The organism is Paenibacillus oryzisoli, assembly GCF_001653565.1.
GTDB classification, from domain to species: Bacteria; Bacillota; Bacilli; order Paenibacillales; family NBRC-103111; genus Paenibacillus_E; species Paenibacillus_E oryzisoli.
This window is the reverse complement of sequence record NZ_LYPB01000058.1, coordinates 53062-110732: the sequence shown is the minus strand read 5'-3', so window position 1 is coordinate 110732 and position 57671 is coordinate 53062. Positions and strand designations below refer to the sequence as shown.

Genomic DNA, 57671 nt, shown 5'->3' with positions numbered 1-57671 from the left:
CTGCAGCTGTTGCTGCTACTAACACCTATCCGCAAACAGTGACTGTCGATCTAGGCAAGTCCTATCAGCTCGCGGGGATGGGCATCGATTGGACGAATAGCGCCTCCAGAGGGTACACCTATACGATCGAGAGCAGCCTGGATGGTACTCATTTTACTCTAGCATCGGATATGACTTTCAGCTCAAACCCAACCTACGTGCCACCTCTGGGAAATAGTCTAGCGTGGTTCACGGGAAAAGCGCGTTACGTCAAGTTAACGGTAACAGGCTCTACGTATGATGGCCCGCTATCGATCAATGAAGTGAAAGTATTCGCAGATGGCATGTACAAAAATGGGTTCGAATCCGTCGCCGATCGGGACACATCCGCATGGACGATGACGGGGTATAGCAGCGTCTCTACGCCATGGACATTCGCTACCGACAGTGTGACCAATAACACGTATGCGATTCCAGTAAGTACGTACGGCACAACACCTAGTTTTGCCATTCTAGGGGATGATATGAAGGACTATGGGGTCGAAGCTCGCGTTAAAGTGGCGAATAGCAGTTACGCAGGCAATGTGCAGATGGGGTTGCTGGCTAGGGCGAGCACGTATAACAGTCATTATTATTTTAAATTAATGAGAACGAACACGACGAATCAAGCTATTCTAGAAAAAAGAATAAACGGAACAACGACCGTTCTCGCAACGGTTGATTTACCGGCAGCGATTGATTCGTCGAAATGGTATAAGCTCAATTTGGAAACAATTGGAACGGCAATTAAGGGTTATGTCGATGGCGTCCTTGTCTTTGATACAACGGATACCAGCCGAACGAGCGGTAAATTCGGCTTGCGAAGTCATGATGCCCTAGCTAGCTTTGATGATGTGCGGGTATATCCAATCGTACCGTTGCTTGGCAGTATCAAAGTGGATGGCGTGATAATCAACGGTTTTGACCCTAGAATTAATAGCTACACAGTGCTAGTGCCTTCTTCAACCAGCACAGTGACGGTGACAGGTTCTGCCTATGGAACTGGCAGCATTGCCGTTTTGCCTGCTTCAGGACAAGTAACTTTTGATGCGGTAGGACAAGAGAAAACCTACATGATAGCTGCGCTATCTAGTGAAGGGAATGGCGCGAACTACTATTTGCTCAGGTTGAAGCAGGCGAGTTCGGATGCGACGTTAAGCAGCTTGAGGCTGTCCGTGGTCACGGATCCATTGACATCACCAGGTCAGAAGCTTCCTGCTATGAGTATTGCGCTTATCCCAGGGCAAATGAATTACACCATTCACGTTCCTTCCAGGACGAATTATGTCAAAGTTGTTGAAGCTGTACCGACAGCGAGCAATGTGGCCACAGCTCAAATCTCAGATGGCGTTATGGTGAATGGAACAGGAACCGCGAAGGTGACGGTCACCTCAGAGGCTGGTACAACGTCAGTGTACACGCTGAATCTTGTAGCGAATGCCGAAGCTCCTACAGGCGCGGTGCTTTATCAAGAAAATTTTGACAATGGCAGCTACAATTCGGATCCTTCCTTCGGGTGGAATAATGGGGCTACACCGAATGCTGCTTCCTCACATTTGCGGGTTGTAGATGAGGAGCAAGGGAAAGTGCTTGAGAAATATACAACGACGAGCATGGCTTTTACCGTTGGTCAGAGTGCATGGACGAATTACGATGTGCGGGCAAGGGTCAAAGCGCAAGTCGGAACTGCACTGCCAGGCGTGATCGCGCGGGCTTCCGATGATGCGAAGAACTTCTATATGCTGCGTATTCATAATGGCACCAATGGGTTAGCGGGCGGCAGTACGGGGTATGTAGCTTTGGGCCGCATGGTGAACAGCAGTCTGAAGGAGCTGGACAGCAAAAAAATCCCGTATCCTTACATCGTCGGAAACTGGTATCAATTAAGGCTGGTCGTGGAGGGTAATCACCTTAAGGGCTATGTTGATGATAACCTCATTTTCGATGAAATCGACAATGGCGCGTTGTTCTCCTCGAATCCGCCTACATTAATACAAGGGAAAGCAGGTATCCGTGTAGCCAACCAAGCAGCTAGAATCGACGATTTTCTCGTGACCGAATTGACAGATGACGTCGTAGTCGTGCCGCCAGTTGAAACGCTATTGCCTTTTACCCTAGAAGGTCAGTTGAATAGAAGCAATGGGCTTAACGCGAGTGTACTCGTTAACCGTGCGGCAAACGCAGCGGATCATCCAGGAACGGAAGTTGTCTTCTTCCAACTGCTCCAAGGCACAACACCTGTATCCTATGTCGCGATGGAAAGTGAAATTGGGGCAGGAAATCGTGTAGCTGGACATTTCGATGTACCAGACCCGGAGAATATGAGCTATCACGTTCATGCTTTCGTGGTGAGTTCATGGGATCTCCTGAATGAAAGCTTGCCGCTTTCGCTCTCGAATAAGCTGGACCTCGAATAAATGTAAAAGACAGGCTGTAATCCGACTAAGGTGTCGTGATTGCGGCCTGTTTCTGATGAAAGTCGAGATATGACTATAGACGACAACGTTTGAATCCGCTTACAATTACCCTGTCTTCAGCGGTACGCGCGGCCGAGGGAGTACCCATAGGTGAGGAGTGGTATGCAATTGAACACGAACCGTTCGAGTTTATCGATCAAGGTAGTGATGATGCTGTTGATTGTTGTGATAGGTTTCACGTGCTTACCGATTAACATTCCGATAGCCGCAGCGGCCGATACGATTACCCTTACGAAAGGGACGACCTACCAAGCAATCGATGGTTTTGGAGCAGCGGCGAATAAGCCCGTGTACGACTTGCAGCACAATATGAGCGCGGTGAATCAAGGTGCTATTCTGGATAAACTGTTTCTTAACAGCGGCTCTAATGCTGGACTCACGATGGTTCGGTGGGAAATCAATCCCTTCAAGCTAAGTGAGGACCCATCGGGCATTGAGATTTCCTATTGCGGATGGAACAATTGTACAGAAGACTGGAGTACGGATTCGCACCAACGGTGGTTTGCCGACCAAGCGTTGTCGCGTTATAGTGCTATGCAGTTCTATGCCGTTCCGTGGAGCCCTCCTTCGTGGATGAAAGACACAGCTACAGTGAAGGGCGGTCATTTACTCCCTGCTCGCTATACGGACTATGCCAACTATGTGGCGAGGTGGATCCAGAAATATCGGGGTGATTTCGGCTATAACATCAAATGGTTAAGCATTCAAAATGAGCCTGATTATGAGAATCCGCTGTGGGCAACTGCAAGATATTACAACGCAGAAATGGACAGTGTCATTGGTGCGGTTGATAGCGCTCTGACCAGCAAAGGGATAAGGTCGCAGGTCAAGTTAACGTCTCCCGAGGCAACATCGGAGAATGTGGCGATGAATTTCCTAAACAATATGCCAACGAACAAGGGCCTTGTGGACTATGTAGCCTATCATAATTATGGCAATGACAATAGCTCGCTTTATGCGGAAACAAAGCCAAAATTAATGACGGAATATAATTTTAAGGACGAGACAAACAATCTCTGGAATCCTGACAATACGACCTATGATAACCAACAAGCGATCGATCTCGCAGTCCGAATTCATCGCGCGCTAACCACAGGCGGTTCGAATGCGGCCAAAGGATTCTTGTATTGGTGGAGTATTGGCAGCAATGAGAGCTTGGCGCAACAGTTGATCAATCTGAATACGAGCGGAGGTACATATGCAATGAGTAAGGTTCTCTACGCGATGGGCAATTTCAGCCGTGTGATGAGACCTGGTTATGTTCGCATTCAAACGGCCTCTAGCAATCCGTCCTTATTAGTTGTGGCAACGAAAGTTAACTCAACCAGTAAAGCGCAGCTCGTCGTCATCAATACCTCAGCATCCGATATCACGGCTACCGTGAGCGGATTCAGTACATCCTCAACCGCAGCGTCCAAGCTCAAGACGAGTGCTACGGATAACCTTACTAATATGACAGATGTGACACTGTCAGGGGGATCGTTCACGCAAACCTTTTCAGCCAAATCGGTGTATTCCTTTTCCGAAAAATAAAATCACAACCAAGAGGCAGGCGTCCTAGAGACGGCTGTCTTCAACTTTGAAACGGCCACTTCTTCGTTAATAACCGACTAATAACGAAAATACGTCAATTTCGAACATATTAGCTGTAGTTTATACATTTAATCACGAATCCGCAGTGGACAGACTCTTTATATTTAAGTTTTCAATAGATGTGTTAATCGTTCGGCAGTCTCAACAGTAGCCGTGTAAATCATGACTTTCATATAGGGGCTATGAGGTGTTTCTAGAGTTACAAGTTCAAACTCCATTTCGCCAACGGAAGGATCCGACCATCGTTTGTGACAGTCAGCAGCGATTTGAACGTCATGAAGCGGCCAATACGCACGAAAAACCTCGCTGGTTTGCAAAAACTCCTCTATTCGTTCATGGAACCTTTCGTCTTGCGGGAAATGAGCGTAATCTGCACGAAAATGGGCAATCATGACCTGCGCTTTGGCCTCCCAATCCGGATTATTTGTCTGAAGAGACGATTCTGTAAGAAACCTACGCAACCAATTAGGTCGTTGTTCAGATTTCACATCAGTCGCCGGAAGGCGAAATACCAGGCGTGCAGCCTGATTCCACATCAGCATATCCCAGTTTCGTCCCAAAATGAAAGCTGGATTCGGTTCAAGCGCTAGCAACATTCGCTCCATACCGATGTTTATCCCTGTAGCAGGCTCCTCTTCTTCGGATTTGGCTGTTCTTGCCAGCATATGAAGATGACGCCGCTCATCGACGGATAGTTGGAGTGCGTCTGCAATGCTATCAAGCACTTGGACCGAAGGGTTCACCTCTCTGCCCTGCTCTAAGGAGGTATACCAGGAAGTTCCAATATTAGCAAGATGAGCCACTTCTTCACGCCGCAGTCCAGGTGTACGACGCCGTCCAAATGAAGGTAATCCGACTTCTTCCGGGGTAAGACGTTCTCGGCGTGCCCGCATAAATTCGCCAAGCGATAAACTAGAAGACATCTCTCCCATAGTTGATTCCCCTTATCCTGACACTGCCAAACCTACGATAAACGCAGGAAGGCTTATGAGTATAGTATCTGCAATACTGTAAGTATAGCACCAACATAACGAGGGGGGTAATTGGAATACGATGAATATTTTTGTAACAGGAGCAACAGGGAAAGTAGGGAGTCGCTTCGTACCACGCTTACTGCAGCGCGGTCATAACGTTAGCGTGTTGGTACGGGACGCAGCGAAGGCGGGGATGCTGAAGCAGCAAGGTGCCAATGTCATTGAGGGAGATCTTTTGCAGCCGGAAAGCCTTTCTTCCGTGCTTAGGGGTAAAGATGTTGTTGTGCATCTTGCAGCGCAATTTCGTGGTGTCGATGAATCCACTGCGCGAAAGTCAAACATCGATGCAAGCATCTCTTTAGCAGAAGCAGCATGCAAGGCGAATGTTCCAAGGTTTGTATTTGCCAGTACGAATCTCGTATATGGCACTGGGAATGCCAGTGGACCGAGCCGAGAGAATGATCCTCTGCAACCCTCGCACCCTTACCCTCAGACGAAAAAAATAGCGGAAGAAGCTTTGTGCAAGCTTCATCGAGAGAAAGGACTGGGGCTTCGCATTGTACGACTTGCTTTTGTCTATGGAGAAGGTGATCCTCATATTATCGAATTCGTGCCGATAATGAGGAAATGGCATGGGGCTAAACGGCTTCATATGATTCATCATGCAGATGCAAGCCAAGCCTTGCTTCTCGCTGCTACAACTCACGGAATCGACGGCGGCATTTATAATGCCGCTGACGATTCGCCAATTACCGTGGCAGAGTTGTTTCGAGTTCATCATCAGTCCGAACGGTTAGAGGCAGAGGATGAACAGCAGCATTTCAAGCCATGGGACATGATCGTCGATACAACTCGAATTAGAGACGAGTTGAACTATCGTCCAATTTACCCTTCATTTTATACAGCGCGAGATGCTGGAGTTTTGTGATTCATTACATTTCTTAGCAGTAAAAAGCCTTCCGAATGGAAGGTTTTTTGCTATGAGGCGTCGAGGGTATTGCCGAAAGGGGAGATGCCAACCTTATCTATTCTTTTTCATCAATCTTGTTTTATTGCATTTCTAGTCTTCCGAACCCCTATGCAAAAAAGCAAAACCGCGAAAATATCGATGATTTACATCTTTTTCGGCAACCCGTTATGATAGGGCTATCCGATCGGGGAGTGATCAACGAATGATAAAAAGAAATAAGGAGATAGTGGGGATGAAGCTGGTCTTCCGTACGATCGTCCGGGATCGCGTGCTCTATATCATGATGATTCCCGGGCTGCTGTTTTATTTGATATTCAAGTATGTGCCGATGTATGGCTTGTTGATGGCTTTCCAAAACTACTCCATCTCTAAAGGGGTATGGGGAAGCAAGTGGGTGGGGTTTGAGCACTTTCGGGCGTTCTTCGATTCCCCGGATGCAGCGGTGCTCATTCGGAATACACTCGTTTTGAATACGCTGGAGCTGCTGGTCGTCTTCCCTGCGCCTATCCTGCTGGCTGTTCTTTTCCATGAGCTGCGCTTCGCCCTATTTAAAAGGCTGGCACAGACGATAAGCTACTTACCGCATTTTATTTCGACTGTCGTCATCTGCGGCATTATCGTCAACTTCTTGTCGCCATCGACCGGTATCGTTAATCATCTCATGGAGGCACTCGGGATCAAGCCGATAATGTTTCTCGGGGAATCACATTGGTTCCGTCCGATCTATATTGCATCCGAGTTGTGGCAGAAGGCCGGCTGGGACACGATTATTTATTTGGCGGCTATCGCTGGAGTAAATCCTACCTTGTATGAAGCGGCCAAGATAGACGGAGCGAACCGCTGGCAGCAAATTCGTCATGTCACGCTTGTGGGGATGATTCCGGTTATGATTATATTATTCATTATTAAAATCGGTCACATTCTTGAACTGGGCGTTCAGAAAATTATTCTGCTCTATAACCCTCTCGTCTACGATAAAGCAGATGTCATCAGCACTTTTGTGTATCGAAGAGGGCTACTGGACGCCGATTACAGCTTCGCTTCAGCTGTCAGCCTGTTCCAATCGGTCATTGGGCTGATTCTGGTGGTTGCTTTAAACCGGTTGGCCCGAAAATATTCGGAGACCAGCTTATGGTAGCGGAGGGGTGAAGCAATGAGAATGAAGACGAGTTATGGCTCTAAGCTTTTTGATGTATGTAACGTGCTGTTAATGATCGCACTGATGATGCTGATGGTATACCCGTTTCTCTACGTGTTCTCGGCTTCCATCAGCAATCCAAGTCTAGTTGTCAAAGGGGAAGTGATCATGTTCCCCAAGCAAATCACGCTGGAAGCATATCGGCTCGTCGCTAAGGATCCCTATATCTGGATCAGCTACTACAACACCGTTAAATACACGGTATTGCAGACGTTGCTTACCCTTATCTTCACCGCCATGCTGGCTTATCCGCTAGCTAAAAAGAGGCTGGTTGGCAGGCGCACGATTATGTTGCTTATCGCCTTCACAATGCTGTTCAACGGAGGACTCATCCCGACGTTTCTTGTTGTAAAGCAACTCGGTCTGATCAATACGACGTGGGCGTTGATTATTCCATCCTTAATCAGTACCTGGTACTTATTTCTGATGCGAACGTTCTTCGAGGGAATTCCAGATGAGCTGGAGGATGCAGCTACAATGGATGGCTGCAGTGCGCTGGGCGTATTGTTCCGGGTTGTGCTTCCTTTGTCTGCGCCGATTATGGCGACCGTAGCGTTATTCACGGCTGTTGGCCAGTGGAACTCTTTCTTCGAAGCGCTTATCTATTTGTCCGATAAACAAATGTACCCCTTGCAGATTCATTTGCGCAATATCGTCATTTCAAGTTCCGCAGCTTCGCAGGTGTCAGGCAACCAGGACGCCGATGTGTACATTCTGGAGACAGTGAAGTACTCCACGATCATCTTCGCGACGCTGCCGATCTTACTTGTGTACCCTTTTATCCAGAAGTATTTCGTACAAGGGAGCATGATAGGCGGCATTAAAGGGTAGAAACTACTGAAGCGGGGCTTAAATTGGCATATAATCGATTATGGGAGGTCTATGTAAAAATGGTCAAAACAATTAAATGGCTGGCAGGCGTCACCGCCGTTGCCGCAACCGTTACACTGCTCGCAGGTTGTACAGATACCAAGGAAGCAACTCCGAAGAAGGAAGCTGCAGCGACTCCGAGTGCACAGAGCAATCCCCGGACTGGAGGACTGAGTTTACCGCTTAGCAGCACACCAGTGACGTACAAATTCCTAATCCGCGAGGTGGCGGATATTCCCGTCAAGAATGACTGGCTCGTTCTGAAAGAGCTAGCTAAGAAAACGAATGTAAACATCCAGTTCGAGCCTGTCCCATCAACCGGCTATGAAGAGAAGAAGAAGCTGCTTATCGCAACCAATAACGTGCCTGACTTTTCCCTGGTGAACGAGACGGATGCGCTCAAAGCAGGTCCTGATAAAGTGTTTTTGAATCTGAAGCCTTACATTGACAAAGGGTTGATGCCCAATGTGAAGAAACTGATGTCCGAAATTCCGGACATTGCGGCTGTTACGACGGCAGGGGACGGCGGAATTTATTCGCTGCCAGGCTTGAGTGAGCCGAATTGGTTGAGTTATTCCTGGATGGTACGCGAGGACATTATGAAGGAGCTTGGCCTGCAAGCGCCGAAGAATACGGACGATCTGTATCGCATACTGAAGGCAATGAAGGAGAAGTATCCGAAATCATTCCCACTTATTACACAGAATGCTGCGGCCGCTGGCGCCAATGTTCCAAGTTTGTTTAACGTGTTTACGACCATGTTTACCGAAACGACTTCTGCGCTGGGCTATAACCCTTTTAATAAGAAATATGAATTCGCACCAAACCACCCGCAGTACAAAAGCATGCTGACATACTTGAACAAGCTGTATACGGAAGGGCTACTGGATCAGGAATTTGCCATCATGAAAACGCAGAACTGGGAGCAGCGAGTGCAGTCAGGCACTTCCTTTATGACCTATTACAACAAAGGCCGAATTGATATTTTTACCGACGCAGCTGTGAAAGCTGATCCGAATGCGAAATACAACATGGTTGGCATGACGCCTGTGGCGGCTCCTGGGATGAGACCATTCCAACTAATCAAAGCTAAAGTGAACGCACCTGTATCTGTTGCGCTATCCGCTAATATTAAAAATCCGGAAGTTGCTGTACAATTCTTCGATTATCTCTACAGTGACGAAGGCTCCGATATTTACATGTTGGGTGCAGAGGGCGTTACTTACGAGAAAGTTAATGGTAAGGCGCAGTATTTGCCGGCGTTTGGGACGATTCCGACGGCCATCCAGTCCAAGTTGAAGACGGAATATGGCGTCCGGTATAACAATTTCCCACTGCTGAACTACGTGAACAAAGGCAGAGACGCTGAGCCTCCGATGACGAAGAAGTTGCAGGAGCTCGAAGCGATGAACGCCAAGTCGGCATTGGATCCTTCTCCCTCTGTTGTTGCGACAGAAGCTGAACTGAGCCTAGAGAAGTCGAAGCTTCCGAGCCTCGAGAAATATATCGAACAGAAGCTGACTGAGTTCGTTATGGGGAAAACGGCAATTACGGACGCTGCTTTGACTGATTTTATCGCCCAGTGCAAAAAGCTTGGAAGCGATGACCTAATCAAGATGTATAACGAGCAGTTGCAAAGAGCGTTGAAGAAATAGGCACTTTATTCAAAGGGGTGTCTAGGAACGAGAGGAACCCGGAACATGTGGAAAAAGAGAAAAGGCCGGATATTCTGGAAATATTTCTCGAGCTACATCATTTTGATCCTACTGCCTGCCATTTCCGCATGTTTCCTGATTTATACGTATATGGTAAGCATGATGGACAGCGAAGTCGAGAAGTCGGACCTCCTAATGCTGCAAAGCTTCTCGCAGAGCACGGACAAAATGCTGTTCAACCTGCGAGAAGATATGGTTCAGCTGGCAGGATCCTACTTCGTCAGCAAGTTCAGCGAATACGGAGCAAGTCCGCAATCGGTTGACCAGGTAGAGCGGGTAGATACAATTAAAGAAATCTATCGGGAGCTAACTACAATCGAGAACGCCTATCAGCTCAGCCATGCCTTTCTATATTTTCCGGAACAACAGCTTATCATCGATAAAAACGGCGTGTCGCCTAAAGACACGTTCTTCACTTATCGCCATGTGTATAAGGGGTTGCCCGCAGAGGAACTAATAAAGTTGTTCACCGGTAAACATCGGATGACGTTCACCCCTAAGCTGAATATTCAGCGATATGATATTCTGAACCGAGAGGTGGCAGCCTCTTATCCAGCCGTCAGTCTATTGATGAGCTATCCGATCGCCTCTGACACACCGGAGGTGTATCTGGTTGCAGATCTTCAAGGACAGTCGCTGCAGTCTGACATTACGCTGGAAGCTGATCTTGGCAAAGAAACGGCCATTCTGGACGTGGCCAATCATTCTGTTATCGCGATGACGCCGGGCTATTCGGAGGAGAGCGTCCTGCAGGTAGAGAGTCTGTTGACTGTGAACGGACACGGCTCAGGCATTGTTGAGCTAGACGGAACGAAAGTTCATGTATCTTACGTCAGCTCGCGATTAAACAATTGGTACTACGTGACGCTAACGGAGCTGGATGAGCTGCGTAAATCCGCGAATCTTATGCGGACGGCATCGATTTGGTTTTTGCTTGGCTTCACGGTCATCGGAATGGTGGTCTCAGGTTTCTTAAGCCGCCGGATGGCGTCGCCGATTTATCGCATCAAATCGAAGTTCGAGCTTATGCCCGAATATAAGCAGGACGCGCCGGACGGAACTCAAGATGAGCTGCACATGATCTCGAAATGGTCCAATCATTTACTGAATCGAAGCAGTGAGATGGAGGTCACGCTACGGGCCGTAGAGCCGATTATTCATGAGCATTTTGTCGGGAAGATTGTGACCGGGGAGTGGAGAAATCCCTATCTCGTTCAGCAGTATGCGAAAGAGATTGGCTTTAATTTGTATGAAAACGCACCCAAATGCGTGCTGATTATCGAGCTACTCTATGATGTGAACACGCATCGGACGACGAGCGTCAGCGAGAAGACACTGCATAGCACGGAGCTGCGAAGCAAAATCGCGGCCGCCTTACACGGACGAATCTGGTTCACGCAGCCGACGGAAACTCAGCTTGTCTGCGTTATTCGGCTGATGCCGGAAGGGGGAAGCGGCGAAGAGGAAGCGCAGCTCATCCAGGCGATCTTGCAGCCGTTCGCGGTCTATTTCCGCAGCGCCATCTCCGTTGGGGCAGTCGCTTTGGAGCCTGAGCAGTTGTACGAATCGTACTGCCGAGCGGCAGAGCTGTTAGAGAACAAGCCGGTATCGCAGCTGGAGCATATCTTGACGGGCGAAGGCTTGAAGCACGAGCGAAGCTCGTTTGACGGCTGTTTGACCCAGCAAGAGCTAAGCAGGATTACTAATCTGGTCAAGACCATGGATCGTCCTGGTCTTGTCCGTTATTGCTGTGAGTTGCTGGACGACAGTGTCAGGAAGCAGTATACGCTGAAGGAGACGAAGGAGCTCGCTCGGGATATGCTTAACGCTTTTATCCGGGAAGGAAGCATGGCGACTGGTGTCGAAGTCAATTTGGAGACGTATCCGGCTCTGCTTGAGCAGTTGTCTATGTGTGTTGAACTGGAAGAGTTTAAGCTCGTCTTCTCTGAGGCTTGCGGGACGATGCTGGCTGAAGCGGAGAGCAATGAGAAACGTTCGTTGCTGCTGGAGCAGGTAACATCGTATATTCACGAACACTACGCGGAGAATCTCGGGCTGGAGCAGTTCGCGCGCCAGCTTGGCATGTCGATGGGCCATTTCAGCCGTATCTTCAAGGACTACACGTCGGAGAAGTTCGTCGATTATGTCGCCAGGGTCAGGTTGAATAAAGCCAAGGAATTGCTAAAGGAAACCGAGTTGAACATGGAGGAGGTTGCGGGGCGAGTCGGTTTTATTTCCGCAACCTCTTTCATTACGACCTTCAAGAAATACGAAGGCATTACGCCGGGGAAATTCCGAATGCTTGCTTAGGATGTAAGGTAGAAGCAGATGAGTAAAGCAACAGGGGTAGAAGCAAGATTATTACGTTGACCTGAGGTGAAAGGCATGCCAGTACAGTATAATGTCAGTTATTGCACAGAATTGCCGGAGACGCGTGTGTTGGATTTGTACCTGCCAGAGGAGAACAAGAATGGCGCTGCTATTCTGTTCATTCATGGCGGTGGATGGGCCAAAGGAGACAAGGAGCAGTTCCGTGATGTCGCAGCCTGGTTTGTGGAGCATGGCTTCGTCTGTGCGTCGATGAAGTATCGGCTGAGCACAGAGAAGCCGTATCCCGCCGCCTTGGAGGATGCGAGGTTGGCGATGCAGTATATGCGCGTTCACGCGAACGAATTAGGTTTCAATCCGGCGAAAATAGCGTCAGCCGGATCGTCAGCCGGCGGCTACTTGGCCGCCATGCTGGCGTTGATTCAGCCGGACGATAAGCTTGGACAAACGGCAGAGTTGGTGATGACGGATACACGTCCGAACGCGGTAGCCCTTTACTGTCCAGTGACGACGCTGCATGTCGACAGGGAGTTCATCTTGAAGTTTATGGCTGTGCCCGAATCGGAAGCTCCCGAGCGGTATCGCGAAGGATCACCAATCGACCGCATATCGGAAGATGCGCCGCCATTTATCATCATGCAGGGAGATGAGGATAAGACGACACCTTTGGCGGAGGTGCGCGCTTTTGCCGAGAAGCTGATGGAAGCGGGCTCACGTGCAGAGGTGGTCGCTTTGCCGGGCGTGAAGCATGGATTCAGCTATGGTATTACGTCAGAGGCACAACAACGTTCGATTCAGTCTATTCTAGCTTTCCTTCAAAATGAGTTTGCGCTAAGTGAGTTATCTATTAAACGCAGATAGATTCGTGAAAAAGAGTACAGTAGTATTGATGTAAGAAAACCGTCAGGATGAACTCCCTGACGGTTTTCTTATTTATGTTAGTAATTGTAAGCGTGTCTCCTACTGGTCGGCCGTCCGGCAGTACATACAAATCACTTTTATGCTGTCATTGGCCTGAACCACCGCGTCTCTTTATTTTTGAACGGCTTTGCAAATTTGCGTAGAACCGGCTTTCGTAGGGATTGCAAGAAAACAATGCCCCCAAAAAATCGAAGATTTACATAAGATTCCGGCTATCGCTATGATGGGGCTAACCGGGTCCGTGCTGCAAAAACTGGCGGCAAGGCGAATATCTGTTACCCGAATTTTAGAGGAGGGTGGTGGTTCGTGAATATTTTTGATAGCGCTATCATCTTGCGAGGAGATGGAGCGCAATGGTTTTGATAATCGCTGAGGAGGTTATTTGTTCATGTTCAAACACCGTTTATGGACCCATCTGGTACTTAGCCTATCCTTATCTTTCGTAACATTGGCAGGAGCCCTGTCCATCCCTAAGCCGGCCGAAGCGGCAGGCACGACCTTTTACGTAGATGATGCCAGACCAGATGACAGCGGGAATGGCACAAGCATTGCAACGGCTTGGAAGTCACTAACCAAGGTCAACAGCGTCACTTTCCAGCCGGGTGATAAAATTTTGTTCAAAGCCGGCGGCATATGGACGGGTCAGCTGCATCCGGGCGGATCGGGAAGTGCGGCTGGAGGCGCAATTTCGATCGATATGTACGGTACGGGAAACAAACCGATTATCGACGGTAACGGAATGACGGGGCAGGGTGTTGTGTTTTTCTCCAATCAACAGTACTGGGAAATCAATAATCTTGATATTAGCAATGATGCGTTGGCGGAGGGAGATCGTAGAGGGATCGAAGTCATAGCTGATACCTCCGGGACCACCAATCATTTTTATATCCGAAACAATATTATTCACGACATTGAAGGTTCGGTAGGAGGTACACTCACGAACAAGAAGACGGCTGCCATCTATTTCGAAGGCCAATCGGAGATGACGCAGTTTAATGATATCGTGATTGAGAATAATGTGATTCACGACGTGAAGAATCAAGGTATCGTAACAAATAACTCGGCGATCGACTTCAGCGCAGACGAGTATTACCCTGGGGAGTCCGGCTGGAATAACGTCAAATACGCGAAACTCGCTATCCGCAGCAACACGATCTACAACATTTCCAAGAATGCGATGATTGTCCGGCTTGCAGACGGGGGGGTCGTCGAGTACAACGTCGCTCATGATACGGCGACAGGGACGACGGGAAATACGATGTTTACAAGAAGCTCTAGAAATACGGTACTTCAATACAATGAAGGATACTTGAACAGGAGTCCGGGAGTCGACGGCAACATGTACGATCCCGACCTGAGAAGTCCGGGCACGGTGTGGCAGTACAGTTATAGCCATGATAATAATCATGGACTGATCTGGTTTTGTACCGATCCGGAGGACAGCGGTCTGATTGTCCGCTACAACATCAGCCAGAACGACAAGGGCAATCTGGTCTACATTAACTACGCGTTTACAGGAGCTTCGATCTATAACAACACGTTCTTTATCGGCTCGGGACTGTCGCCAACGATTATTAGGGAAAACCCGGCAAATGCGCATACGTACTCTTTTGACAACAACCTTATCTACAACAATAGCTCCACGGCTTCCTATGTGTTTGCCTCCAGCGGGACGACGCGTTCACTTGACTCGAATACGTTCTACGGACAGCATCCAGCGAGTGAACCTTCATCAACAGTGGATACGCATAAGCTCACTTCGGATCCCCTGCTTGTCGGACCTGGAACGGGAGGTATCGGTCTTAACGCAGTGGATGGCTACAAACTGCTTGCCGGATCGGCGGCGATTGGAAGTGGGAAAGTAATTTCAGGCAATGGAGGCAAAGATTACTGGGGCAATACAGTATCGGCGACTGCTGCACCTAATCGCGGAGCATACGGGGGAGCTGGGGTGACATACAGCAGTTTTACACGCCAGACAGAAGATCTGTTGCTGTCCGGTAGTACAGGTGAGAGACATATTTCCTTTGCGGATACGGCTTGCAGCGGAGGGCGGTGTACCAAATTTTCATCTGACGGGGTTGGCGATAATGTCATCTATGGAATCAATATCCCGCAGCCCGGCACCTATAACGTGAAGGTAGGCGTGAAGAGGCTGAACGATCGCGGTAAATTCCAGCTGTCGGGAGCGGGGAGCCCCATCGGTACGGAGCAAGATTTGTATTCGGCGACCTCTTCCGTAGTTGAGCTGAATATTGGCAACGTAACCTATAACCAAGCTGGAGATAAAGGGCTGAAATTTACGGTAACTGGGAAAAATGCGGGCAGTTCGGACTATATTCTGTCGTTTGACTACGTTGTGCTTACTAAGCAGTGATAATTGACTTTGGAAGATATGCGGTTGAAGAGGGAGAAGAAAGCGATGAAAGGTAAACAACGGGTAAAAAAGCAACTTGCAAGCTGGCTCTTGGCCAGTGTGCTGCTTATTGGAGCCGTGGTGACAGTGGCGGTTCTGTCAGGCTTTCAGGACGATAGTCTGGGACGCATCAACAATTCGCCGGTGGACCGCAGAGAGTTTGCCTTGCTTCTATCCCAGCAGCGATCGCAGACCGTCCAATATTATAAGAAACAGTACAACGCCGCCGTTAACGAAACGTTCTGGACAACCGCCTATGAGGGCGTGACACCGGCTGATTATGCCAAGCAAGCAGCGCTGAACCAGATGACCGAATATCGGGTTCAGCAGCAGCTTGCGCAAAGCAATGGACTGGAGGTATCGGCAGATTACGGGCAATTTCTGCAGCGCCTTCGGGAGGAGAACGAGCGACGCAAGGCGTTGCTGCAAACCGGTAGCCCGATCTACGGGCCTACCCAGTACAGCGAATGGAGCTTTTATGATTATATACATTCTAACTTGGTGATTAAGCTAAAGGAAAAGCTGCTGGAAGGCGGAGGGGGCCCCACAGAAGACGAGTTAAAACAGTTGTACGAGGAGCACAAAGATAATCTGTACCGGATGCCTGATGAAGTAACTGTGAATGTCATGTCTTTTCCGCTGGGTGACGGGAATCGAGCTGTGGATGCAGTGTCTATGCTGACTGGTGGCGTTTCGTTCTCGCTAGTGCGGAGCGAGCTTTCGCCGTATGTGTTGAAACGTCGGGCAGACGGGGAGGGTATTCTACTTGGAGGAGCCGGAACGGAGGATCGGTCTGATGTGGAGGAACGTTTATTGAAGGCGGCACTGCAGCTGCAAAAGGGAGAGGCGCTTCACATTGATTTTGCCAATTATACAACAGTCATTCAGCTTGTCAGTAAAACGGATAAACATTCTCTCCCTTTCGACAAGGTCAAGGACGTAATTCTTCGTGAATGGACTGACCAATGGTTTGAGCAGCAGATTGAGCAGTTAAAGAAGCAAGCGAAGGTTGAGCTGAATCAAAGGAATTATCGGAGCATTAAGGTTGCAGAATGATAGGTTTAATGAAGTGAACAAACACTTCGGAACGGAGGTACGAATGATCAGAAAGCTTTTACGTACTGCATTACTTGTTATCTTAAGTTTGGGGATACTACCACTCGCACCCGGACTTTCGGGGAGTGCGCAAGCTGCGGGCACGAATCTGGCGCTAGGCAAATCCGCTACAATTAACCAAGGCGGCACACTGGGCAGCACCTCGGCCAGCTTGATGACCGATGGGGATTCCGCCACGATGTGGAGGTCGTATGACGTTGGTACACCCGTCACACTTATGGCACAGGTTACGCTTGACCTTGGCAGCGTACAGTCATTTAACAAGATTGTGCTGACTGAGTACAAGCAGAAAGCCGTTCAACTGACGGTAGATGTATCGGTCGACAATACGCAGTGGGCGCAAGTTTATACGAACTCGTTCACCGCGACGGGTTCCACCAACCGGGTTACCGACATGCAACTGGGAAATCAATCGGCGAGATATATCCGGATTTCAGCCCCTAATGCCCTTTATGCATTCGGTATTTACGAGCTTGAAGTTTACGGAGGCAATCTGGCGTTGGGGAAAACGGTCACGATCAATCAGGGCGGCACCTTCAGCACCAATATGGCTGCCAACATAACGGATGGCGATGCCGCCACGATGTGGAGAAGCTACGCAGATGGCAGCCCGGCGTCCTTGTCGGCACAGGTGACATTGGATCTGGGCAGCCAGCAGCTATTCAATACAATTGTGTTGACCGAATATAAGCAAAAAGCAGTCCAGCTGATCGTGGACATCTCGGATAATCAGACGGACTGGAATCAAGTCTATACGCATACGTTCACAAATACGGGAACGAATAACCGTGAGACTACGATTGCCGTAGATAATTTAACCGCTCGTTATATTCGGATTACAACGCCTAATGCTGTCTATGCGTTTGGTTTATATGAACTTGAGGTGTATAACGCTGCAAGCCCACCTTCTAGTCAGAACGGAAGCATGATTGTGCATACGGGCCTATACGGGGGAGCGGCGCAAACCGTCACAGCGGCCAAAGCAGACTTTCACCTGTACCTGTTCATCGGGCAGTCGAATATGTCCGGCAGGGCGCCGGTAGAATCACAAGATTTGCCGGTGATCAGTCGAGCGTACTTGTTTAACGGCTTGAATCAATGGGAGGAGGCGAAACCTGGTCTTGTGACGAACCGCACTTCCCTAACAACAACGCAAGGGTTCAACCGGTATTCGTCCGTTGAAGAGAGCACCAAAGTGAACGGTTTGAACGTCGCTAGTAGCTTTGCCAAGGCGATTACGCTGAGCAACCCGCAGCTAACGGTTGGCATTATTTCCAATGCTAGAGGCGGGACCAGTATCGCCGAATGGCAAAAAGGTGCAGGAACAGGACTGTACGAGGAAGCTGTCAGAAGGACGAAGGAAGCGATGAAGACGGGGACGTTGAAAGGGATTATCTGGCATCAGGGGGAATCAGATCAGTCCAAGGCGAACAGCACCTACATGAGCAGCCTTCAGCAGTTGGTCGGCGATTTGAGAACCGATTTGGGCAGTGCATCTGTACCTTTCGTTGCGGGCCAATTACTGCCTACAAAAAGCGCGGATTTTAACCAGATGATTACGACGATTCCACAGTACATTTCCGATTCTTATTGGGTTTCTAATGCGGGTACGGTATCGATCGGTGACGGATCACACTTTAACGCATCGAGCCAAAGGCTGCTCGGGCAGAGGTATGCCGATGAAATTTTGAATCAATAGCTAAGGTAAAGAGGCTGCACTTTGGGGCAGCCTCTTACCCATGTAATGGCAAATACCAAGGCATATACAATATTTCAGGATCGCTATAATGAGACAATCCACCCTATTCATACCTTATTAAAAAGGATGAAGGTGATGGCGCTTATGAAGATAAAAGATAAACAAATAATCTTTTTTTACACAGTAAAAGGTTCCACAATAAAAAGAGTTATTCTATTGGATATCCTTCTTGGAACAGTGATGTATTATGTTGTAGATATGGTCGCCTCGAGTACGATAATCGCAATGATAGGTTCTTTTATCGGAACGGAGGGAGTTAAAAGACTTCCACGGCCGATTAATAGAAGGATAATAACGGTTACTTAATGTTACCAAAGTAGGTCTAGTGAGAAGAAAGTTGAAGCGTTGGAGCGATCCATCGCTTTTTTGGCGTGTAGTGGTGTATTGGGAGATTCCCACTTAATTGTGCAAAAAGCATCGAGCGAAGGCTCGATGCTTTTTGTGCAACATGGATGACCCTATTCTAGAACTACGGAACCCCAAGGTAAGACAGTATCCTTATCGACTGCAATAATGCCTACGCCTCCTGGGATGTATACGGCAACTGTATCTTCATCAACATTTAAGTAACGACCAGGTACCAAAAATCCATTAACAAGTGTGTGAACAACACCATTCTCATACGTGTAGTATGACGCTTCTTCAGTATCAGTTGCGGCGTTAATCACACTCGGAACCATCAAACACGAAGCTGCAAGAAGCACTGCCAATTTTGTTTTAAGTAATTTCATTTGAACCACTCTCCTATTTTGTATGATTTGTTTAAGCTTTATAAAACATATGTAAACCGTCTTTATATAATTGAATCATGTATTTTGGATTTTTTTGGGATGAGCGCTTCTCGGCTCGTTGTCCGCTAATGGCAGAGTATAAATAAACCCGCAAACCCCCTAATTTTGGAGGGGAGTTGCGGGCTATATCTTTCATTAACGAGATGAATTATGTGATACCCTACCACGGGATCGAAAATCGATTGCGTGTATGTTTACTGTTCAGCGTACCCGTCAATACGAGCGCAGCGAAGTAGAGAAACAAGGAACAAACGATCGAGGTGACGACGCACCATATCGGTGACATCCCACTGCTGATCAAATAGTGATACGTCCAGTTTCCGCAAAGCATCATCAGGATCATGGAGATCGCAACTTTGACATAGGGTCGTATACTCCAATAAAATCCGATTGAGCTTGAGATGGAAAAGAAGTTTAGCAGTGTTTGGATCACAATGCCGATACCGATGCCGTACGCAACGCCAATAATGCCATATTGGCTGCCGAAAACAAAAATGGCGACGCTCTTGAATAAAGTGGCTACGACGTAATTCCACAGCGTTGCTTTCGCGCGGCCGAGCCCAAGTAGAATGGCGTGAAGTGGTGCGTCGAAATAATGCAGGAAAAACATTGGCGCCAGGATTTGTAGAAGCACCCCTGCTTCTGGTGCATGATAGACGAGTGTTGTTAGTGGCGTCGCCCACACGTATAGGATGACGGTTGCTGGCGCACCGATTAGGAGTCCTAGGATCATCGCTTGATTCATCCGCTCATGAATGAGAAGACTATTCTTGTTCGCTGCGGCCTCGCCAATGGCAGGAATGAGCGCTGTGGACAAGGACTGCGTGATAAAGCTTGGCATGAACAGCAACGGAAAGGCATAGCCAGCCAACATTCCGAATTGCTTCGTCGCTAGCGCTGTGCCGATGCCGGCCAGCGCTAAGCTGGTTGTGATAAGCAGCGGTTGGAAAGTGCTGTACAACGAATGAATGATTCCATGACCTGTTGTCGGCAGGCCGATCTGCAGCAGCTCGCCGAGCGTGCCCCTTCCTTGTTTCAGGTGGCTTGCCCACGTCTCGCCAGGTTTTTTCGATTCGCCGTAAATCTTGTAGCTTGCCGCAAGGAACATCAGGCTGAACACCTCGCTGACCACAGAGGCAGCCATGGCCCCGGCAGCTGCATAAGCGATGCCATAAGGGAGCAAGAGGTGAACCAGCGCCAGTACGCAGGCGATTTGGACGGTATGCTCCAGCACATCGGAAGCGGCAATGGTCTTCATTTGCTGCATGCCGCGGAAATATCCTTTTAATACAGCGGAGACAGCAACAATCGGTGCGATCGGGGTTATGGCCAACATCGCGTAATAGGCGCGTTGGTCACTTAGGAGAATGGAGGCGATCCACTCCGAACCGAGTAACGATAGGGTCGTGAGGGCTATGCTCAAGAAGCTCGTGACAGCGAGTGAGACATGCAGGATGCGCCTCACTTTCATCCGTTCGCCGCGAGCGTTGGCTTCTGCGACCAATTTACTAATGGCCACTGGGAGCCCTAACTCCGTAATCGTAATGACGAGCGGAACGAGGGGATGAGCCATCATCAAGATGCCGATTCCCTCTGCGCCGAGTACGCGAGCGATATACATGCCGCTGATGAAACCGAGAATACGGTTGATGAAAGCAGCGACTGACAAGACGAACGTACCTTTCATGAACGATTGCCCGTGTTGTGACATGACGTGTGTCCTCCTGATCATCGAATACTTACATATGTATTCAATAATTGGAAAAGCATGCGAACAAGCCGATGATCTCTTTTTCGAATCCCACGATTTCTACGTGATGACGGCATTCGCAGGTTGCCCTGAGAAAGATAACGTGCTATTATTACCTGACGAACGTTCGGAAGGGTGATGGCATGACCGCAACACGAATCAAAGAAGTAGCGCGAACACATTTTGCTAAGAATGGCTATGAAGGTGCATCACTTGCTGATATCGCTAAGGATGTAGGGATCAAAAAACAGTCCATTTACACACATTTCAAAGGGAAAGATGAACTATTTCTTGCGCTATTTGATGAGGTGCTAGCGAAAGAATTGCTCTTCGTTCAAACGTATCTCGCTAACAATAAGCATCTATCCGTAGATAAACTTCTTTATGATTTTCTAATCCAATATCAAGATCGCTATGAACAAGATGATAACACCAAATTTTTCTTGCGCGTGGCCTTTTTCCCGCCGTCCCATCTCTATGATGAGATCGTTAAGCAAGGTTATGGGTATCTAGATACGATTGAAACCATGATAATGCCCCTATTTGAGCAAGCTTTGGACAATGAAATCATTAGCCCGGAAGTTAGCAGCGATACGGCCACAGTTGCTTTCTCAGCCGTCTTGGATGGCATGTTTGTGGAATTGCTATTCGGAGGATCTGCCCGTTCGATGAAAAGGATTGAATCTTCCTGGTTCGTCTTTTGGCGCGGTATCAAAAAGTAAATCAGCAGGAGGTTTGTACACATGAATCGGTATTGGATTTATATTTTCGTTGGTGTCATTTTTGAAGTGATATGGGTGACAGGTTTAAAACATTCGGATACGACATGGACGTGGATCGCTACGGTCATTGCCATATATATTTCATTTCATCTCGTTATTAGTGCGTCTACCAAATTGCCGGTTGGAACTGTATATGCCGTCTTTACAGGTATGGGGACAGCGGGAACCGTTATTGTGGAAATGCTATTTTTCGGAGAACCTTTCCAGTTTCTTAAAGTATTCCTCATTTTACTTCTATTATCCGGTGTATTTGGATTGAAATTTGTGACAAATGGTGAGAAAGGAGCTGCGGTCTAATGGGTTGGTTTTTTCTCATATTTGCTGGAATGTTTGAAGTTGTCGGTGTTGTCGGAATGAATCAAATTAATAAAGCGAAGAATATTCGTAGCTTTGCTATATTTATCGTAGGGATTGTGCTGAGTTTTACATTTCTAAGCCAAGCGATGAAAAGCTTGCCGATGGGTACCGCTTATGCAGTTTGGACAGGGATTGGGACGGTTGGAGGTGCAATCGTTGGGATGCTGTTCTATGGGGAATCTAAGAATTGGAAAAGAATCGTGTTTATTGCGATGGTGTTAAGTGCTGCCGTAGGATTGAAATTAATAGCTTAACTGAATGTAATTACTTGAAGTTAAACCTTGTTAAGTCAAGGTTTTTTTTGTTTTTCTTTATCAATGTTACATACATTTGTCCCAACCATACAACTTTTTTTATACCTGTACCGTTCTACTTAACGAGGTGATCGAATTGCCGACTGATGAGCAGTTGATTATGGAAATAAGAGCTGGTAGCGAAGCAGCTATGGAGGTGCTGACGAAACACTATTACAAGCAGATTTATGCTTATTTATATCGCAAGACAGGAAGTCCCCATACAGCGTATGATTTGACGCAGGACGTATTTGTGAAGATGATGCGAGGTCTTCCTACTTATTCAAGAAAAGTCTCGTTCCATAGTTGGCTCTATACGATCGCGATTAATTGTTGCAGGGATTATTATCGCTCGGCAGCATACCGTCAAAGTTTGACAGCAACGGAGTTTGAGGAATATCACGAACAGAACAATGAGGAATCGGTGCCTTATATCTTCGAAAGGAAAGAAACGCGGAAGCAATTGCGACAGGCTATACAAGCACTGCCGGATGTTCAAAGTGAAGCTATTCTTCTGAAATATTATCATGATTTGAAAATTCGAGAAATATCCGACATTACAGGAGCCAATGAAAATACAGTAAAGGGAAGGCTTAGGCAAGGGCTAGACAAACTGAACAAACTGCTGAGGAGGGATGACTATGAACAACAACAAAACTAACAAGCAATCTAGTGAATGGAATGAACTTGATGATGTGGATCAAGAATTACGATTGCTGTTAATTGATTATACCGTTGAATATCCTAATGACGAGGCCATTGCACAAACAATTGATGTGCTAAGAGCTTATGTTGATAAACCAGCTAAGCAGCGTGTTCCCTTCTTTCCTCTTCGCTTGAGACAGCTCCATATTCGCCCGTTCTTCTGGATTTTGAATGCCCTTTTCTTCAGCTGCGGACTTCTGGCTTGGGGTCTGTGGAAAGGTGATCCGTATATGATTATGCTGATGGTCTCGCCAGTGCCGTTTTTGCTGGGACTTCTGGAAATATTCAGAGGACGCGATGAAGGACTGCTTGAGTTAGAGATGTCTTGTAAATATTCGGGACAGCAATTAATGCTGATGAAGCTGACCGTTGTCGGAGCCTACAATGTACTATTATGTTTCGTATTAATCGCTATTTTCAGCGCATTCGGGGAACCGCTCTTGCTGTCGAAGCTAGTTATATATTGGGCCACACCATTAACAGTGACAGCTAGTATTGGGTTTGCTTTAGCCAGTCGGATGAGAGGTCAAGTAATAGCACCCGTAGCGATCGTTGTATGGTTATTTACTGCTTCGGGTTTTATAACCGCTATGGAATTTAAACAAAAATCTGATATTCTGTCTCCAATGATATGTGGAGCAATATCTGTACTTGCGATTACATTACTAATCATACAGATTAAACGGCTGAGGAGAGGTCAAATCGATGAAATTATGCATTGAAAGGGTAAGCAAGCAATACGGAAGGAAGCAGGCGCTAGATAACGTATCCTGCGAATTAACAGAGGGAGTGTACGGATTCTTGGGTGCTAACGGATCCGGAAAAACAACGCTTATGCGTATACTCGCCGCAGTCGTCAAGCCAAGCGCTGGCAGAGTGCTTCTGGACGGTGTGGACATTGAACTGTTGAATGATCAGTATCGCGATGTACTCGGCTATTTGCCACAGCATATGGGCTACTACAAAAACTTCACGGTTGAGAAATTCCTCTTCTACATCGCAGCGCTTAAAGGGATCGAGAAGAACGAAGCGCATGTGAGGGTGGAGAAACTGCTAGAGGACGTTCAATTGACAAATGAGAAGCGTGTGAAGGTTGGCAAGTTGTCCGGCGGAATGAAACAGCGGGTTGGGATCGCGCAGGCGTTGTTGAACGATCCCAAAATTATTATTGTTGATGAGCCTACTGCCGGATTGGATCCGAAGGAACGTATCCGCTTCCGCAATCTATTGTCTGCCATTGCAAGCGATAGGATTGTACTGTTGTCAACACATATCGTGTCCGACATTGAGTATATTGCCAAGGAACTGTTAATTTTGAAGCGGGGCATACTCATTGAGAAGGCGCAGCCGCAGCTGCTGCTAGGGCGGTTACAGGGTAAGGTGTGGACTGTTCTTGTAGAGCCGAGTGAGATCAACGTGCTTCAAGCAAAGTATAAAGTAAGCAATATGAACAGAAAGAATGATCATCTCGAAGTACGAATATTATCTGAGAATAAGCCAGATCCACGTGCAGTAGAGGCTATACCGAACCTTGAGGATTTATACCTGTACTATTTTGACGAGGAGGCGGTGAAGTGAGATGAAGTCATTACTAACATTTGAATTATATAAAATTTTTCAGCAAAAAAGTATCTACATCACACTTATTATGTTGCTTGGACTTATAGCGGTTAGTTTGAACTTGCAGAAAACAAGTAGTAATTTCCCTTATTATAAGGAATGGGAAGGACAGTTAACCGAAGAAAAATATGAACGAGCGGAAGCAGCCCATTTAGCCTTGATGAGTCGTGTTAATGAGGGAATACCGCTGACACGGGAAGAACAAAAGATGCAAAGTTTTTATGAGAATATAAGCGATTTTCGTGCGCTGGAGGAAGATCGTAAAGCGAGTATTGGCGTATTGAACGAGCGCCTCCATCTGCAAGAGGCGGATGCTGAAGCTGCATATGAGCAGCGTCGAACTGGACTTGAGCTCCGCATGCTCGAGGGGATAGAGATCAATGAACTGTCTTATAACCGAGCACCTTCCGAAATGATTGACTTCGTGAGAGTATTTGGCTTTCTAATCAGCGGAGCACTTATTCTTATAGGTCTAGCATCAATTTTCTCAAACGAGTATGCCACAGGAATGGATCAATTCCAGCTCAGCTCGAAGTATGGGAGAAAGCGAGTCGTTACGGCGAAAATAATAGCCTCACTGATCTACGTTATCTTCGTCATTGGTACTTGGGTGGTCTTCAATGCGCTGCACTGGATTGGCGGAGGTGGGTGGAAATCACCGATTCAGCAACTGTTAAGATATCGAGATTCCCCCTACGATTACGATATACTATCCTTAATAGGTGTTCAGATTGGCATACATACATTAGGTGCATTCGGACTTGCTATGTTCGTATTACTTATCTCTGCATTATGCAGAAATACATTTCGATCTTTTCTAATATCCGGCTTTGTGTTCGTCCTGCCCATCGCATTTGAAGAAGTCTTCACCGTAAATTTGGGATCATTGGGCGTGCTGATTGAATTCAGCTATACGAACGTCATGGTTGTGTATGATTTGTTGGCTACGTTCCAAACTATTAATTTATTTGGTATGCCAGTTCTTTACCCAATTGCTGCAGTTGCGGTGATCATAGTTCTATCTGCACTTTGTGTGCAACTGCTTTATTGGACAATAAGACGAAAAGAAGTGGTATAAGCTACGTAATAGTGGAGTAGTTTAGGAGGGTAAGTTGGTCTGGCAGCGATCAGTCTGTGGTCCTATTCCACATAGCTCCACCATAGTTTAAATCAAAACGGTAGAAGTCAAACAACCGAGTAGGACCCAGGTCACATCCCTGAGTTCGCTCGGTTTTTCTTTTGCGCGGTAAATGCATAGGGAGGAGAATGAATTGCCACGGAGCAAGATACCCTTGATATTGACTTCGTCATAGCAGTTACTTTCAAGTAACTACGCACATTGAAGTGCCTACTTTTCGGATAAGCAGCATGGCCCTACAATGGGGCTATGGCATTCACCAGAATTGCAAATAGAAGGAGAGATTCGCATGGAACTGCAACTGGCTTTAGATTTAGTGGATATTCAAGGAGCGAAAGAGATTGTTAATGAAGTGGCGGCTTATGTTGATGTCGTGGAAATTGGGACACCAGTAATCATTAATGAAGGGTTACGTGCGGTCAAAGAATTGAAAGCCGCTTATCCTCATGTGAAAGTACTGGCAGATCTGAAAATTATGGACGCAGGCGGTTATGAGGTTATGAAGGCATCCGAGGCGGGAGCGGACATCATTACGGTGCTTGGCGTATCAGACGATACGACGATCAGCGGCGCTGTGGCTGAAGCTAGAAAGCAGGGAACTCAGATTATGGTCGATATGATCAATGTCCTTGATATGGCCAAACGGGCTCAAGAAATTGATGCATTAGGCGTTGACTATATTTGCGTGCATTCCGGTTACGATCACCAAGCGGATGGGAAAAACTCTTTAGAAGATTTAGCTACAATTAAGCGAGTTGTTAAAAATGCTAAAACGGCTATCGCTGGAGGCATTAAGCTGAATACGCTGCCGGAGGTACTTGAAGCAGGACCTGATCTGGTTATTGTCGGGGGAGGCATTACGGGCCAAGAGAATCGACAAGCAGCGGCAGCGGAGATGAAGCGCTTGGTTCAAGCGGCAGGGTGAGTTTATGATTCCTCATACAACGGCAGGAACATCACACGTAGCGGCCGAGCTCTATCATGCTTTTCAACAAATTAATGAAGGTGATGTTACAGAACTTGCCGAGCGAATTATGAAAGCCAATCGGGTTTATGTAGCGGGAGCGGGAAGATCGGGACTAATGGGTCGTGCGTTTGCGATGCGACTGATGCAGCTGGGTATTCCCGTCTATGTTGTTGGAGAAACCGTGACACCTGCGATAAAAACCGGCGATCTCCTCGTTATCGGCTCAGGTTCTGGCGAGACGCCGCTACTTGTTGCCTTCGCTCAAAAAGCCGCGGCGCTTCAAGTGGAGGTTGCCTTGATCACGCTATCTGCTCACTCGATGATTGGGCGAATTGCGGATTATACGGTTAAGCTGACTGGAGCTCGTAAAGATCAACAGGATGCAGGAATCTCCTTGCAACCCATGGGGAGTCTATATGAGCAAACCTTGCTGCTATTCTATGATGTTGTGATCTTAAGCCTCATGCAGAAGCTAGAGATGGATACGAACAGCATGTATGCCAATCATGCAAACCTAGAATAATGTCATGAGGTAGAAGGCTTCTTCCTAACTACGGTATAATGAGTATGTAGAGAGGAGGCCGCAACAGAATGGCACTTGAAGTCAAAGAACGAATTAATTTACAGGAGATTAATTGTGAGAAAGAACTAACACTGGCTGTTATCGGAGGAAAGTGGAAGTTAATTATCATGTGGCATCTGGGATTGGAAGGGACGAAGCGTTTCGGAGAATTAAAGCGGCTCATCCCGGGCATTACTCAGAAAATGTTAACGAATCAACTTCGCGAACTGGAGGAGGATCTTCTTATATGCCGAGAAGTGTATGCGGAGAATCCTCCTAAAGTGGAATATTCCCTGACTGTGTATGGGCAAAGCCTGATGCCGTTACTACAGATGATGTATGATTGGGGCAAAGGTTATAGAGAGAACGTCATACAGCCAACGATGCCCTCAGAAGGTAAAGAGAAGTCAGTAAAATGACTTCTTTTTTTGTTTCTTGGAGGGGGGATGGTTGCATACGTTATACCGGTAATACATGAGGTGGAATAGTGAATTCACCCCTGAATTTTTGTTGTAAATGCAATAAAATTGAGATAGTATTGATCTACCAATTATATTGCACTTACAACAAAAGGAGCTTACTAATGAAGGAAATCCTTCGTGAGATTGGCATGATCGCCAGGGCATTAGATTCAATAAGCAATATCGAATTCAAAGAGTATGATCTGACAAAAGGACAGTTTTTGTACCTTGTACGAATATGTGAAAGCCCAGGAATCATTCAAGAAAAGTTGGCTGAAATGATCAAGGTAGATCGTACAACAGCGGCTCGCGCCATTCAAAAACTCGAAATGAATGGGTTCATTGTCAAGCGAGATGACACTCTGAACAAGAAAATTAAAAAGCTCTTTCCAACAGAGAAAGGGGAAAATGTGTATCCTTTTATAAAAAGTGAACATGATTATTCGAATAGCGTTGCACTTGACGGGTTCTCAGAGGGCGAAGTAGAAACCATGTATGCTCTTCTTCAAAGAGTAAGAAAAAATGTTGTGAAAGACTGGGAGTACGTAAAAAAAGGAAACAAGAGGGAATATTGATTATAAAAAAGGAGTGACATGATGGATGACTCTACATATACACAAGTGTAGCTTTGACGATATAAGTAAACTTCAAGAAATTAGTGTTGAAACATTTACGGAGACATTTAAGGATCAGAATACATCCGAAAGTCTACATGCTTATCTGAATAAAGCTTTTAATCTCATACAGTTAGAAAAGGAAGTATGGAATCCCTTATCGCAATTTTTTTTCATTTATATGAACGATGAAGTTGCTGGATATTTGAAGGTCAACACCAATGAGGCTCAATCCGAAGCAATGGGTGACGACTCCCTTGAGATCGAACGAATCTATATAAAGGGCAAATTTCAAGGGCATGGACTTGGCAAATATCTGCTAAATACAGCGATAGAAACGGCAATGGCATGTGATATGAAGAGGGTTTGGTTAGGCGTCTGGGAAGAGAATGAGAAGGCGATTGCTTTTTATAAGAAAATGGGGTTTATTCAAACAGGAGCCCACTCTTTCTATATGGGAGAAGAAGAACAAATTGACTTGGTATTGACCAAATTACTCAACTAGAAAAGGCAAGGCAAGTTAACAAGTTAGGAGTTCAAAAAAATGAAAAAAAGTGCAGGCAAGTTCAATAAAATTTACGCCATGCAGTTGGCAACTATTTTTATTGGATTTGTGATCTTCGGGTTTTCGGAAAATATAAAAGGACCAGCAATACCGCGTATTCAATTCGATTTTATGTTAGATGAATCCCAGCTTGGCACTTTATTATCTTTGAATGCGCTGGGTTATCTGATTGCCTGTTCCTTTACAGCGTTTTTGACCAAAAAATGGGGAATCAAATGGGTTACTGTTGCCGCGTTCGCCTCTATGGCGGTTTCCGGTATTCTTATCTATTTTTCCCATCATTACACGTTGTTCTCGGCATCGTATTTCTTGATGTATATCGGCAATGGGATGTTGGAGATTGGCTTGGCTATTCTAAGCGCTCGGATTTTCGTGAGGAATACGGGTATGATGATGAATATGACCCATGGTTTCTATGGTTTAAGTTCAACAGTCGCTCCACTTATTGCAACGGGTCTTATGACGGTGACGATTGCTGGGCACACACTGGATTGGCGCGGGATGTATCTGGTGATGCTGCTATTGTCTGTGATCCCAATTATAATTACGCTGTTCAGTACATTCCCGGGAGATGACATCTCACACGAAGATCGTATTCCATTGAAAGCCTTGTTGAAAGACCGCGTGCTATGGTTAATGGTGCTAGTGCTTACGTTTGGTGTTGTATCCGAATTGGCCGTAGGCGGTTGGCTCGTTAACTTCCTGGAGAAGGCTTATAACTGGGATACCGTAAGTGCTTCTGGCATGTTGTCGATCTTTTTCTTATGTTTCGCATTGGCCAGGCTATTGCTTGGACCACTAACAGACCGGATAGGGTTTGTCCTATCCCTCATTATATCCTCTGGGTTTTCGGCCTTATGTACCTTGGCCGCCATACTTGGTGGTGAGAGCGTCGCGTTCTTGTTTGCTGCATCTGGTATAGGCATTGCGATGATTTATCCGACAGTGATGGCTTTTATCGCCAAGCGATATCCGAAGGGGAGCGATACGGTTATCACGTTCACGGTAACGTTGATGGGTATAGGCAGTGTAATCGGCAATTATCTCATCGGCGGAATTACAGGGCTCGTCAAACACACGGTAGGTGAGGATTCGCCTACAAGCTTGCTTCGTGGACTTCAAGCTGGCTACGGTTTTATTGGATTGTGTGCAGCCTTATGTGCAATAACTGGGCTTATTTTATACGTACATTTATATAGGAGGAAAGAAGTCATCTAACTTTCAAAAATAAATAAACGAAGACCCACTGTTGGTGCAGTGGGTCTTCGTTTATTTACGGATGAACCGAACCAATCACGTTAAATATGTTCCATTCGCAAGATAAAACTGTTCCTGTTCATGATAAATAAAGTGCTGTAACATTACCTTTATGATAGGCGAATTATGCCACTTTTTGGGGAGTGTATGTTGGAAATGATGGAACTTCTTCGCAAGCTGCTGCCGCAAAAAATAAAATTTCGATTATTCTTCAGCTTTGTGCTCGTGATTCTGATTCCACTGTTTATTTTGCAGCTCTACTATTACCGACAGACAGAGGACCTGATCGTAAACAAAATTAGCGAGCAATTCGGCGCGCAACTTAACATTATGAAAACGGACTATAACGACACGGTGAAAGCAATGTTCCTGCACCTAGTTCAATTGGAGAAAGAACCTGCCGTTATGGAAGCGCTGCAAGCCGGCGATAGCGTTCCGACCGACGATAACGCTAGGCAGATTCGCGAAGTACTCGAAAAAATGCGCAACCGTAATCTATCGCAAAGCCGTTTTTTGTATATGTCGGTGGCAGACGTGACTGGCAATCACTACGATTCCTTCGATGTGCCGCAAGGGGAAAGGCTGCTTGATTGGAACGCCGAGGCTATTGGCGAGTTGGCAAACTCGAAAGAAAGCTATCGCTGGATGTCCGCTGACCGAAACGATTTACCCGTAGGACTTAGTGGAAGTGCCCATATGCTGACGCTAACGGGTTCGCTCAAGAATCAGGGGAAGCTAGTGGGTGTCGTGCGAATCCGTTTCGATTATGAGGCGTGGATGAAAGGAATTGCCAAAGATTTCCCCGTACAACAAAACTATTATTTGGCCGATGAAGCGGGGAACTTGCTCTCTCAGACGGAGAAAATGAGCGGGATGAGCTCAGAAGTCGTCCGTAAGTTGCTGCAGAGCCCTAATCAGGAACTCCTGTCTTATATTGATGAACGTTATTCTATGTTGTACAACTCAATAACGTTAACTCCACAGAAATGGCAGATCATAGGTGAGTTTCCGCTTCGCTTTTATTTCGGCGACTTGAAGTTATTGGAAAGGCGCATGGTTATCACCTTCTTGCTGCTGACGGCTGCTTTTATTGGCTTGACCCTATTCGTCTCATCCACGATCACAAGGCCGCTTCATCAGCTCAAGAAAAAAATGGAGAACATGGTGAAAATGAGGCTGAAAACGTCCTTGCCGGAGAACAATTACCGTGGCGAAATACTTGCGCTCGCACAATCTTTCAATCAAATGGTCACAGATACGAATGGACTGGTACATCAATTGAAACAGGAGGAACGGCAGAAGGAAGCGGTACGGTTCCAAATGCTGCTAGCCCAGATGAAGCCACACTTTCTGCTGAACACATTGAATACGTTGAAATGGCATGCGATCGATCGGGAAGATAATGTTACATCGGAAATATGTATTCAACTAGGGAAGCTGCTAGAAACGAGTCTGAATGCGGAAGTGGAGCTGATCCATCTGAGGGAAGAAATCGAACTGATCAATGCGTATTTGTACATTCAAAATGTTAGGTTCGACCATCTATTCGACTTTCGTTACGAATACGAAGAGAAGCTTCAGTATGTGCTCGTTCCAAAGCTCAGCTTGCAGCCTCTTGTGGAAAATGCAATCGTACACGGATTCGCGAGAATGAATCGTGGAGGCTTAATTGTCGTTCGCATCTATGAACAGCACGACGCAGTCGTGGTAGAGGTTCAGGATAATGGACAAGGCTTGCAGGAAGCGGAGCGTGTAAGGCAGAAGCGAGTGCGCAAAGGCATCGGATTAACGAACGTGAAGGAACGGCTGGAGCTCCTGTTCAAAAAAAATGCAGAGCTGCAATTGATAGAGTTGGAGGATGGAGCATTGGTACGGCTGCGATTTCCTCTATTGATGTCAGTTCCTTATAGCAAAGGAGGGAATCTTCATGTGGAAACTGATCATCGTTGAGGACGAGCCATTAGTTAGAAGAACTATCGTTGGTAGAATTAATTGGCAGGAGCATGGCTTCGAACTCGTAGGCGAAGCGGGCAACGGACAGGAGGCCCTTGAACTGATGAAGTCGTACAACCCGGATCTCATTATAACGGATATCGTCATGCCCCTGATGGATGGCATCGAGCTGCTAAAGGAAGCCCGTACAGGAGGATGGGACTGCCGTTTTCTGATGTTGACCTGTATGAATGATTTTGAATTCGCGAGGCAAGCGCTCGATTATGGGGCTTCCGGGTATTTGCTCAAACTTTCCATGGATGTGAAATCGTTGGAAACGGCGCTGTATAAAATCAAGCGGGAGCTGGAGAGCCGAGCAGAAGTTCGCGAGCTGCAAGAGAAGCAGAGCTTGTACCGGTATCGCGACTTGTATCGTTCGCTGTGGGATCATTTTTACCTTAGGGAGGGTAGGCATCCGGGCTTGGAAGATGAGATGGTGGCGATGCCTTCATTCTCATTGCAGCATGTATTTTTTTGTGCTTTTTTACACGACAACGTGGAATATTGCATGGAGCAAGCACGGAAAATTGGTTTCCTTGGTTCAGACGCAATGAGTGGCCCGTCCGAATGGTCAACATTTACGCTGGACGGTATTACGACCGTCTTCGGCTGGAGTGACCGTACGATGGCTTGGAAAGCGCCTGTATTTGGCGAATCCGATACTTCGTACGCCGCAGTGTATGCCAAACCGTTCTCGGCCTCCGAGCTAGGCAAGGTCTGGTTCGAGGCACTGCTCATGCTGGACAGATGCTGGCACGACGGACGGACGGGCCTCGTAAGCGTTGATGCACGTTTTGGCCAACCGATGGCTTCATCTGCCGTAATCGGACATAAGGTTTCATCCTCAACCAGCCACCCCTTCTCCGCTTTATCTTGGTCTCACGAGAGGGAGTTACTGCTCATCTTCGAGCAGAGCAAAGTGGAAGCTTGCAAGACGATCCTTGATTTGCTATGGAACGAAATGAAGGATCTCTCGATACCGGTTACGTTCGTTAAAGAAACGACGGTAAGGTTGGACCGCCTTTTTGCGCGGATCGTTAATCATCCTGGACTGCCTTCTGCAGAATTAACGGTAGCTGCATCTTCCCAGCGGCTGAAAGAGCTGTTTTGGCAGCGAATCGAACGGTATTTGCAGCATAAGGCGGCGTCCGAGGAAGAACTGACAGACCATGAAGAGATAAACAAAATCATCCGGTTTATTCGGCAAAATTACGATGAGAATATTACGCTCAAATCGATGGCCCGCTATGTGGCGATGGAGGAGCATTATGTCAGTCGATTGTTTAAGTCGAAGGTCGGGGAAAATCTGATTAATTACGTACAGCACTATCGCGTTGAGAAGGCAAAGGTATTCTTGGCTGAGTCCGATTTATCCGTCAGCGATGTTGGTTGCAGCGTTGGATTCAGCAATGATAATTATTTCATTAAAATATTCAAGCGGGTGACGGGAATAACGCCAAGCGTGTACCGAAAGCGAATGGAGTCTCAAGAGGAACCACAGCACATATAAGTTAAATCCGTTCTATGATGTAGGCAATTCCGTTCCTTATTCGCGCCTCTGCTTCCTGTTACGATAAGTACATAACGTGAGGAGAGGAGGTTTGCCGATTGGAACATGCTTATTGGAGAAGGGTATGGAGCTTTAGGGCATTTTACCTAATGCTGTTGCCAGGAGTTGTCTATTACATCATTTACAAATATGTTCCAATTTACGGCTTGATCATCGCTTTCAAGGATTACGATATTCTGGAAGGAATTGTTAATAGCCCTTGGGCTGACCCGTGGTACAAACATTTTCAAGAGTTTTATGAATCCCCCTATTTTTCGCAGCTGCTCGGCAATACGGTTCTAATCAGTTTATATAAGATCATCTTCGGGATGATTCCGCCAATCGCACTCGCGATTTTACTGAATGAATGCCGGTATAAATGGTTGAAAAGCATCGTCCAAACGCTCAGCTACATGCCGCATTTTTTGTCATGGGTCATCATTTATGGGATTTTGGTCGTCTTGTTATCCGAAAATTCCGGCATAGTGAACCGTTGGATCATGGAGGCAGGCGGCGAGTCGATTCCATTCCTCAGTTCAACCGATTGGTTTAGGAGCGTGCTGGTCGGTTCGGACATTTGGCAGAACATGGGCTGGGGGGCCATTATTTACTTGGCTGCGATGGCGGGAATTGATCCGACACTCTATGAAGCAGCTCGTGTCGACGGGGCGAGTCGAATGAGAATGATTTGGCATATTACCCTGCCGGGTATCCGCAACGTCATCGTGCTGCTGCTCATTTTGCGTCTAGGACAGATGCTTGATGCTGGGTTCGATCAAATTTACATTATGTATAACGTGCATGTGTATCCAGTAGCTGACATCTTGGATACTTGGGTGTTCCGTACTGGTTTGGAACAATGGAACTTTAGCTTGGCTTCCGCCGTTGGACTGTTCAAATCGCTGATCGGTCTAGTGCTTGTCCTTGGTTCTAATAAGCTGGCGAGAAGATGGGGGGAGAGCATATGGTAAGAATGCCGGGGGAAAGAGTGTTTAATGGCATTGCCTACACATTGCTTGTCCTAGTTGGACTGGCAGCCATCTTGCCGCTCTTATACGTCGTTTCCGTATCGCTGACCCCCTATGGGGAAGTTCTGAAGAATGGCGGTTACGTGCTTATACCGAAGGATTTGACCTTAAGCGCTTACAGTAAACTGCTAGAGACGTCGAACATTTTCCGTTCATTGCAGGTAACGGTTCTAATCACGGTAATCGGCACGCTAATTAACCTTGTGTTGACCACACTCATGGCTTATCCCTTAAGCCGAAAAAACATGCCTTGGCGCAGCTTTTTCCTCGGGATGGTCGTCTTGACCATGCTGTTCGGCGGCGGGATCATTCCGACGTACTTGGTTGTGAAGGCAACGGGCCTAATCGATTCGATCTGGTCGATGATCCTTCCGAGTGCCATATGGAGCTTTAATGTGTTAATTATGAAAAGCTTTTTCGAGAACTTGCCGGAGGAGCTGCTTGAATCAGCGCGTATTGACGGTGCTAAGGAATTTCGTATTTTGAGACAAATCGTTGTCCCCCTGTCGAAGCCATCCTTGATCACGATCGGGCTGTTTTATGCGGTCGGTCATTGGAACCAGTTCTTCTCTGCAATTATGTATGTGACAGACCGTAGATTGTATCCACTTCAAGTGGTTGTCCGTGAAATACTGATGATGACGCAGCAGCCGCTGGAAAGCGCTGAGAACATGGTTCCGACGGTAACGATGCAAATGAGCGCTGTAGTGCTCGCAAGCTTGCCTATCATTGTCGTGTATCCGTTTTTGCAGAAGCATTTTACGAAAGGCATGCTGCTTGGTTCTATTAAAGGTTGAAGTAGACTTGACTCATACAAAGACGATGAAAGAAGGGGTTCGTGCATGAAAAAATCATGGAAACGCGTAACGGCAGTTTCAGCTGTATTGGCGCTAGGAGGCAGCTTGCTGGCAGGGTGCGCTACAGGAGATGCAGACAAGAAACAATCTTCGGCTAGTCCAGCGACATCGAATCAAGGCGAGAGTGCTAAACCCACTGCTCCCGTAACGTTGAACATCTCGTTGACAGGCACGGGATTGCCTTTGCCGGAGGCGGATGTGCTTAAGAAGGAGCTGGATGCTAAGCTCGGTACGAACCTGATGCTAACCGCGATTCAGACGAATGAGGATTACAACAATCAACTTCGGGTCCGTATGTCGGGTGGCAACTCCCCTGACCTGTTCCAAGTGTCAAACATCGATATGAAGGAATACGCGGACAAAGGGTTGTTGCTCGATTTAACGCCGTACCTTGACAAGGAGCTGAAGCCTGCCAAAACGTTCATCACGTCATTGGGCAGTGATCTCCTGAAGAAATCCACGGTTAACGGTAAAATTTATGCCATTCCGCGTAATGGCGACTTGCCTTTCAACTCGTTCTGGATACGGAAAGATTGGTTGGATAAGCTCCAATTGAAAATGCCGACGACAATCGACGAGCTGTTGGAAGTGGCTAAAGCATTTACGGAGAGGGATCCGGACGGCAACTCGAAGAAAGACACCTATGGACTGACGGGACTTGAGTTCAATGCATTTGCTCCAGTGCTAGGCGCGTTCGGTATTAGCGATATGTTCAGCTCTGGTGTCTTCTACGGGAAAGACGGCAAATTAATGAACGCTTTCAATGACCCCGCAATGCCGCAGGCACTTGCTTTCATTCAAAAGATGATCGATGCGAATGTGGTCGATCCTGAGTTTATGACGAACAAAGGCAGCAGCGTGCAGCAAAAAGCGTTTCAAGGAAAAGCTGGTATTGTCAACATGGCTTGGACCGAGATTGCTAAGGACGAAATGGTCAATCAATACAAAACGGTTAATCCGAACGCCGAGTGGGTTCAGCTTCCTGCCCCGAAAGGACCAGCGGGACAATTCGACGGTGCGTTCGATTTCGACAAACCTTCCCGACTGATGGCTATTCCCAAGTCACTTGAGAAAGACCCGGTTAAATTGAATAAAATATTCGAATTTATCAATTATGTCTCTTCGCAGGAAGGCAACACGCTGGTCATGTATGGTGTCCAAGGCAAGCATTACAACCTGAAAGAAGGCAAAGTTGCGATGACGGAACTGCTAGCTAAGGAAGGAAACCACTTCTATATGTATCAGCTAACTGGACGTCCGAACGATCAATATTTAAGCGCGAAGTTCCCTAATCAGAAAGCGATTATTGAGTTTGCGGCAAAAGCGCAGCGCATAAGGTTGTTTGACAGCTCTGTTGTGCCTCCCGCTGGCTTCAATAAAGCGGACGCGGACCGCTATGCAACGGAAGAGTTGGTCAAATTCGTGTATGGCAAACGTCCAATCTCGGAATACAGTGATTTCCTCAAAACGTTGGAGGGCACATTCAAGTATAAGCTGTACACAGACGCAGCAGAGAAGCAAATCAAGGAGCAGGGCTTAATTAAATAACCTGCAGAGGAGTGGAGAATATGCCGGATTTGGAATATGACGTCATCGTGATGGGGGGTGGTCCAGGCGGGATCGCCGCCGCAGTCTCATCTGCCCGTCTTGGGGCGAGAACGCTTTTGGTTGAAAGATACGGCTTTCTTGGCGGTGCTGGGACGGCTATGATGGTTAATCCCTGGATGCCGTATTGGGCTAGTACTGCGGATGGCAAAGAGGTGCAAGTTATTTTTGGTGTACTGCAAGAGCTGATTGAGGGAATGACGAAGCTTGGCATGTACGGACACCCGAAACAAAGGGCAGCTTTCGATCCGGAGGCGCTAAAGGTGGTTGCCGAACGATTGTGTCTAGAAGCGGGAGTCGAGTTGCTGTACCACACCTTTCTGGGTGGCGTACGGATGGATGAGGTTGGAAACGGCATCCATTCGGTCATTGTGGCGAACAAAGCGGGACTGACAGAGCTGCGTGCTCGGATGTTTGTAGATTGCACAGGAGATGCCGATTTAGCTGGTTTTGCGGGAGCTGATGTGGAAAAGGGACGCAGCGTAGATAGTCTGATGCAGCCGATGACGCTCAATTTCCGTATGGCGAATGTCGACACGGATCGGATGCCCGATAAGTTGGAAATCACGCGCCGCTTCCTTGAAGCGAAAGCGCGCAAGGAGATCGATTGTCCGCGTGAGGATGTGCTCTGGTTTTACGCGAACCAGCCGGGCGTCATTCATTTCAACACGACACGGATCATCCTGAAAGACGCTACGTGTCCATGGCAGTTGACGGAAGCGGAAATCGAAGGCCGACGTCAAGTACAAGAGCTCGTTGCATTTTTGCAAAGGCATATCGAAGGGTTCGAACAGGCCTACTTGCAAACGACGGCTCCGCAAATCGGTGTACGCGAGTCGCGAAGGGTAGTCGGCGACTATATGCTGACCGCGGAGGAGCTATTGTCTGCGTGCAAATTCGACGATTGCATCGCGCGTGGCACGTATCCAGTGGACATTCACAATCCGAACGGTGAAGGCACGGTCATTCAGCATTTGGAACCGGGGAAATGGTATGAAATTCCGTTCCGCTGTCTTGTGCCCAAAAAGATTGATAATTTGTTGGTGGGCGGTCGACCGATATCCGCCACGCACGAAGCGCATTCGGCCATACGGATTCAGCCGATTGCTATGGCAATCGGCCAGGCGGCGGGAGCTGCTGCCGCTTTGTGTGCACGGGGGAATATGACGCCGAGACAGGTGGATATCCGGCGTGTGCAAAAGGCTTTGACAGAGCAAGGCGCGCAACTCGGATTGGCGTCAGTATAACAAACCTAGACGAAACAGTAAGGCAAGGTGGTAGCAAGCAAGAGACGCAACGCGAGCGAAGATCACCTATGTTGGACGTTGGTACGCTGAGATTAGCGTACCACGCGTTCTCTCATTGGCTGTATGCTTCGACCTAAAACATTGAGCTATGAAACTAAGGAAGGTTGTGACTTATGAAAAAGAAAATCAGCACCATGCTTGTGGTCGTTATGATGGCGGTAACCATTTTGCAATTATTCATTTATGAAAGCGTTGTCAGGGCGGCCGCGAACGACAATTTATTTGCGTACAACAGTGGATTCGAGCTGACACCTGATTATACCGGATGGGGGAAAGGCGCTGTATCTGGCGCTGCTGTCACGATTCAGGGAGGCGTGGTTAGAAGCGAGGCCAAAGCGGCTAAAATTGTTTTTGACGGAAGCGATAAGACGTTAGAAATCGACCGGTTTTCTGCTGTTGAAGGCGGTACGGCGTATTATTATGAGCTGTGGCTGAAGACGGATAACATCACAACCAGCGGACACAAACCGCAAATTACGTTGATGGGTTATAACGGAAACACATTCAAAAGAGTAATTCAGTCAACCGTTGAAACAAGTCCCAATCAAGATTGGACGAAATACGAGGGAACCATCGTGATGAATACGGATGAAAATAAAGTAAGATTGCTGATCCGCAGAGCAGCTGGTGGAGGGGGTATTACAGGAACGTTGTATGCGGATGACGTTGTACTGGCCAAAAAACCGGATTCGCTTACTATTACACCGAACTACCGGCAGTTTTCAATAGGCAATAGCTCTGACTTAAGTGTACTGCCTGTATCAGCCCAATACGGTTCAATGTCGATTGAAGTTACGCCAGCGGTCAAGTGGGCTGTAAGCACTGGAGCAGCATATGTGCTTAACAACCAACTATACTTTACCGGCAGTTCAAGCGGTGGAACGGTAACACTGCAAACGTTGTATATGGGTACATCGGCAATCGCAACGATCGATTATGTTCAAGACAATGAGCCTCCGACCGCACCAAATAACTTGAGAGCGGAGCAGATCGGCATCTCCAAGGTGAAATTAAGCTGGGACGCAGCGAGCGATAATATCATGGTTACTGGGTACGATGTGTACATGAATAATATTTTGACCGCATCGGTTACTGGAAACGTGTATGCACCAGAAGGGCTGACGCCGAATTCTTCGTATGTGTTCAAGGTGATAGCCAAAGATGGAGCTGGACTTTTATCCGGACCCAGTCAGACGTTGACGGTAACAACGAAGAGTGACGTATCTTCGGCAGCAGCTTCGATCAACACGAATGATGTTGTTAAGCAGGCTAGTAAGCGCATGCTCGGCTACAATCACGACTGGTATCAAAGCCAGATTGCGATCATGGAAGATAATCCAGCGAGTCTAAACATCAAAACCGAATATACGAATCTGCTCCAAAATTTCGGCTTACCCATGCCGCTGAACCGGATGGCGGGCAGTGATTCTCAGGTATTCCGATGGCAGCAGGCAGTTGGCAATCTTGCACAAAGAACGCCGCAAAGTACTTGGGGCGAACCTGCCGCTGTCTACCGTTTTGGGCCTGCCGAGTGGCTTCACTCCGTCCTTGCGGTCGACCCTAATGCTGAATTTGTTTGGAATTTCAACATGATGATGGATACGCCTGAGGACCATGCCGATGCCGTCGAATATTTGACTGGAGCCGGCGGAGGTGTCAATCCCAATGGCGGCATCGACTGGGCACAACGGCGAATTGATGCAGGCATTGTCGCTCCGGTAAATGTAGCCGTATGGGAGCTTGGGAACGAGCTGGATTTTGCCAAATATAAAGACAAGTTCGGTCCCGACGGTGTCGAAGCGTATATTGAGGCGTGCAGGGAGACAATCCTAGAAGTTCGTAATCTGATCCCAAACGCGAAGATTGCCGTATTAGCCAAAACGTCGCCGTGGAGCGACTATAACGATAATGTCGTATGGCGCGAATGGCATCAAGCTATCCTAGAAGAGTTAGGTGACGATATCGATTATATAACGTTCCATCCGTATTATTTGGGTTACCCGATCAGCAAGATGGAGCAATATTTGGACGCCATTCGTGACGATATTGTACAGATTACCGGCTCTGACCGGATCAAAGTGTTTCTTTCCGAGCATGCCGTATGGCCTGAGGAGCTACCAGGCAAGACATGGAAGGAAAGCTGGTACCAGACGCACGCGTTAAAAGGCGTTTTGGGCACGGCCCAGTTCCTGAACCGGATGTTCCAGCGCGAGGAAATTGCTTCCGCAACGTATCACTCGTTTAGTTCCGGACCTTGGGGTCTGGTATACAAATCACCAGATACTGGCCAGCTTTATTTAACGGGGATGGCCGATCTGATGAAGCTGCTGAATGAAAGCCTTGGCAGCGAGGTAGTGCGTGTAACACTGACAGGTGAATCAACAGAAGTTGGAAATCAGTATGCCAGTCTTACGGTAAATGCGATGAAAACCGCTACCGGGATTAATCTCGTCATTGTAAACCGTGAGCCAGAATTAAAGCGGCAAATTCACTTCAGCGGGTTGAACAGTTACACGGCTGTCAAGGAAACGATATTAACTGGCGATTCGCTAGATTCGTATAATACCGGAACAAGCCAGGAGATTCAGGTGGATACGTCTGAATTAACGGGGAATGCACCGTTTGCCACATACCTGATGCCAGCCAAAAGTGTGGTCGTGCTCACGTTAGATACGATTACGCCTCCTGCCCCATAATGACCTAGAAGAGGCTCCAAGGGGAGCCTCTTTGTCATTTTATTACGGTTGGTTATCGGGAGAATGCAGCAGATGTATGCGTTCCTCGGGATCTAACTTAGGACAAGTTGTGCAATAATCACGCTTCGCTGTCCCAGTATCAATTTGATAAGCTAAGCAACAATATGACCGTACATAGAAGTGTGGGCCGTGCCAATCCGGATGCTGGAACATGCGCAGTTTAACGGCTAGCAGATTACCGGGGAACGGTTCAATCAAGAGAGCTAAATCTCTTCGTATGAGTTCCAAACGGTTGTCAGTTCGCCAATGCTTCTGATCGGATGCCAATCGGATATAGAGTTGTTGCAGGTTATGCGAGACTAGGGACCACATCACCTTGATGTTAGTTCCTGTATGCAAGGCTACTGCTTGAAAAAGCGGCACGGTATGAGTTTGCAGAAGCTGGACATATTCACTAAATTGAAGATCACGTTCTAGAGTAGGAAACGCGAGCAGCGAATATCCGTCCATCACCACTGTCTCGTACGCCATAGCACCACCTTGCGTCGAATTGAATCGGACGTGGTTGGGGGATGCCGATAACAACGTATCGTGAAGGCTTGCCGCTGCAAAGAGCCCCATAAGGAAGACGGAATAACGTTTGGCAAATAAAGTGCCTACAACTGTGCATTCAGGATGTCCCAATTGAGCAGACTGCTCATTCAGAATATGAGCTAGGGAGGCTTCCTCCAATAGATTCATCGCTGAATAGGAGTAAGACGATTCCTCGCAGTCGCGGAGGGAGGTGACGAAATAGTGTTGCAAGGAAGAAGTGAGCTCCTCTATGCTTGTACCCTCTTTAGCCATCTTTACTTAATAATTCTCAAGATTTCATCAATAATTTCCCCACGCCCGATGACACCCCATCCTTTAAAGAGCCAGAAGGAGTCTGTTTCATAAATCTTATTTGTCATAACGGCCGGTGTATTTTTCCACAGAGGACTATCTTTTAAATTCTTTAAAAAGTCGTTAGCATTAGGATCCGTCTCTAATAGAACATAGTCGGCATTGATATCAGGAATTTTCTCCATAGATAAGTCAACGCGTTGATCTTTCGGCGTAAGTGCAGTCGGTGTAAACCCTAGATCGTTATAGAGCAACACTTGGGTTGGATGTCCATTTTGTGCGTAAAGCTGAAGATTCTTTTCTCTAACGCGCAAGTAAGCCATATTCTTTTTGGGCAATGCTTTAATTTGCTCACGTGCTTTCGCTACCTTTTGCTCAAGTTCGGCGATTTTTGCTTTGGCAAGATCAACTTTGTCATACATCTCAGCGATCATCAGGATATCTTTTTTCCAAAAGTTAACGTCGCTCTCAAAATCTAGCCATTCATTCCCCATCACAATCGTTGGTGCGATTTTCTGAAGTTGATCATACATAGTAGCAGCGGTACGGCTCTCAACGAGGATAACATCTGGCTTTATTTCCAGAATAGCTTCGAGATTAGGCTTGTCAGCCGATCCAACAAGTGTAACGCCCTGTAGTTGTTTAGCTAAATAAGGCAGATAATCTCCGCCATAGCGGACTTCATTGTTGACGCCAGCCGGCTTTTCGCCAATGGTTAACAAATGGTCGATATAGGCTGCTGACAGTACCACAATTTTGTTAATTTTAGCAGGGATGACTGTTGTACCCTTCAAGTGGGTGATCGTTCGCGTCGATGGAGCAGCAGGCGTAGCTGCAGTTGGGCTTGCACTTGACTGAGTTTGCTGGCTTGTTCCTGTATCGGCACCGCAAGCTGACAATAGAAGTACGAGAATGATGGACATGATCCATCCCGTATAGTTATTCCTAGGCATTTGTAATCCTTCCTTCTCCCTAAATAATAATAATAATCATTATCATTATAAAAGGGGGTATAGACGAGCTCAATGGACTATCTCACTATGTTCCCTTGAACTATTTCACCTTATTCGATCTGTAAGTGCTCCGCGATCTGATTCATGGCCCATAATCGCCCTGTTGGCCCTAGCGTTTTGAAGAGCAAATCACTTGCATCGTAAACTTGATTTTTTCGCACCGCATCCAAAGCTAACCATTCCTCGGATACCAGAAGCTGCTGCAATCGCTGTCTAGCGCTCTCCGTAGGATCGATCATTAAGAAAATATGATTGGGGTTAAACAGCTTTAATTCGGATAGTTGAAAATCGATCGCCCATTCCGTCCGTGGGAACTCGGCTGGAAGCATCAGACCAAGATCATGATGGAGCAGCGTTCCAGTCTGATTCAGCATGCCATAAATACGATAGAAATCAGAGCTAACTCGGATATAATACGCCGTTTGAGAACCCCATTTGGCTGTGATTTTATGTTGAAGCCAATTTTTGCGTTCAGCATACGTATCCTTCCAGGAAACCGCCTGTGATTCTTTCCCCAATATCCCAGCTAAATAGGTCAACAGTTGTTCATAATCATTCGAATGCCTCAACACGATCGTTGGTGCTATATGTTTCAGGGTATCGTCCATTTCCAAACGGTCGCTTGTCAGAATAAAATCGGGCTTGGTTTGAATCAGCTTATCATAATTCAGCCTAATGCTTTCGAGATGGGTGGTTTCCTGATGAATAGATTCAAACGAAGGAACAGGATAACTTTGGGATACCCGATATTGGTAGGACAGCACAGCAACAGGATGAAGACCAAGTGTCATGAGATAATCATCAAGGCCATAGTACAGCGCGGCAATTCGACGATTCTGGTCTTTCATATAAATAGTAGGAGCGACGCCAGCCTCTTTTTTAAAAGCTCTGCTGAAATAGTGCTCGTCTTTATAGCCGACTTGTTGAGCGACCTCTTTGATTTTCACTGGAGAGAAGAGCAATTGTTTCGCTAACCGGATGCGCTGTTGCAAGAAATATTCCGTCGGTGTCATGTTCATGAGATGCTTAAAGGTTCTTGTAAAATGATTGATACTATAGCCTGCAATTTGGGCTAACTGACCGATTTTGAGTTCTTTTGTATAGTTCTCGTTAATAAATGCGAGTGCATATTCCATGCCGATTGGCGTCTCGGGTTCGTTCTCTGGCGAACTGTTGCCCATCATGAGTTTAGTAAGTAAGATGTGCAATTGATATTTCACATCGAGCTTCTCGTGACTAGGGCGGTTCTTGCTCGACGCTAGGATACGTTCAATGATTTCTTTGATAGCGTGATCTTGAGCGGATAGTGGATGCTTTCCGCTGATTGGGAAGTAGGGATGCTCCATTCGCCATTCCTTACGATGTTTTTTGATAAGCAAGCAAGAGAAGAAGATAACGGAATAATGAATCGGAGTATGCCCCTGGGACATGCCCTCGACAATCATCCCAGGCAATAGAATGAATAAATCGCCTTCCCTTGCTATATGGGTATCCTCGTTGATGGAGAGCACACCTGACCCTTTCGTTATTAGGCAGATGGCGTATCTATGAAGAATTCTTTTACTCAAAATGTGGTCATCATGGTTGTTAGGGCTGCTATGTATTCGGATCGATGAAACAAATAAATTAGCAAGCAACTCGGTTGAATTCCAATCGCTCATGACATTATCCTTTCTTGCACTATACGTATTCGGGGGGCGGGGAGGAGGGTATCTGCTACTTAATTGTAAGCTTTACACCTAGGCATTAACCTAGGTTTTTTCTGAAATGATTAGGTGAAAGGCTGTAAACTTTTTTGAAGGTCCTCATAAAATGAGTATTATTTTCAAAATAGATTCATCCGAAGAGGTAAGTAGTTCAATGGTTTTATTTAATTTTATAGTTTTGATGATATCTAGAAAAGTTTGGCCAGAGGTTTCTTTAATGAGCTTGCTTAAATATGATTCGGTGAAGTGATGTACGTGATAATTCTCTTTATTAATACGATGTTTAAAAATGGGTGTAAATCTTTTATGTTTTAAAATGAAAATGTCTGTACGATCGCTTGATGAAAAATAGTCTTCTTCTTTGATTTCCTTTATTAGACCCATGTCCAAATTATCCGTTAAAACTTGAAACGTATTGCGATTCTTTTTGGCATCGTAATACTTACAAAATAGTATCTCGTCTTCCGAATATACTTTAAGCATGCTGTCCAATTCAACTTGATTCATTGTACGTAGCCTTCAGGAAAGTCAGCTGTTAAGCAAAAGGCTTTAAAAAGAATAACTATACCATATAAAAAGTGCATAAAATGTTAACTTTTTAAGGTGAATGAGGTTAGTGATTTTATTCATAGATTTCAGTATCATATAGATTAAGAAGAACCCGGTATTTGCCTTGACATTTATTTCAAATGAGAAGAACATGAAGCAAACTGCTGAAGGGGTAATGGGGCTTACGCATATGTAGATGGCATACTCGTTGATGCCGCGTTACTTTGGAATGAGCAAGCTATCGAGAATAATATATGTCCTCATTGTTCATCAATTAATTTTAGCGAGAGAAAGACTAGTTAATCTTACATAGCTAAAAAGCCAAGCGTTAGGGGATACCTTCTCCCTATGCTTGGCTTTTTGGGATTATCTTTTCTTAGTTAGCATTGACTGTATAATACAAAGCCCAGTGGAGATTTAAAGTAACACCGTTACCTTCATTGTGATATGACATTGAATTAGCAATCATCATAGCTCCTAAGCTTTCAATTAAAGCAATGACAGATGTTACCTGCCCACCTGGTATAAGAGCAGCTATCCCGGCTGCTGCTGCACCAAGTGCCGCTGTTTGTTGTAATGCATAAATAAATGACTTAGTATCAGCATCATCAAAAGTGAAAGCCCAGCCCCACCAGTAGGAATTGCCATATGTGTAATTAGTATGCATTTCGTCGTCAATTGTGCCTTTAGAGAATTGCGTTGTTCCTTGTATATTGTTAAGAGCAATAATTTTCCCGTCTTGAATTACGGCTTGTCCATTTAAGATTTCGGCATTAATTTTTTCAACACCATTTGCATAAAGATTGTAGGTTTCTTGGTCTATAACAGAAAGTGCTTGACTATTTATATGCATATAACCATCTTGTCCAAAACTAACATATGAGTTCATTTTAGTGATAGAAGCTGCTACTTTTTCTAAATCTTGTTTGTCTACCGAGACTACTTGAAAGTGTTGCTGATCTTCTTGGGGTGTAGTTACTTGTGCCGCCGATGCTGAAAGTCCAAAACTAGCAACTAAACAGAATACCATAAAAATTGTAAAGATTCTTTTCAAAATTTCCATCTCCTCCATTGGTATAATATACAACATTTGTAAATATAGTATGAATGATGGAAATTTACAAGCAAAAATTACCAAATTATGATAAAATTAATATAAACGAATTAGATAAGGAGATGGTTTAATGTTTACAGTTGCATTTTCGGTTACTATTCTATTTATCTTAGTTATATCAGTTGTCGTTGGAATTGGAATTTTAATAGTGTCAAAAAAAACAAAAAAGCCCATTAACGTTCAACTTTGGCTAGGAGGAATTATAGGAATAGGTATATCAATTTACCTATGTTTTATGCATTTTTATCGCGATAATAGCCTGCAATTTGCTCTGTATCCATTAGTTGTATCAGCAATTCTTTTTTCTAGATTATTAATAAATAAAAAAAAAAATAATAATTAATACCAAGTCTAATAACCAAACAGGTTCCAAACGACTAAATCAATACAACAAGCAGACAACTAATTCCTTTCACCCCTAAAAGCGCAGCGACCCGGAAGATGTTGATGTTGTTTGTAAAGAGTTGACAAAAAAACATTCCTCCCGTATTATTTAAACATTCGTTTTAAATGATTGTTTAATTATAAGGAGTGGTCAAAAATGGGATCGTCAATAGCGGCTTTTTTGAAGCCTGCAACAACTAAAGTAGGGATTATTACAGCGATTACGTTTCAGTTGCTGTTTAGCATCATTTGGATGACTGGGTATTCGGGCGTTTCGGATAATACGAAGAATTTGAAGATTGCAATCGTGAATGAAGATGGAGCTATGGGTGGCAAAATTGTTCAAAACCTGCAGGGCAATCTCCCTTTCCAAACGGAAGTTATCGCTTCCAACGAGGAAGCACAGAACAAGCTAAACTCGCGTGAAGTGCAGATGGTTATGCACATTTCACCTGATTTCTCGAAGAAGCTTCAAACACCAGGGCAGACAGCACCGATCTCTTACACGGTTAATGAGTCGAACCCGTCCATGACGAAGTCGATCATGCAAGCTGTAGCAAACAACATTACGGCAACAGTCAATAAAGAGGCCGTAGCGGCAGGGGCATCGGCTGTCCTGACACAGATGAACCCACAGCTTCCGGCTGAGCAAGCAACTCAGATTGCACAGGGGTTAGCGAGTAAAGTAAGTTCAGACATCCAAAGTACCAATAAAGTAAAGGATATGCCGAATCAAATGCTGCCGATGATGCTCGTACTCGCTTCGATTGTTGGTACGATGATTATGGGAATGAACTTCAGCGTTTCAACCAATCTCCTAGGTGCTTCTCTGTCCAAAACGCAAAAATTAGCTGCACGCATCGGAATTACGGTGATTGCTGCGATCGTAGTTGGACTCATCAGTGCTGTTATGGTTGTGTCATTGGGTGGGCATGTAGAAAAAGGATTTGTTGTGCTTTGGGGTTTTGAATCCCTGTTCTTATTGACGTTCGCCTTGGTTGCTCAAATGTTTTTGACATTGTTTGGGAACGCAGGTATGCTATTTAACATTGCTATGTTATCTCTGCAGTTGGTTTCTTCAGGTGCGATTGTGCCGAGAGAGCTTCTGTCGGATTTCTATCATTCCATCAGTAACTTCTTCCCAGCAACCTATGCGGTGAATGGGTTGATGAATATATTGTTCGGTGGACCTGGCGTTGGCAGCGAAGTTGGCTTCTTGTTTGTGATTGCCGCGGCAGCGCTTGTTATTGATATATTTGTTGTGTTTGTGAAGAAAGCGAAGATAGCTCCAGCAGTTGGTCGTGTCCAAACAAACGCTTAACTTTAAAAATAGGAGGACGCTAGGCATGGTTCATCAAGAGTCAGACAAGTCAGACATGAAAATGAAAATTCTATTGGCTGCCAAAAAGTTGTTTGCACAGCATGGTTATGAAGCGACTAGCGTTCGTCAAATATGCGAGGAGGCCGGGGCCAATGTGGCTCTGGTTTCCTATTATTTTGGTGGGAAAGAGAGCGTTTTCCATGAGATATTCAAGCAGTTTTTTCCTGCTATTAAATTAACGGAGTTTTATGAAGTGGAAGATCCACTTGCTGGCATCCAACAGGTGATTAGAGAAGTTGTCAAAATTCGAAACGAAGATCCGCAGCTGATTAGCCTGATTCAAATGGAGATTATCACCATTACCCCACGTGTCGACAAAATGAGGGAGCTTGTTTTTCCGCTCTGGAGAAAGGTTCGCGATTTATTGGACAAGGGAAGGCATGAGGGGCTCTACGTGTTTGAATCGCTGGACAGTACGCTTATGTTCGTGTTGGGAGCGATGTTTTTTTACAAGCAACGAGAGTTCTTCGAACCGATGTTTACAGAGGAACGTCCAGACATGGAGATGTTGATAGGGCAAACGACGGCATTCATCATGCGTGCCCTAGGGTATAACGAATAGAGAAGGCGTTTACATGTGTGAAACCCAGTTATTTGTAAAAAGATGTTGAAATTTGGAAGTTGATGTGATAGTTTTAATATATTGTTTCGAACTTATGTTGATATAGTTTGATTTGCGAAGAACGCAAATTTCGGAGAATTCTCCGAGGTTTGCGTTTTTTGTTGTATACGTACAGGTAAGGAAGGAGGTGATCGATTGAAGCGCAGGAGAAGCCTGCTAATTAGCGTGGTTGCTGCATTGCTGGCTGGATTGCTCGTATACGGGGTGTATGTGTTGCAAGTGAATCAGGTCGAGCTGCAGCAGACGGTTCAGGTTGTGGTACCGAAGGATTTTATACGAGCGGGACAGTTTATTCATGACGATATGGTCGAGTTCAAGGCGATTCAGATAGGTAGTTATACAGCGAATATGTTGACGCAACTGACAGATGTTGTTGGCCAGGAATCCATGATTCCTTTAGGCACAGGGGAGCCCATTCTGAAGTGGAAGCTGAATCGTTATCATCTTCTTCCGAATGAGCAACAGGCAACTTTTCAAATTCCCAAAGAATATCTACTTACCGTTTCGAATGGGATTCGTGCGGGCGATCAGGTTCGTATTTACGTGTCTGGGAGCGATGGCAGCTCACGCAGGTTGTTCCATGACAAGGAAATTACGGTGGCATCCGTGAAGTCATCCGCGAATGTGGAGGTCGACAACCCGAAGAATTCTAACTTGCTATCCAAAGCCCAAGGAGATGAACAGAAGATGTATACCTCCAGACTGGAAGCCAATGGTGCAATCGATCAGATTAATTTGAATTTAACAGAAACCGAATGGCTGCAGATTGATCAATTATGCTCAGCGAAGAAGGCAAAGCTGGTCATTGCTTTTAGTTCAACGTCGATTCAAGTTCAAGAGTAGAATGTATTCTGGTAAAAAGAGAGGTGAAACCGAGTGCAAATCGGGTTGGTGTCGACAGATCAGCGATTAATAGATGAGTTAACGAATGTTGTGTATGCCAAACCTTTTGGGTGGCGAATATTTGCGAGGGCGAATGATTTACAGCCTAAATTAGTGGAGGAGGCTTACACCCATGTCATTCTTTCGGATCGGCAGCTGCCCTATGGCGAGTTGGAGGAGCTTCTTGAAGGCATGCAGGGGCAAGAACCCACAACGAAAATTATTGTGATGCTATCGAATTATCACGATGCGTCCATTAACGAGAAGTATGTGAAAATGTGCAAGCTGATGAAACTGGATTATATCCTCCCAGGACGCAGTACGGCAGTGATAGCTGACGAAATACGTGCCTGGGTTGATGGGTCAAACGGCGATCAATCCAATCAGGCGCTTTCTGGTAAATTAATTACTTTCGTTGGTTCTACCCCGAATATTGGTACAACGTTGGCATCGTTTGGAGTGGCTTGTACGCTAGCGATGGAAACCTCCAAGAAAATAGGCTATTTATGTTTGAATCTCAAAAGCTCAAAGCTTCATCGGTATTTGGGGCGTGAAGATCACCTTTTTACATTAGATGGCTTGAGAGCGGAACTGAAAGCACAAAGCTTAACGCCAGAAAGGTTGCTCCATGTGTGTGATAAGCCAAAAGAGGCACATGGCCTACATGTTCTTTATGGCAATATGCTGCGTGAGCAGGCGGAATTCTTCACGCCATCGGAAATTATCCATTTACTGCGTGTTGCGCGGGGTGCTTTTGACATCTGCATCATCGAAGTTAATGCATATTGGGATAATGCGGCGACGGTTAGCGGACTGCTGGAAGCAGATAGCAAAATCGTTGTCACGACAGGAGATATTGCCCATTTTCAGGAGGATTTCTCGAGATGGATTAGGCAGGTTGGATCTGTATTTGGGCTACAGCCGGATGCATTCGAGCTAATGGCTGTGCAAACGGATCGGCATGCGAAGCAAAGCGAGTTCACAATCAAAGATATCCGCAAAGAAACGCAGCTTCACTTGATTGGGCATGTCAGTCGGCACGGTGATGCGCTTGCGCGTTGCAACCAAGGCAAGCTGATGGAATTGTTGAGTGTGACTCATCCCATGCATCATGAGGTGAAGGCAGTAGCGCGGAAGTTTGCAGATTTCTACAAGTTACCCATGAAGCCGAGTGTACGGCAAGAGACATGGTTCCAGAAACTCATCGCCGGTAAACGCGCGGTTAGTTAAATTAGGATCAGGAGGTGAAGGAGTGAGTGGAAAAAGGTTCTCGATGATTACCTACATGCATGAACGTAGGACTGAAGAGTCTGTGGTTGGAGGGGGGCGCTTCCCGACATTACAAGCAGGGGGAGCTATTGATTCAGGCGATAGAACGGTCGAACGGACGAACGAATTACGTGCGAACGGAAGCGGCCAAGATCAAGGTGGAGCCGGAGAGGATGCTATCTTTCAGCAATGGGTGCAGGAGATTCGCAGTGAGTTGGTGGCCTTGAAAGGCCGATCAGAGACAGAGAAACAACTGTATAACGAGACGCTGAATCGGGCAATTCTGGGTTATGAAGAGGATCGAGGCAAGCTTCTCGCTATTATTCATGACCTCGTGTCGAAAAGGAGACTTTCGGATATCCCGCCTCGGACTAGTGGGTATACGACGTTGCCTGAAGCGATTTTTGCCGAAATTATCGGCCTGAATGTTCTTGAACTTGTGCTCAAACAGAAGGAGGGGTTGGAGGAGATTCAGGTTGTGGGGAGGCAGATATTTGAAGTGCGTGGAGGAAAGGCGATACCCTCACCTTATGAGCTTCCATCCATTCGAGAATTAGAGCGAATTCAACAAAATTTAGTGTTGTTTAACCACGATACCCTCAATCCAAGAAAGCGTTGGGCAGAGGTTGTTCTGCAAGATGGTTCGCGTGTGACGATGACGGGCTTCGGATTTACAGCAGAGCCTACCTTAACGATAAGGTTTTACACGGTCAAAAGATTTGATTTAACCTTGCTCGTCTCCCCAGAACTGGCCACGATGGATTCCCGTATGGAAGTATTACTCCGTTGTTTCATCCACACGTATTTCAATATGGTCGTCATTGGACCGACAAATTCAGGGAAAACCAATTTAATTAAAGCGATTATTGCCGAAATGGACGATAACGAACGAATTATCACGATTGAATCGCGATTCGAGTTGAATTTAAAGCGAGATTTTCCTCATAAGAATATCGTCGAATACGAAATTGACGAGGAAGATCCGAGACATTCGGGTTTGCAGGCTTTTAAGCTGGCATTGAGGCAGTCTCCGAAACGCATATGTCACGCAGAAAAGCGTATACAATAGTAAGACGCTTTTACTTGAGAATCCATGATGATATTACAACCTCGAAGTCGTTGTTTTTACCAGGTCTAGGACTTGTTGTATCTGTATGAAGGATGATTGATTCGAATAACTCCTGGAGAAACATCTTTTTCGCATAATGATCCTCTAGTTCTTCCCACACATTTTGGACTAACACAAGTTGTTCGATGATTTCTTCTTTGGAGTATACTTTTCTATTGGATTGAGGTATCTCGTTCAATTGTTTTTTCAAGTCCAATTCTCTACGTTTGTCATCATCTGTGTGAGCCTTCAATTCCTCCAATGTTATCGCGTCATTTGCAAAAGCGATTTGCCACTTACGTTTTCTATTTGCAATGGCAGTTAGTTCTCTTTCAATAGCATCTGCATCTGACTTCTTTTCTTTGTTTTGTGGAGGCATGACAATTTTCTTGATAAGCTCTCTTTTAGGTATGCGCAAAGACTTCAAGAAAGCTCTATCAACGCTCTTTTCAGATATTGGAGGCATATCACATTTACCGTAAGAAACTCGTCCAGAACAACGATAGAACCTTCTTGTAGCGCCCTTCTGTTTACGTGATGCACCAACCATCGCATATCCACATCTACTGCATTTCATTACGCCTGTGAATGGAAAATCCGACGTAGCTGCTCTACCTTGTTTCGCACGAACGCCGCGGATACTTTGGACTCGGTTAAACTCTTCCTCAGATATGATCGGTTCATGCTTACGCTTCTCCGGATGTCTAACATCCTCGTTGCCAGTTAATTTTCCGTCTTTTCTATAATTCCAGCGGATCATTCCACAGTAGATTGGGTTAGATAGAATATAGTAAATTGTACGAGCATTCATAGTGATACCTTCCGAACTAAGTATCTGCTGCATCTTGTATATGCCGTTATTATCTGTGTACATAGCAAATAACCGCTTCACAAACTCCGCTCTCTCCGGATTAACTACAAGTGATCCATCCACTAAATCGTATCCCATAGGAGCTACTGCTCCGTTTCGTTCACCGCTAATGTGCTTTTGCTCCATACCAACATAGACACGTTCTGCAATGACCTCTCGTTCCCATTGCGCGAATATACCGAGCATCCCCATCATAGCTCTACCCATTGGTGTAGTCGTGTCAAATTGCTCCTGAGCAGAACGGAATCCACATTTATATTTCTCGAATTCATCAAGGAGCGCATATAAATCTTTAACAGATCGTGTGAATCGATCTAATTTATGAACAAGAACAACGTCAATTTTCTTTTGTTTAACATCATTAATAAGTCTCTGTAAGTCAGGTCTATTTGTGTCCTTAGCTGAAAATCCTTCATCTACATAGTAATCAACAATATCCCACTCCTGGGAGTGAGTGTAGGCCGTTAAGCGGTCTTTTTGTGCTGCTATGGAGTAACCGTCTCTGCTTTGCTCCTCCGTGGAAACTCTTAAATATAGTGCAGCTCTCATGTTGTTCCTCCTTATAAAGAAAAGCCCTTTTCAGGGCTTATTAATTATCATTAAAATATATTTGTCATATCCGTTGGAGCTAGACAACCAAGATTGATTAGCAATGGTAAATCCAGAGGAAGAGTAACTTTGATAATCCTTGAAATTACTGCTAGTCCCAGATAAGTCTCTATATTCCCGAGAATTTTTCCAATCCATTATACTTTTATTTGCCTTTTTATAGTTTTCAATTGAATTATAGTTCATTGCTATATTGTTACTCAAGTCATTTAAATCAATTCCACCTAGGTCTTTTAAAGATTCATTAAATTTATTAGATAAATAATTATAATTATCGATGATATCAGATAAGGCTTTTATAATGTCATTGTTTGTATATGCTCCAGAATATCCGTCGCTGTTTCCATTGAAATATAAACTCAATGTTTGGCTATGATCTTTTAATCTTTGGGATAAATCCTGATTTAATTTATATAAATTAGCTGTTTTAATTATTTTTTTATACACGAGCATGTCTAAGTTGTCCGAATTACTTAGTATAGGTATTTTAACGTCTACACTATATGTATTCGGATCCCAAGTAACTGAAGCACCTAAATTACGTAATGCTGCTATTGGAACGACTGTATTGCCATCATAGATCATAGCTGGAACTTCACCAGTATCCACTATAGCCCCGTTAGACTTCAATTTAACAATCGGATTCCCCTTGAAATCCCCATTCAAACTCGATGCACTTACCCCTGTCGCAAAGATCATTAATGCCGCGACCAATAAAATAATTTTCTTTTTCATATTCGTTCCCCTTAAATTCCCGCATCGGATGCGGTATTTGCTAAAAACGTTGTATGTCCTGTATATATCTACACCTCATTGGGCAAGTACTAAATGAGGTGATTATTGTAGTGGATAAAAACCATATCCTATACATCCAGGTAGTAGACCGTCGGATTGTCATACATACAGATGATGAGGCTTATATCGGATCTTTAACGCAGCAACTTGAGATCCTTTTAAAAAATTATGGATTCGAGCGTGCAGATTCCAACAAATTTGTACAAATGAGTAGAATATTGTTGAAAGATAAGAAAATGAGGCGAGTGTATTTTGATGCCGAGCGCACCAAGTTTTGTCCGGTTACGCGGCCTAATATGAAGAAGTTCTTCTGGTGAATTGATGTCATCTTAATAATGTCGAAACTATTGTAAATTGTGTTACACTATTTGCTCATTCTTGCAGGAACTTCGACAACAATCCATTACTTTAGATGTTATATTTGATTCACACACAATGAAAACCGTAGGACTTGCAATCTATTCCATTTATCGCGGTAAAGCGGTATAATGAAAGCACTTGCAAAGAGTTACAAGTAACGACAACCTAGACAAACATATAGGTTGTAATTTTTAACTGAAAACTTAGCTAAGTAGCAAAGTCTGGCATAGGGGAGTAGGAAATCTACTCAGCCTCTAACCATTCGTATAGATCGTCAATGGGGACCTTCAATTCCTTTGCGATCAGCTTAGCGCTTAAAAGCGACATTACCCTAGCATTGTGTGCATACTGAGAAATTGTGGACTCCGACATCCCTACTCGTATGGCTAATTCAACTTGGGTCAATTTCGCTTTTTTTAATAACCTTGGTAAGAGGCATCTCCCTATTCGGAGAGCCATAGTTTCATCCTTTACATATGTACTTTAATTTGACCGTTTTTTGGCAGGACAAGAACATTTGTTCGTGTTATTATGTGTTTAGGAGATGATATGATGGAAAATGAAGACTACTATAATATTGAAGAAGTCAAAGAATTCATCACTAAATTAAATGATGAACAGTTACAGGAAGCAATTCTTTACCTTGAACAAGTAATTTCTTCTTAAAAATCAATGTAATTTTCTTTTTCATTCTGAGTTTCTTGATACATCCCAATCCGACCATAGTAATAAGCAATACTAATAAATATTGTTAGTAATCCGACTGTAATAATTGATACAATTCCAAACCCGAACCACATAAGAATAAAATTAATAAAACTTGTCCAAAAGAAAACGCCTATAAATGCTGAGTTATAACCAAGTATTGAAAACGACCATATCAAACCTAGACAGAAGTAAATCCAGTAGTTTCCGTTAAATTCATTTACAAATCTGGCACAAACAATTAAAACCAAAATCGAATTAGATAAACCTATGATAACATTTTTGATAATAACAACTGTTAGAAATAACTTTGGCTTTCTAGTCATAGCTCGTTCAAAACTTTCTTCTTTGAACCCAAATAACGGGAATATTATTATACCCTCGAACAAACCAGCTAGCATTCTAAATATATAACCCAAGAAAGCGCTAGTAAAAACAAAACCAACAAAAGTCCACATAAAATACCCCTCTGTGATTTCCCCATCGGATGGAGTGTTTTTTTATTTTTCTCCGGCTAAGCCCTTTAGTACCTCGAATGCAGCTTTCTTCTTTTCTTTGTCCGTTATTTTATTGAACAACTCCAACGCATACTTCTGTTCTTTCTCCATTTCAGTATCTTTAAATGACTTTTCCAATGTAACGACTCCGTTTGTTAAATAATCGATAGAAACCTCGTAAATCTTTGATAATTCAGACAAAGTACTGGTGTCGGGATCCCGATAATTTCTCTCATATCCAGACAATGTACCATTTGATATTCCTAATTTTTCGGCTACTTGGACTTGAGTTAGTCGTTTTTTCTCTCTTGCTTCTTTTAAACGCGATCCTAAAGTATCCACGGAAATCCTCCTTTGTATCTTTAATATACCAGTATTAAGCGTTACGAATAACACATTAAGCAAAAAGCGTAAAATAATTCTTGACTAAGCGAAACGCTTAGTTTATATTGAGTTTATAAATAAGCGAAACGCTTAATTAAGGAGGTGAATGAGATGAACATAGTTATACAAAATATTGAGACTGTTCGTAAAAGCAAAGGTGTAACTAAAACGCACATCGCTAAGCATTGCGGTAAAACTTCCTCTTGGTATGGGGATATATCACATGGTAAAAAGCGATTAAGTGTTGATGACCTGATTCTTGTGGCTGACGCACTTAACGAAAATCCTAGCATTTTTTTTGCATCAAAACTAAGCGTAACGCTTAAATCAAATAAATCGGCATAGGAGATGAATATTAAATGGGAGCAATGAAAATTATCGAAAAGAATAATGAAAGAGTTTTGACAACAGCACAACTAGCAGAAGTATATGGAACTGATTACAAATCAATTAGCAAAAATTTCAATCGCAATAAACAAAGATATCAAGAAGGTAAACATTATTTCCTTTTACAAGGAGAAGAAAGACAGGAGTTCATGTTGGACTATCGCCAAAATGACGACAGTTTAAAACACGCAAAACACATATTTCTATGGACTGCAAAAGGTGCACTATTGCACGCAAAATCACTAGGTACGGATGAAGCGTGGAATGCATACGAGCAACTTGTGGATGACTATTTCAATAAAGTCGAGCAGCTCCAAAGAATGAACGTGCCAACTCAACTACCAACAACAATTGAAGATATCTTAATTACGGCATTGACAAATATGAAAGAAATGAAATTCGAGAATCAAGAGTTAAAGAAAGCTGTTAACCAACTTGCACTTGTAGTTGATAACGAAGTAATTCTTACCAAACATCAAAAATCAGAAATCCAACAAGCGGTTAATCGCCGTCAAGGTGAACTAAACCGCGAAGGATACGCAAGTGCTCATTTCCAAGGCATTTATACAACCCTTAAAACTCACTTCAATGTACCTGGTTACGCTGAAATCAAGCGTTCTGACTTCGATAAAGCAATGAAAATTATATCCGGATGGTATCCGAAGAAAGCAGAGGAATAAAACATGTCAATTATTACAATGCAACAAACGGAAATTCATGAAATTGAGAAATTATTTAGAATTTTACAAAATCACCGCGTTCATTGCAGTTTGGAATTAAAAGTCGAAGAAGAATCCGATCCATTACTTTCCATTGTTCGTGCATCGGTGAGTGTGGATTACTTTCAAGGAATAGATGAAAATTTTCTTCTAGTAGAACTGAACAACGGTACTGACTTC

Annotated in this window: 55 protein-coding genes (2 of these 55 only partly in view); 42 read left to right on the top strand and 13 right to left on the bottom strand. The window is 45.4% G+C overall.

Annotation, left to right across the window (positions count from 1 at the left end; translation table 11 throughout):
* Together A8708_RS12150 and A8708_RS12145 are read left to right on the top strand one after the other, a co-directional pair.
* Window positions 1-2435: the 3' portion of a family 16 glycoside hydrolase gene (locus A8708_RS12150; RefSeq protein ID WP_068663733.1), read on the top strand. 1957 nt of this gene lie to the left of the window's left edge; the window shows 2435 of its 4392 coding nt (coding positions 1958-4392); its start codon lies beyond the left edge, outside the window; the stop codon is at window positions 2433-2435.
* Between the two features lie 162 nt (window positions 2436-2597).
* Entirely contained in the window at window positions 2598-4028 is a 1431-nt protein-coding gene (locus A8708_RS12145; protein ID WP_068663732.1) for a glycoside hydrolase, read from the top strand.
* 164 nt (window positions 4029-4192) lie between these two features.
* Here the strand turns inward: A8708_RS12145 and A8708_RS12140 are convergent, their stop codons facing one another.
* Window positions 4193-5020 (bottom strand): helix-turn-helix transcriptional regulator, encoded by an 828-nt coding sequence (locus A8708_RS12140; RefSeq protein WP_068663731.1) that lies wholly within the window; start codon window positions 5018-5020, stop codon window positions 4193-4195.
* A 121-nt stretch (window positions 5021-5141) separates the two neighbouring features.
* Between A8708_RS12140 and A8708_RS12135 the strand changes: the two genes are divergently transcribed.
* The 9 genes from A8708_RS12135 (at window position 5142) to A8708_RS12095 (ending at window position 18295) form a co-directional block, all read left to right on the top strand.
* A complete protein-coding gene (locus tag A8708_RS12135) occupies window positions 5142-5990 on the top strand; it encodes an NAD-dependent epimerase/dehydratase family protein (RefSeq protein WP_068663730.1) in 849 nt (282 codons plus the stop codon).
* A 244-nt stretch (window positions 5991-6234) separates the two neighbouring features.
* On the top strand, window positions 6235-7170 hold the full coding sequence (locus tag A8708_RS12130) for an ABC transporter permease (RefSeq protein WP_082927442.1): 936 nt from the start codon (window positions 6235-6237) through the stop codon (window positions 7168-7170).
* 15 nt (window positions 7171-7185) lie between these two features.
* Window positions 7186-8061: a carbohydrate ABC transporter permease gene (locus A8708_RS12125; protein ID WP_068663728.1), complete on the top strand. Its 876-nt coding sequence runs from the start codon at window positions 7186-7188 to the stop codon at window positions 8059-8061.
* Between the two features lie 59 nt (window positions 8062-8120).
* Entirely contained in the window at window positions 8121-9755 is a 1635-nt protein-coding gene (locus A8708_RS12120) for an extracellular solute-binding protein (protein WP_068663727.1), read from the top strand.
* 45 nt (window positions 9756-9800) lie between these two features.
* Entirely contained in the window at window positions 9801-12125 is a 2325-nt protein-coding gene (locus A8708_RS12115) for a helix-turn-helix transcriptional regulator (RefSeq protein ID WP_068663726.1), read from the top strand.
* 75 nt (window positions 12126-12200) lie between these two features.
* Entirely contained in the window at window positions 12201-13004 is an 804-nt protein-coding gene (locus tag A8708_RS12110) for an alpha/beta hydrolase (RefSeq protein WP_068663725.1), read from the top strand.
* A 448-nt stretch (window positions 13005-13452) separates the two neighbouring features.
* Window positions 13453-15441, top strand: coding sequence for a hypothetical protein (locus A8708_RS12105; protein WP_068663724.1), 1989 nt, complete (start codon window positions 13453-13455; stop codon window positions 15439-15441).
* 45 nt (window positions 15442-15486) lie between these two features.
* Window positions 15487-16536 (top strand): peptidyl-prolyl cis-trans isomerase, encoded by a 1050-nt coding sequence (locus A8708_RS12100; RefSeq protein WP_068663723.1) that lies wholly within the window; start codon window positions 15487-15489, stop codon window positions 16534-16536.
* Between the two features lie 43 nt (window positions 16537-16579).
* A complete protein-coding gene (locus A8708_RS12095) occupies window positions 16580-18295 on the top strand; it encodes a sialate O-acetylesterase (protein WP_068663722.1) in 1716 nt (571 codons plus the stop codon).
* A gap of 518 nt (window positions 18296-18813) precedes the next feature.
* Here the strand turns inward: A8708_RS12095 and A8708_RS12085 are convergent.
* Entirely contained in the window at window positions 18814-19086 is a 273-nt protein-coding gene (locus A8708_RS12085; protein WP_068663721.1) for a hypothetical protein, read from the bottom strand.
* Between the two features lie 220 nt (window positions 19087-19306).
* Complete coding sequence (gene spoVB, locus A8708_RS12080) at window positions 19307-20857, bottom strand: stage V sporulation protein B (protein WP_068663720.1); 1551 nt, start codon at window positions 20855-20857, stop codon at window positions 19307-19309.
* Window positions 20858-20891: 34 nt separating this feature from the next.
* On the opposite strand from spoVB, the gene A8708_RS36090 reads away from it, so the two are divergent.
* The 21 genes from A8708_RS36090 (at window position 20892) to A8708_RS11980 (ending at window position 41251) form a co-directional block, all read left to right on the top strand.
* Window positions 20892-21035 (top strand): hypothetical protein, encoded by a 144-nt coding sequence (locus A8708_RS36090; RefSeq protein WP_204787522.1) that lies wholly within the window; start codon window positions 20892-20894, stop codon window positions 21033-21035.
* A gap of 4 nt (window positions 21036-21039) precedes the next feature.
* A complete protein-coding gene (locus A8708_RS12075) occupies window positions 21040-21618 on the top strand; it encodes a TetR/AcrR family transcriptional regulator (RefSeq protein WP_068663719.1) in 579 nt (192 codons plus the stop codon).
* A 21-nt stretch (window positions 21619-21639) separates the two neighbouring features.
* A complete protein-coding gene (locus tag A8708_RS12070; protein ID WP_068663718.1) occupies window positions 21640-21975 on the top strand; it encodes a DMT family transporter in 336 nt (111 codons plus the stop codon).
* Window positions 21975-22289: a DMT family transporter gene (locus tag A8708_RS12065; RefSeq protein WP_068663717.1), complete on the top strand. Its 315-nt coding sequence runs from the start codon at window positions 21975-21977 to the stop codon at window positions 22287-22289. Before A8708_RS12070 ends, A8708_RS12065 begins: the two co-directional genes overlap by 1 nt.
* A gap of 136 nt (window positions 22290-22425) precedes the next feature.
* Entirely contained in the window at window positions 22426-22989 is a 564-nt protein-coding gene (locus A8708_RS12060) for an RNA polymerase sigma factor (protein ID WP_068663716.1), read from the top strand.
* Window positions 22970-23755: a hypothetical protein gene (locus A8708_RS12055; RefSeq protein WP_068663715.1), complete on the top strand. Its 786-nt coding sequence runs from the start codon at window positions 22970-22972 to the stop codon at window positions 23753-23755. Before A8708_RS12060 ends, A8708_RS12055 begins: the two co-directional genes overlap by 20 nt.
* Complete coding sequence (locus tag A8708_RS12050; RefSeq protein ID WP_068663714.1) at window positions 23739-24611, top strand: ABC transporter ATP-binding protein; 873 nt, start codon at window positions 23739-23741, stop codon at window positions 24609-24611. The genes A8708_RS12055 and A8708_RS12050 overlap by 17 nt, the downstream gene beginning before the upstream one ends.
* 1 nt (window position 24612) lies before the next feature.
* Entirely contained in the window at window positions 24613-25731 is a 1119-nt protein-coding gene (locus A8708_RS12045; protein WP_068663713.1) for an ABC transporter permease, read from the top strand.
* Between the two features lie 349 nt (window positions 25732-26080).
* The gene (gene hxlA / locus A8708_RS12040) at window positions 26081-26716 is read left to right on the top strand and encodes a 3-hexulose-6-phosphate synthase (protein WP_068663712.1); all 636 of its coding nucleotides are present in this window, start codon (window positions 26081-26083) and stop codon (window positions 26714-26716) included.
* Between the two features lie 4 nt (window positions 26717-26720).
* On the top strand, window positions 26721-27281 hold the full coding sequence (gene hxlB, locus A8708_RS12035) for a 6-phospho-3-hexuloisomerase (RefSeq protein ID WP_068663711.1): 561 nt from the start codon (window positions 26721-26723) through the stop codon (window positions 27279-27281).
* A 68-nt stretch (window positions 27282-27349) separates the two neighbouring features.
* A complete protein-coding gene (locus A8708_RS12030) occupies window positions 27350-27739 on the top strand; it encodes a winged helix-turn-helix transcriptional regulator (protein WP_068663710.1) in 390 nt (129 codons plus the stop codon).
* Window positions 27740-27903: 164 nt separating this feature from the next.
* Window positions 27904-28356, top strand: a complete 453-nt coding sequence (locus A8708_RS12025) for a MarR family winged helix-turn-helix transcriptional regulator (protein WP_068663709.1) — start codon at window positions 27904-27906, stop codon at window positions 28354-28356.
* 25 nt (window positions 28357-28381) lie between these two features.
* Complete coding sequence (locus tag A8708_RS12020; RefSeq protein WP_068663708.1) at window positions 28382-28900, top strand: GNAT family N-acetyltransferase; 519 nt, start codon at window positions 28382-28384, stop codon at window positions 28898-28900.
* Window positions 28901-28939: 39 nt separating this feature from the next.
* Window positions 28940-30178 (top strand): MFS transporter, encoded by a 1239-nt coding sequence (locus A8708_RS12015; RefSeq protein ID WP_068663707.1) that lies wholly within the window; start codon window positions 28940-28942, stop codon window positions 30176-30178.
* Between the two features lie 195 nt (window positions 30179-30373).
* Window positions 30374-32167 (top strand): sensor histidine kinase, encoded by a 1794-nt coding sequence (locus tag A8708_RS12010; RefSeq protein WP_068663706.1) that lies wholly within the window; start codon window positions 30374-30376, stop codon window positions 32165-32167.
* Entirely contained in the window at window positions 32145-33719 is a 1575-nt protein-coding gene (locus tag A8708_RS12005; protein ID WP_068663705.1) for a response regulator, read from the top strand. Before A8708_RS12010 ends, A8708_RS12005 begins: the two co-directional genes overlap by 23 nt.
* 149 nt (window positions 33720-33868) lie before the next feature.
* Window positions 33869-34729, top strand: coding sequence for an ABC transporter permease (locus A8708_RS12000; protein WP_082927447.1), 861 nt, complete (start codon window positions 33869-33871; stop codon window positions 34727-34729).
* Window positions 34723-35583: a carbohydrate ABC transporter permease gene (locus tag A8708_RS11995; protein ID WP_068663703.1), complete on the top strand. Its 861-nt coding sequence runs from the start codon at window positions 34723-34725 to the stop codon at window positions 35581-35583. The genes A8708_RS12000 and A8708_RS11995 overlap by 7 nt, the downstream gene beginning before the upstream one ends.
* 45 nt (window positions 35584-35628) lie before the next feature.
* Entirely contained in the window at window positions 35629-37191 is a 1563-nt protein-coding gene (locus A8708_RS11990) for an extracellular solute-binding protein (RefSeq protein ID WP_068663702.1), read from the top strand.
* Window positions 37192-37211: 20 nt separating this feature from the next.
* Window positions 37212-38495, top strand: a complete 1284-nt coding sequence (locus A8708_RS11985) for an FAD-dependent oxidoreductase (protein WP_068663701.1) — start codon at window positions 37212-37214, stop codon at window positions 38493-38495.
* A gap of 173 nt (window positions 38496-38668) precedes the next feature.
* Window positions 38669-41251, top strand: coding sequence for a fibronectin type III domain-containing protein (locus tag A8708_RS11980; protein ID WP_068663700.1), 2583 nt, complete (start codon window positions 38669-38671; stop codon window positions 41249-41251).
* Window positions 41252-41293: 42 nt separating this feature from the next.
* On the opposite strand, the gene A8708_RS11975 is transcribed toward A8708_RS11980, so the two are convergent.
* From A8708_RS11975 to A8708_RS11955, 5 genes are all read right to left on the bottom strand, one after another.
* A complete protein-coding gene (locus A8708_RS11975; RefSeq protein WP_068663699.1) occupies window positions 41294-42097 on the bottom strand; it encodes a hypothetical protein in 804 nt (267 codons plus the stop codon).
* Between the two features lie 2 nt (window positions 42098-42099).
* A complete protein-coding gene (locus tag A8708_RS11970) occupies window positions 42100-43089 on the bottom strand; it encodes an ABC transporter substrate-binding protein (RefSeq protein ID WP_068663698.1) in 990 nt (329 codons plus the stop codon).
* 110 nt (window positions 43090-43199) lie between these two features.
* On the bottom strand, window positions 43200-44810 hold the full coding sequence (locus tag A8708_RS11965; RefSeq protein ID WP_068663697.1) for an AraC family transcriptional regulator: 1611 nt from the start codon (window positions 44808-44810) through the stop codon (window positions 43200-43202).
* Between the two features lie 144 nt (window positions 44811-44954).
* Window positions 44955-45362 carry a hypothetical protein gene (locus tag A8708_RS11960; RefSeq protein WP_068663696.1) on the bottom strand — a complete coding sequence of 136 codons (408 nt, stop codon included), beginning with the start codon at window positions 45360-45362 and terminating at the stop codon, window positions 44955-44957.
* Window positions 45363-45780: 418 nt separating this feature from the next.
* Window positions 45781-46458 carry a hypothetical protein gene (locus A8708_RS11955; protein WP_204787521.1) on the bottom strand — a complete coding sequence of 226 codons (678 nt, stop codon included), beginning with the start codon at window positions 46456-46458 and terminating at the stop codon, window positions 45781-45783.
* A gap of 130 nt (window positions 46459-46588) precedes the next feature.
* On the opposite strand from A8708_RS11955, the gene A8708_RS11950 reads away from it, so the two are divergent.
* The 6 genes from A8708_RS11950 to A8708_RS11925 all read left to right on the top strand — a co-directional run bounded on the left by A8708_RS11950 (window position 46589) and on the right by A8708_RS11925 (window position 52125).
* Window positions 46589-46861, top strand: coding sequence for a hypothetical protein (locus tag A8708_RS11950; RefSeq protein ID WP_068663694.1), 273 nt, complete (start codon window positions 46589-46591; stop codon window positions 46859-46861).
* Window positions 46862-47059: 198 nt separating this feature from the next.
* Complete coding sequence (locus A8708_RS11945) at window positions 47060-48223, top strand: YhgE/Pip domain-containing protein (RefSeq protein WP_068663693.1); 1164 nt, start codon at window positions 47060-47062, stop codon at window positions 48221-48223.
* Window positions 48224-48248: 25 nt separating this feature from the next.
* On the top strand, window positions 48249-48845 hold the full coding sequence (locus A8708_RS11940; protein WP_068663692.1) for a TetR family transcriptional regulator: 597 nt from the start codon (window positions 48249-48251) through the stop codon (window positions 48843-48845).
* Between the two features lie 195 nt (window positions 48846-49040).
* Window positions 49041-49748: a CpaB family protein gene (locus tag A8708_RS11935; RefSeq protein ID WP_068663691.1), complete on the top strand. Its 708-nt coding sequence runs from the start codon at window positions 49041-49043 to the stop codon at window positions 49746-49748.
* A gap of 33 nt (window positions 49749-49781) precedes the next feature.
* Window positions 49782-51017, top strand: coding sequence for a hypothetical protein (locus A8708_RS11930; protein WP_082927439.1), 1236 nt, complete (start codon window positions 49782-49784; stop codon window positions 51015-51017).
* Between the two features lie 22 nt (window positions 51018-51039).
* Window positions 51040-52125, top strand: a complete 1086-nt coding sequence (locus tag A8708_RS11925; RefSeq protein WP_068663690.1) for an ATPase, T2SS/T4P/T4SS family — start codon at window positions 51040-51042, stop codon at window positions 52123-52125.
* Window positions 52126-52135: 10 nt separating this feature from the next.
* Here the strand turns inward: A8708_RS11925 and A8708_RS11920 are convergent, their stop codons facing one another.
* Window positions 52136-53584, bottom strand: coding sequence for a recombinase family protein (locus tag A8708_RS11920; protein WP_068663689.1), 1449 nt, complete (start codon window positions 53582-53584; stop codon window positions 52136-52138).
* 30 nt (window positions 53585-53614) lie between these two features.
* On the bottom strand, window positions 53615-54379 hold the full coding sequence (locus A8708_RS11915) for a stalk domain-containing protein (RefSeq protein WP_068663688.1): 765 nt from the start codon (window positions 54377-54379) through the stop codon (window positions 53615-53617).
* 110 nt (window positions 54380-54489) lie between these two features.
* Here A8708_RS11915 and A8708_RS11910 point away from each other — a divergent pair, with 110 nt between their 5' ends.
* Window positions 54490-54756: a LytTR family transcriptional regulator DNA-binding domain-containing protein gene (locus A8708_RS11910; RefSeq protein WP_068663687.1), complete on the top strand. Its 267-nt coding sequence runs from the start codon at window positions 54490-54492 to the stop codon at window positions 54754-54756.
* 286 nt (window positions 54757-55042) lie between these two features.
* Here A8708_RS11910 and A8708_RS36800 read toward each other — a convergent pair whose 3' ends face one another.
* The 3 genes from A8708_RS36800 to A8708_RS36795 all read right to left on the bottom strand — a co-directional run bounded on the left by A8708_RS36800 (window position 55043) and on the right by A8708_RS36795 (window position 56343).
* Window positions 55043-55258, bottom strand: a complete 216-nt coding sequence (locus tag A8708_RS36800) for a helix-turn-helix transcriptional regulator (RefSeq protein ID WP_068663686.1) — start codon at window positions 55256-55258, stop codon at window positions 55043-55045.
* Window positions 55259-55461: 203 nt separating this feature from the next.
* Entirely contained in the window at window positions 55462-55962 is a 501-nt protein-coding gene (locus A8708_RS11900) for a hypothetical protein (RefSeq protein ID WP_068663685.1), read from the bottom strand.
* A gap of 42 nt (window positions 55963-56004) precedes the next feature.
* Window positions 56005-56343 (bottom strand): helix-turn-helix domain-containing protein, encoded by a 339-nt coding sequence (locus A8708_RS36795; RefSeq protein WP_068663684.1) that lies wholly within the window; start codon window positions 56341-56343, stop codon window positions 56005-56007.
* Window positions 56344-56496: 153 nt separating this feature from the next.
* Here A8708_RS36795 and A8708_RS11890 point away from each other — a divergent pair, with 153 nt between their 5' ends.
* The 3 genes in view from A8708_RS11890 to A8708_RS11880 are tightly spaced (at most 18 nt apart) and all read left to right on the top strand, a layout consistent with a single transcriptional unit that may run on beyond the window.
* Complete coding sequence (locus tag A8708_RS11890) at window positions 56497-56730, top strand: helix-turn-helix domain-containing protein (protein WP_082927437.1); 234 nt, start codon at window positions 56497-56499, stop codon at window positions 56728-56730.
* A gap of 14 nt (window positions 56731-56744) precedes the next feature.
* Window positions 56745-57452 carry an ORF6N domain-containing protein gene (locus A8708_RS11885; RefSeq protein WP_068663683.1) on the top strand — a complete coding sequence of 236 codons (708 nt, stop codon included), beginning with the start codon at window positions 56745-56747 and terminating at the stop codon, window positions 57450-57452.
* 18 nt (window positions 57453-57470) lie between these two features.
* Window positions 57471-57671 carry the 5' portion of a hypothetical protein gene (locus A8708_RS11880; RefSeq protein ID WP_204787520.1) on the top strand. It continues 141 nt past the right edge of the window, so only the first 201 of its 342 coding nucleotides appear in the window; it begins with the start codon at window positions 57471-57473; its stop codon lies off the right edge, out of view.

Excerpts from the sequence above, each read along its gene's own strand:
- A8708_RS12145 (WP_068663732.1), top strand. The coding sequence starts at position 2,598 with ATGCAATTGAACACGAACCGTTCGAGTTTATCGATCAAGGTAGTGATG.
- A8708_RS12140 (WP_068663731.1), bottom strand. The coding sequence starts at position 5,020 with ATGGGAGAGATGTCTTCTAGTTTATCGCTTGGCGAATTTATGCGGGCA.
- A8708_RS12135 (WP_068663730.1), top strand. The coding sequence starts at position 5,142 with ATGAATATTTTTGTAACAGGAGCAACAGGGAAAGTAGGGAGTCGCTTC.
- A8708_RS12130 (WP_082927442.1), top strand. The coding sequence starts at position 6,235 with ATGATAAAAAGAAATAAGGAGATAGTGGGGATGAAGCTGGTCTTCCGT.
- A8708_RS12125 (WP_068663728.1), top strand. The coding sequence starts at position 7,186 with ATGAGAATGAAGACGAGTTATGGCTCTAAGCTTTTTGATGTATGTAAC.
- A8708_RS12120 (WP_068663727.1), top strand. The coding sequence starts at position 8,121 with ATGGTCAAAACAATTAAATGGCTGGCAGGCGTCACCGCCGTTGCCGCA.
- A8708_RS12115 (WP_068663726.1), top strand. The coding sequence starts at position 9,801 with ATGTGGAAAAAGAGAAAAGGCCGGATATTCTGGAAATATTTCTCGAGC.
- A8708_RS12110 (WP_068663725.1), top strand. The coding sequence starts at position 12,201 with ATGCCAGTACAGTATAATGTCAGTTATTGCACAGAATTGCCGGAGACG.
- A8708_RS12105 (WP_068663724.1), top strand. The coding sequence starts at position 13,453 with ATGTTCAAACACCGTTTATGGACCCATCTGGTACTTAGCCTATCCTTA.
- A8708_RS12100 (WP_068663723.1), top strand. The coding sequence starts at position 15,487 with ATGAAAGGTAAACAACGGGTAAAAAAGCAACTTGCAAGCTGGCTCTTG.
- A8708_RS12095 (WP_068663722.1), top strand. The coding sequence starts at position 16,580 with ATGATCAGAAAGCTTTTACGTACTGCATTACTTGTTATCTTAAGTTTG.
- A8708_RS12085 (WP_068663721.1), bottom strand. The coding sequence starts at position 19,086 with ATGAAATTACTTAAAACAAAATTGGCAGTGCTTCTTGCAGCTTCGTGT.
- spoVB (WP_068663720.1), bottom strand. The coding sequence starts at position 20,857 with ATGTCACAACACGGGCAATCGTTCATGAAAGGTACGTTCGTCTTGTCA.
- A8708_RS36090 (WP_204787522.1), top strand. The coding sequence starts at position 20,892 with ATGTATTCAATAATTGGAAAAGCATGCGAACAAGCCGATGATCTCTTT.
- A8708_RS12075 (WP_068663719.1), top strand. The coding sequence starts at position 21,040 with ATGACCGCAACACGAATCAAAGAAGTAGCGCGAACACATTTTGCTAAG.
- A8708_RS12070 (WP_068663718.1), top strand. The coding sequence starts at position 21,640 with ATGAATCGGTATTGGATTTATATTTTCGTTGGTGTCATTTTTGAAGTG.
- A8708_RS12065 (WP_068663717.1), top strand. The coding sequence starts at position 21,975 with ATGGGTTGGTTTTTTCTCATATTTGCTGGAATGTTTGAAGTTGTCGGT.
- A8708_RS12055 (WP_068663715.1), top strand. The coding sequence starts at position 22,970 with ATGAACAACAACAAAACTAACAAGCAATCTAGTGAATGGAATGAACTT.
- A8708_RS12050 (WP_068663714.1), top strand. The coding sequence starts at position 23,739 with ATGAAATTATGCATTGAAAGGGTAAGCAAGCAATACGGAAGGAAGCAG.
- A8708_RS12045 (WP_068663713.1), top strand. The coding sequence starts at position 24,613 with ATGAAGTCATTACTAACATTTGAATTATATAAAATTTTTCAGCAAAAA.
- hxlA (WP_068663712.1), top strand. The coding sequence starts at position 26,081 with ATGGAACTGCAACTGGCTTTAGATTTAGTGGATATTCAAGGAGCGAAA.
- hxlB (WP_068663711.1), top strand. The coding sequence starts at position 26,721 with ATGATTCCTCATACAACGGCAGGAACATCACACGTAGCGGCCGAGCTC.
- A8708_RS12030 (WP_068663710.1), top strand. The coding sequence starts at position 27,350 with ATGGCACTTGAAGTCAAAGAACGAATTAATTTACAGGAGATTAATTGT.
- A8708_RS12025 (WP_068663709.1), top strand. The coding sequence starts at position 27,904 with ATGAAGGAAATCCTTCGTGAGATTGGCATGATCGCCAGGGCATTAGAT.
- A8708_RS12020 (WP_068663708.1), top strand. The coding sequence starts at position 28,382 with ATGACTCTACATATACACAAGTGTAGCTTTGACGATATAAGTAAACTT.
- A8708_RS12015 (WP_068663707.1), top strand. The coding sequence starts at position 28,940 with ATGAAAAAAAGTGCAGGCAAGTTCAATAAAATTTACGCCATGCAGTTG.
- A8708_RS12010 (WP_068663706.1), top strand. The coding sequence starts at position 30,374 with ATGATGGAACTTCTTCGCAAGCTGCTGCCGCAAAAAATAAAATTTCGA.
- A8708_RS12005 (WP_068663705.1), top strand. The coding sequence starts at position 32,145 with ATGTGGAAACTGATCATCGTTGAGGACGAGCCATTAGTTAGAAGAACT.
- A8708_RS12000 (WP_082927447.1), top strand. The coding sequence starts at position 33,869 with ATGCTGTTGCCAGGAGTTGTCTATTACATCATTTACAAATATGTTCCA.
- A8708_RS11995 (WP_068663703.1), top strand. The coding sequence starts at position 34,723 with ATGGTAAGAATGCCGGGGGAAAGAGTGTTTAATGGCATTGCCTACACA.
- A8708_RS11990 (WP_068663702.1), top strand. The coding sequence starts at position 35,629 with ATGAAAAAATCATGGAAACGCGTAACGGCAGTTTCAGCTGTATTGGCG.
- A8708_RS11985 (WP_068663701.1), top strand. The coding sequence starts at position 37,212 with ATGCCGGATTTGGAATATGACGTCATCGTGATGGGGGGTGGTCCAGGC.
- A8708_RS11980 (WP_068663700.1), top strand. The coding sequence starts at position 38,669 with ATGAAAAAGAAAATCAGCACCATGCTTGTGGTCGTTATGATGGCGGTA.
- A8708_RS11975 (WP_068663699.1), bottom strand. The coding sequence starts at position 42,097 with ATGGCTAAAGAGGGTACAAGCATAGAGGAGCTCACTTCTTCCTTGCAA.
- A8708_RS11970 (WP_068663698.1), bottom strand. The coding sequence starts at position 43,089 with ATGCCTAGGAATAACTATACGGGATGGATCATGTCCATCATTCTCGTA.
- A8708_RS11965 (WP_068663697.1), bottom strand. The coding sequence starts at position 44,810 with ATGAGCGATTGGAATTCAACCGAGTTGCTTGCTAATTTATTTGTTTCA.
- A8708_RS11960 (WP_068663696.1), bottom strand. The coding sequence starts at position 45,362 with ATGAATCAAGTTGAATTGGACAGCATGCTTAAAGTATATTCGGAAGAC.
- A8708_RS11950 (WP_068663694.1), top strand. The coding sequence starts at position 46,589 with ATGTTTACAGTTGCATTTTCGGTTACTATTCTATTTATCTTAGTTATA.
- A8708_RS11945 (WP_068663693.1), top strand. The coding sequence starts at position 47,060 with ATGGGATCGTCAATAGCGGCTTTTTTGAAGCCTGCAACAACTAAAGTA.
- A8708_RS11940 (WP_068663692.1), top strand. The coding sequence starts at position 48,249 with ATGGTTCATCAAGAGTCAGACAAGTCAGACATGAAAATGAAAATTCTA.
- A8708_RS11920 (WP_068663689.1), bottom strand. The coding sequence starts at position 53,584 with ATGAGAGCTGCACTATATTTAAGAGTTTCCACGGAGGAGCAAAGCAGA.
- A8708_RS11915 (WP_068663688.1), bottom strand. The coding sequence starts at position 54,379 with ATGAAAAAGAAAATTATTTTATTGGTCGCGGCATTAATGATCTTTGCG.
- A8708_RS36800 (WP_068663686.1), bottom strand. The coding sequence starts at position 55,258 with ATGGCTCTCCGAATAGGGAGATGCCTCTTACCAAGGTTATTAAAAAAA.
- A8708_RS11900 (WP_068663685.1), bottom strand. The coding sequence starts at position 55,962 with ATGTGGACTTTTGTTGGTTTTGTTTTTACTAGCGCTTTCTTGGGTTAT.
- A8708_RS11890 (WP_082927437.1), top strand. The coding sequence starts at position 56,497 with ATGAACATAGTTATACAAAATATTGAGACTGTTCGTAAAAGCAAAGGT.
- A8708_RS11885 (WP_068663683.1), top strand. The coding sequence starts at position 56,745 with ATGGGAGCAATGAAAATTATCGAAAAGAATAATGAAAGAGTTTTGACA.